Source organism: Embleya sp. NPDC127516, assembly GCF_044765325.1.
In the GTDB taxonomy this organism is placed as follows: domain Bacteria; phylum Actinomycetota; class Actinomycetes; order Streptomycetales; family Streptomycetaceae; genus Embleya.
Window position 1 is genome coordinate 57,672 of the sequence record NZ_JBIWJT010000011.1, and the last position, 56,762, is coordinate 114,433.

A 56,762-nucleotide genomic window follows, 5' to 3' on the forward strand; every position below is an offset into this window, starting at 1 on the left:
CGGCGAGATCGTCGCCAAGGGTGACGAGAAGGTCTCCATCCCGGGCTTCCTCACCTTCGAGCGCACCCACCGCGCCGCCCGCACCGCGCGGAACCCGCAGACCGGCGACCCGATCGACATCCCGGCCGGCTTCGGCGTCAAGGTTTCGGCGGGCTCGAAGCTCAAGGCCGCGGCCTCGGGCAAGTAAGTCCGTAGCGCCCCGGTAGAAAACCGGAAGGGCGGCTTCCCCTCGGGGAAGCCGCCCTTCCGGCGTCGTCGGGCCCACCGGGGCCGTTTGCGGGCCTCCTCGGGCCCCTGTGGCCCCGGGAAGAGGGCACTGGGGCCCGCGGAGGCCCGGGAAACGGCTTAGGCGACGCTCTCGGCGACCCTCATCGGCAGCTCCACGCGGGCGCCCAGGGCCTCGAGCTTGGCCTGGAAGTCCTCGTAGCCGCGCTCGATCAGATCGATGCCGGTGACCCGCGAGGTGCCCTCGGCGGCCAGCGCGGCGATCAGGTACGAGAAGCCCGCGCGCAGGTCCGGGATCTCCAGGTCGGTCGCGTGCAGCTTGGCCGGGCCGGAGATGACCGCGGAGTGCTGGAAGTTGCGCTGGCCGAACCGGCACGGCGTGCCGCCCAGGCACTCGCTGTAGAGCTGGATCGTGGCGCCCATCTGGTTGAGCGCGGAGGTGAAGCCCAGCCGCCGCTCGTAGACCGTCTCGTGCACGATGGACAGGCCGGTGGCCTGGGTCAGCGCGACCACCAGCGGTTGTTGCCAGTCGGTCTGGAAGCCCGGGTGCACGTCGGTCTCCAGCGCGATCGCGTTCAGCGGGCCGCCCGGGTGCCAGAAGCGGATGCCCTCGTCGTCGATCGAGAACGCGCCGCCGACCTGACGGAAGACGTTCAGGAAGGTCATCATGTCCAGTTGGCGGGCGCCGCGGACGTAGATGTCGCCGTGCGTGGCCAGCGCCGCGCAGCCCCAGGACGCGGCCTCCAGGCGGTCCGGCAGGGCGCGGTGGTCGTAACCGCCGAGCTTGGACACGCCGGTGATCCGGATCACCCGGTCGGTGGTCACCGAGATGATCGCGCCCATCTTCTGGAGCACGCAGATGAGGTCTATGATCTCCGGCTCCACCGCCGCGTTGGACAACTCGGTGGTGCCCTCCGCGCGCACCGCCGCGAGCAGCACCTGCTCGGTGGCGCCCACGCTCGGGAACGGCAGGCTCACCTTGGTGCCCTTGAGGCCGTTGGGCGCCTCGATGTAGAGACCCTCGGGACGCTTGGTGATCACCGCGCCGAACTCGCGCAGCACGCTCAGGTGGAAGTCGATCGGCCGGTCGCCGATCATGCAGCCGCCCAGGTCCGGGATGAACGCGCGGCCCAGTCGGTGCAGCAGCGGTCCGCAGAGCAGGATCGGGATCCGGCTCGAACCCGCGTGCGCGTCGATGTCCGCGACGTTGGCCTGCTCGACCTGGGTCGGGTCCATCAGCAACTCGCCCGGCTCGTCGCCCTCGCGCACCGCCACACCGTGCAGTTGCAGCAGGCCCTTGACGATGCGTACGTCGCTGATCTCCGGGACGTTGCGCAGTCGGCTCGGCGCCTCGCCGAGAAGCGCCGCCACCATCGCCTTCGGCACCAGGTTCTTGGCGCCCTTGACGCGAACCTCGCCCTCAAGCGGGGAACCGCCGTGAACCAAGAGCACGTCGTCTTGCATGAATCCTCGCACTTCTGTGGGTACCGAAGCCGACAGGGGAGATGGGCCGACAGCGCTACACGGTAGTCGGACACCCACCGCTCCCGTTGCCGGCTCGCGGCGCCGAAGGGCCCGGGACAAAGGGTCGTTCGGCCCGTGGACGAAGGGTTGGGATGGCCGCCAACAAGCTTGCGTACTGGGTGTTCGCGGGAGCGGTGCTGGTGAACCTGGTACTCCTGTTCAATCCGGGCAGCCCGGGCGACCCGGCGCCGATAGTTCCGCATCGTGACAAGATCGTGCATTTTCTCTCGTTCGCCGCCATTGCCTGGACCGGTCGGCGTGTCGGAATCGGTCCGACCGTGCTGGGTGTGGCGCTCGCGGCACACGCGGTGGAGAGTGAATTGATCCAGCACTTCGTGCTCCCGCATCGCAGCGGCGACCCGTGGGACGTGGTCGCCGACCTGCTCGGTACCTCCTGCGCGCTGCTCCTGGCCGGGCGACTTCCTCGCCGGGTGGCGCACCACGACCCGGCGGTTGCGGGATCATGAGCGCATGACCGAGGTATCGCTCACCGGACGCCTGCTCGTGGCCACGCCCGCGCTGGCCGATCCCAACTTCGACCGGTGTGTGGTCTTCCTCCTGGAGCACGACGAGGACGGCACCCTGGGCGTGGTGATCAACCGCCCCAGCCCGGTGGACGTCAACGACGTGCTCGTGCCGTGGTCCAAGATCGTCAGCGAGCCGCCGGTGGTGTTCCAGGGCGGCCCGGTCGCGATGGACTCGGCGCTGGCCATCGCGTCGGTACCGGGCGGCGCGGAGCCGCTGGGCTGGCGCCGGGTGCACGGCGGGCTGGGTCTGGTCGACCTGGACGTGCCGCCGGAACTGGTCGCCGCCGACTTCGGCTCGATGCGGGTCTTCGCGGGCTACGCGGGCTGGGGACCGGGGCAGTTGGAGACCGAGCTCAAGTCGGGCGCGTGGTACGTGGTCGACTCCGAGCCCGGCGACGCGTTCTCGCCCACGCCGGATCGGCTGTGGCGGGCGGTACTGCGGCGGCAGGTGGGCGAGTTGGCGATGGTCGCCACGTACCCGGAGGATCCGACGCTGAACTGACCTCGGGCCGGCGCCCCGACCGACCTCGGGCGGGCGCCTCGCCGGCACGATCCAACGCGCCGTTCGGCGCCGCCGGTGTCTGGCTATCCTGGTGGGCATGACCACTCCCCAGAGCTTCCCGGAGCCGGAGCACGGGACGGGCACCGGCACGCTGATCGAGGAGACGCCGAAGCTCTCCCACGGCGACGGTGACCACGAGCGCTTCGCGCACTACGTCCAGCGCGACAAGATCATGGAAAGCGCGATGTCCGGGAGCCCGGTCATCGCTTTGTGCGGGAAGGTCTGGGTACCGGGTCGCGACCCGAAGAAGTACCCGGTCTGCCCGATGTGCAAGGAGATCTACGAGACGATGCCGGCCGGCGGGGCCGGTGGGGACAAGGACAAGAGCGGTGGCAAGAGCGGCGGCAAGTAGTCGCTGAGGGTGCGTTGACGGTTGCGGAGGCGTCGGTTGCTTTGGCCGGCGCCTCTTGCGTCGCGTCTTGGCCGGCTCGGGAGTGTTCACCCACTCGCCCACCCGTTTCGTTTTGGTTCGAGGCTGGGGTTTTACGGCTTCGGGGTGGGTCTGTGGGGGCCTGGTGGGCGTCCGGGCGGGGTGGGGTTTCGGGTTGGCTCAAATCTCGGTCCAAGCGGTCCATTCGCGGGGTGCGTGGCAATAGGGTGGGCGGCGCTGTGGACGCGACGATCTTGATGCCGCTGTCGCTCGACGAGGCCGTTGAGGCCCTCGCGCGCGATCCCCGGGCACTGCCGGTGGCCGGGGGGACCGACCTCATGCCCCGCGTCAACGCCGGAACGGTGCGACCGCCGGCCCTGGTGGGTCTGGCGAAGGTCGCCGACCTGCGGCGGTGGGGTTACGAGGACGGCTTCGCCATGCTCGGTGCCGGGCTCACCTGGGCCCGGCTCGCGGACGCCGACCTGGCCTCGCTCGTGCCCGCACTGGCCGCCGCCGCCAACGAGGTGGGCACCGCGCAGGTGCGCGCGATGGGCACTCTCGGCGGCAACATCCTCAGCCGCGGCGCGGCCGCCGACTCGCTGCCCGTACTCGCGGCCCTGGAGGCCACCGTGTCGTGCCGTTCGCCGGGCGGAGTGCGTGAGGTCGCCCCGCATCTGCTCGCGCCCAAGGAAGGTGCGATCGCCGAACAACTGCTGCGTCCGGGGGAGTTGATCACCGGCGTGCGGGTGCCGCTGCTGCGCGGCGTACAGGAGTTCGTCAAGGCGCCGGTGGGCGGCGGGCGATACCTGACCCTGGCCCTGGTGGCCGGCCCCGTGGTCGGCGACGTGCGCTGCGCGGTCGGCGGGGCGCACCCCGGCCCGGTTCGCGCGTTCGAGGCCGAACAGTGGTTGGCGGGGCGGATGGACGCGCACACGGGGCGGCTCCTGGACGCGCGCGACGCGGCCGACTTCGGCCGGTTGGTCGCGGACGAGGTCCGACCCGAGGCGGAACAGCGCGCCGCCCGGGCCCACCTGCGGCACGTGGTCGCGGTGTGCGCGCGACGCGCGGTACAACGGGCGTTCGGCGGATGAGCGGCCTCGGGTTCGACGCCGACGCGACCCCGACGACGTCGTACGTCCTGCGCGTCAACGGCGAGGCGCGGCTGATCGAGAACGCCTGGATCGGCGAAAACCTGCTGTACGTGCTGCGCGAGCGGCTGGGCCTGCCCGGTGCCAAGGACGGCTGCGGTCAGGGCGTGTGCGGGACCTGCACGGTGCACCTGGACGGAGTCGCGGTGTCCGCCTGTCTGATCGCGGCGGCCACCCTGGGCGACCGCGAGGTGCGCACCATCGAGGACCTGGACAACGACCCGGAGACCGTCGACGTGCAGCGCGCGCTGGTCGAGTCCGGCGCGGTCCAGTGCGGCTACTGCGTGCCGGGAGTGGTCGCGTCCGCGTGCGCGCTGCTGGCCCACGTGGCGGAGCCGGGCGAGGTGGAGATCCGGCGCGCGCTGGACGGACACCCGTGCCGATGCGCCGGACCGCATCCGATGGTGGACGCGGTTCGCGCGGCGGCGCGCAGGCGGGCGCCGCGGGAGACCCACACGACGATGATGTTCAACGTGATCGCGCCGCCGACGGCCGGCGGCAACGAGTGATCGGCGAGAACGAGTGATCGGCGTGAACCGGTGATCGGCGAGTCCGCACCGCGTCCGGACGGGGACGCCAAGGCACGGGGACGTTTCTCCTACACCGGCGACCTGTGGGCGCCGGGCCTGCTGTGGTGCGTGCTGGTGCGCTCGCCGCATCGACACGCGCGGATCCTGGGCGTGGACGCGGCCCCGGCCTACACCGTGCCGGGGGTGCGCGGTGTGGTCACCGCGGCGGACCTGCCGCCGGGCGCGTGCCACGGTGCGATCGTGGCGGACCGGCCGGTGCTCGCGGACGGCGTGGTGCGCTTCGCCGGCGAGGCGGTCGCGGCGGTGGCGGCCGAGACCCTCCAGGCGGCGCGGGCCGGCGCCGCGGCGGTGCTCGTGTCGTACCAGCCGCTGGAGATCGCCTCGGATCCCGAACACGCTTTCGCGGGGCCGCCGTTGCATCCCGACGGCAACGTGCTGCGGCACATCGCGCTGCGCCACGGCCGGCCGGTCAAGCTGCGCCGGGACGGCACGCCGGTGGAGGAGGTGGTGGTCGAGGGGCTGTACGAGGTGCCCGCGCAGTACCAGGCCAACCCGGCCACCGATGCCGCGCTCGCGCTGCCCTCGCCGGACGGCGGGGTCGAGCTGCACGTGGCCTCGCCGTACCCGCACGCGGACCGCGACCAGGTCGCCGAGTGCCTGGGGCTGCCCGCCGGCATGGTCCGGCTGATGCCCACCGGCGCGGGCGGCTCCTCCGGCACGCGCGAGGACATCGGGCTGACCGCGGTGGTCGGGCTGCTGGCGCTGCGCACCGGGCGGCCGGTCAAGGCGGTGCTCGATCGGGACGAGTCGTTGCGGGTCGGCGGGCATCGGCACGCGGCGCGGATGAAGTACACCCACCGGGCGGACCGGGACGGTCGGCTGCTCGCGGTGGAGGCGCAGATCATCCTGGACGGCGGCGCGTACGCGGGTGTCTCGCCGGAGGTGATCGGGCGGCTGATCGGGTGCGCCGCCGGGCCGTACATGGTGCCGTACGCGGTGGTCGACGCGTGGGCGGTGCGCACCAACAACCCGCCTGCGGGGGCGATGCGCGGGCCCGGCGCGGTGCAGGTGTGCTTCGCGCACGAGGCGCAGATGGACAAGCTCGCGGACGCGCTCGGGATGGACCCGGTGGAGCTGCGGCTGCGCAACGCGCTCAGCTCCGGAACGATGTTGACGACGGGTCAGGTGCTGGACGGGCCGGTTCCGGTGGGGGCCGCGCTGCGGGCGGTGGCCGAGGCGGCACCGCCGGCCGCGCCGCCGGCGCCCGGGACGTTGCGCGGGACCGGGTACGCGGTCGGGCTGATGCCGCTGCTCGGGATCGAGGGGGCCGACGAGTCCTCGACGGCGACCGTGCGGCTCGACGGCGGCGTGGTGACGGTGACCTGCGCGGCGGTCGAGGTCGGGCAGGGCTTCGTGACGCTGGTCCGGCAGATCGTGGACGAGGTGCTGGGCGTGCCGGACGCGATCGTGCTCCAGGCGGGCACCGCGTTGCCGACGGCGGGGGCGCCCGGGGTGGGGCGACACACGTGGCTGACGGCGGGGGCGGTGGAACAGGCCGCGCGGGAGATCCGCGAGCGGTTGTTGGCGCCGGTGGCGGCGCGGTACGGGATGACGGCGCGGTTGTTGGATGTGCGGGACGGGCGGATCAGGTCCTACGACGGCTTGATCGACCTGTCGGTGGACGTGATGTACCAGGACACCGCGACGGTGACCACGGCGGGCGCGTGCCGGGCGCCGAGCACCGAGCCGCTGGACGACGCGGGGCAGGGCAACGCGTATCCGGCGGTGGCCTTCTCGGCGTGTCGGGTGGTGGTCGACCTGGATCCGGAGCTGGGCACGATCCGGGTGGTGGACGTGACCGGGGCATACGACGCGGGGCGGGTGCTGGACCCCGCGCAGGCCCGGGTGCGGGTGGAGAGCTCGGTGGCGATGGGGGTCGGGCTCGCGCTGATGGAGGACATCGAGTCGGCGTGGACGCCGCCGGGGACCTGGGACGTGCCGCCGGTGCGGGTGGCCGCGTGGATCGAGGAGCCGCAGCCGGGCGCGCCGTTCGGCGCGAAGGGCCTGGGCGACGCGGCGATCGTGCCGGTCCCGGCGGCGGTCGCGGCGGCGGTCCGGGACGCGACCGGGTTGGAACTGCCGCGATTGCCGCTGCGGCCTCGGGATGTGGTGTTGGACTAGGGCGTGTGCGTTCCGCGGGCCGGCGGGCGGGCGTTCCGCTTGCCTGCCGGGCCTGCGTTCCGTGCCCGCCGGTCGGCCCGAGAGGTGGGCGGATCGTATTGATAAGTACTTCCATATGGCAGGGTCTAGGCTGTCTCGGTGACAGCCCTGGGAGAGTCGAAGTCCGCACGACGCAGTGTTGGGAAATCCGACGACGGGGAGCCCGGTGTACTGACCCGGCCCTATCTCCACCTCACCCTCGGGATCGTGTCGGTCGTCCTGCTGATCGCCTTCGAGGCGATGGCGGTCGGCACCGCGATGCCGGTGGCGGTCGAGGAACTGGACGGCGTGCCGCTGTACGCCCTGGCCTTCTCCGCGTTCTTCACCACGAGCCTGCTCGCCATGGTGGTCTCCGGCGAATGGTGTGACGCGCGTGGACCCCGGCTGCCGCTGTTCGGCGGAATCGGGGCGTTCGCGGCCGGACTCGTGTTGGCCGGCACGGCGCAGTCGATGTGGCCGTTCATCGTGGGCCGGGCCGTGCAGGGCCTCGGCGGCGGGCTCGTGATCGTGTCGCTGTACGTGGTGGTCGGCAAGGCGTACCCGTCCGCGCTGCGCCCCCGCGTGTTCTCGGCGTTCTCGGCGGCGTGGGTGCTGCCCTCGATCGTCGGGCCGCCGGTGTCCGGCCTGGTCACCGATCACCTGGGCTGGCGGTGGGTGTTCCTGGCCATCCCGGTGCTCGTGGCGCTGCCGATCGTGATGATGTTGCCGCAGCTCAAGCGGATGGCGAGCGAGCCCGACCCGGACGCGCGGATGAACCGCCGCCGGATCGGCGCGGCGGTCGGCGCCTCGGTGGGCGCGGGCATGTTGCAGTACGGCGGCCAACACCTGAGCGTGGTGGGCGTGTTGCTGCTGGTCGCGGGTTTGGCGCTGATGGCGGTGACGGTACCCCGGCTGCTGCCGGCGGGCACGCTGCGCGCGGTACGCGGATTGCCGACGGTGATCCTGTCCCGGGGCGTGCTGGCCGGTGCCTTCTTCGCGGTCGAGTCGTTCGTACCACTGATGCTGATCAGCGAACACGGCCTGTCGCCGACCCAGGCGGGACTGACCTTGACCGTGGGCGCGTTGTCCTGGGCGGTCGGCTCCTGGTACCAGGGCCGCTCACCACACGAGCGCCGGCCGCGCCTGGTCCAACTGGGCTTCCTGTTCGTGGCGATCGCGATCGGCGGGGCGCTGCTGGCCCTGATCCCGGGCATGTCCCCGTACACGGTCACCGTGGGCTGGTTCTTCGGCGGCGCGGGCATGGGCATGGCCGTCTCCTCGGTGAGCGTGCTCACCCTCGACCTGTCCACACCCGAGGAGTCCGGCACCAACTCCTCATCGCTCCAGGTCGCCGACTCGCTCGGCACGATCGTCATGGTCGGCCTGGCCGGCGCCATCTTCGCCGCACTCCACGAGGGCACCGGCCAGGACGCGGGCGTCTTCACCCTGATCTTCGCCATCATGCTCACCATCTCCCTCCTCGGCGCCCTCCTGGCCCCCAGAGTCCGCCCCCACACCCCCTCCTGACCGAAACCAAGCCACGCGGGAAGCCGGCGGGGAGGCGTTGATCGAGGGCGAATTCGTTACGGTTCCCGGACTGCGCGACTACCCTGAGTCCCGGGTGCCTGCTGCGGTGCGGGCTTCGGGGATGGGGACCTCATGCCATTGCAACCGCGATTTCGTAGGTCGGCGGGTTCTCAGCGCCGGTTCGTCGATCGGGAAGAGGCGACGGCGGTCTTCGAGGGCGCGTGGGATGCCCGTGGGGACGGTCTACGGGTCGTGAACGTGACCGGCGTCGGCGGGATCGGGAAGTCGCGGTTCCTGCGCGAGTGTCAGTCACGACTGGAGTCCGAGGCTCGAACGGTGCTGCTCGACCTCCAGATCCCGGCGTTGCGTGAGCAGGACGCGGCGCTCGCGGTGCTGCGCTCCAATCTCGGCGCCCAGGGCGCCTCGTTTCCGCGATACGACCTCGCATATCTCGCCCTGTGGCAGCGCCTGCACCCCCATCTGCAGATTTCCCTCGCCGATGTGGCGGCCCGACAGCAGAGCGAGGTTCTGGCCGATCTCGCGGACGCGGTGGGCGGGCTGCCGATCTTTCGGACCGTGGGCGGACTGCTCCGCGTCGCCGGTCGGTCATCCGAGAGGTTCAGGCGGTGGCGATGGCTCAAGAACGACGAGACCCTGCACCGGCTCGACGAACTCGACCCCGCCGAACTCGCCGACGCCGCCACGTTCCTGTTCGCCGAGGACCTGCGCAGCGCGAGCGCGGAGCGGCCATACCTCGTCTGCGTCGACGCGTACGAGGCGTTGGTGGGCGGGAGCACCCGAGCGGGGCGGACCGCAGGGCTCGACGCCTGGTTGCGGGACCTCGTGTCGCAGTTGGACCGAGGCCTGGTGCTGATCGCGAGCCGAGAGCCGCTGGGCTGGGAGGCGTACGACAGCCAGTGGACCGCGCATCTGATCCCCCTGCCCCTGGACGGGCTGCCCATGACTGCGCGCGTCGAACTACTCGAAGCGCACGGGGTATCCGACGTCCGCGCACGCACCGCCCTGGCCAGGGCCAGTTCCGGTGTGCCGTTCTACCTGAACCTGGCCCTGGACGCGGACACCGGCGCGGATCGGGGCGACAGCGCGTTGACGCCGGCCGTGTCGGGGGAGGAGATCCTCGAACGGTTTCTCCAGCACGTGGACGCGCAAGAGGTCCGGCTGCTCGAAGTCCTCGCCGTGGCGCGCACGATCGACTACGACATCTTCCGCACGGTCGCGGCGGCGTTCGGGCTGTCGGCGGATCGGCGGACCTGGGAGACGTTGACCGCGTACTCCTTCGTCCAGCCGGCGGGTGCCGAGCGGTTCCAGTTGCACCAACTGATGGCGACCGAGCTGAGGGCACGCCAGACGACGGCGACGCGTCAGGCCGTACATCGCGTGTTGCGGGCCCTGTGGCGGGCCCGGGCCGACAACGTGGCGACGAACGTGGCGACGGGAGTCGCGAGCACGCGTCGCACGACGGGCGTGCACCTGCGCGAGGTGGCCTTCCACAGCATGTACGCCGGTGAGTTCGAGCCCGGTGATCTGCTCACGCTCGCGGCGGAGATCGCCGCGAGCGGCGGCATTCGGTCCCTGGGCGGAGTCGTCGAGGACGTTCGGCGGTTCTGTGCGGCGGACGACCGACCGCGCGCCGAACTGGAGATGGCCGCGCGCTGCGTCGAGGCCGAGACCGCGATCCTGGTCGGAGACGCCGAGCATGCCGAGGTCTTGACCCGGGGGTTGGCGGGTGTCGAGGGCGGCAGTTCGGCCCAGGTGCGGCTGGCACTGGCCGGCGCGGACGCGTTGCGGATGCTCGGACGGACCTCGGAGGCGCTCACCCGGTACTCGTCGTTGTGGCAGCAGGCCACGGTTCCCGAGGCCCGAAGCGCGGCGTTGTGGGCAGCCGACCTCTACATGGCCGGCGGGCGCTTTCTCGACGCGGAGAACGTGGTCAACGGGCTCACCGCCACACTGCATCGCGACGAGCACCTGTTGCGTGGGGACACGGCGAGGCTGATCCACCTGGGTCGGCGGTTCGCGTTCGACTTCCCGGCCGCCCGCAGCAACCTGGATCAGGCACAACTGCACTACCTGGAAGCCGGATCCGCGGTCCGCCTGGCGAATCTGGTGGTCAATCGCGCCGAGTTCCTGGCCTGGACCGAACCCGAGCACGCCGGTGACGTGGCGGACGAGGCGATCGCGGTGCAGCGCGACATCGGCGCCCTGCACGAGTTGGGCAAGGCGTACACGGCCAAGGCGCTGGCTCTGCTTCGGTGCGGGCGCGTCGTCGAGGCCGAGGCGTCGTCGGACACCGCCCTGGAGGTCCTCGGACGTGCGCGTTACCGTTCGGGCACCGCCCGCGCCCAACTGGTCCGGGCCCTCGTGCTGCTCCGCCGCGGCGAATCCGAGAACGCCCGCGGTACCGCGGAATGGGCGATTCGTGAATTCGAGGGTGCCGAGGTGTATCCGACCCTTGTGCTCGCTTCCTTGCAGGTGCTGCGCAGAGCCGGCCTGGAACGACCGGTTCACGCGGCCTCTCTCGCGCGAGCCCGCGCGGCGATCCGTCCGGTCGACTCCCTGGAGGCGTTGGAGGGAAGAGTCGACGCATGGGTCGCCACCATCCTGGGGGAATGAGCATGAAGCCGGATCCGCTGACGCTCTATCGCACGGCACGTGAATCGGGAATCAGTGCTTCCGGGTTCTACAACGACAACGTGCGATCCGAGACGGACGACGGGCCGGTGATCGTCCGGATCCCGATTCACGGTGCGGACGGCATGGATCTGCGCGTGTGGCCGGAACAGGACGTGATCCGGGCGGTCGCGCCGTGGATCTCGGTGATCCCCGACGTATTGCACGTCTCGGACGATCCGGCGTTCCAGATCCACCGGTTCATCCCGGGTGACGTGCTGGACGTGCTCGCGCCACGCGGGCGGTCGGTGCCCGTGCACCTGGCGGGAGACGTGGTGGGCTTCTTCCGGGACCTGTCCAGGGTGCCGCTCGACGTGCTTCCCGCGTTGCCCGCGGATTGGCCCAAGGACGGGGACACCGCCGGGTTCGGGGCGCGTCTCTCGGCGGTCACCGCCGACGTCTGGCGGCGCTTCCGGACGCCTTATGCGTCGCTGTACGCGGCGTTGGGGGTCCCGGCGGATCCGCTCGCCCGGGTGGAAGCGGACTGGTCCGCCCTGACGTGTCGGCCGTTTCGCGCGTTGCACTGTGACGTCCATCGCAAGAACGTCATCGTGGCCGCTGGTCGGACCTACTTCCTCGACTGGGAACTCGCCCTCTGGGGGGACCCGTTGTACGACCTGGCCGTACACCTGCACAAGATGGACTACTTCCCCGACGAAGCCGACGCGGTGCGGAGCGGCTGGTTCGCGGCGATGCCCGACGACGTACGCACCGAGGCCCTCGCGGATCTTCCCGTGTACATCCGGCACGAACGCGTCAAGTCGGCTCTCGTCGACACGGTGCGGTACTCCAAGTTGATCCTGGCCGCGGTCGACGCGGCGACCGAGGCCCGGCTCGTGGGTTCACTGACCACGAAACTCAACCGGGCCCGGGTCGTGTGGGGCGTGGGCGACCCGCTGGACCCCGGGGAGATCCGGCGCATTCTCGTCGTGCACGGTCCTGTGCGGGAGTGAGCTCGGCGGGCGGCGGAGGTGGTCGGTGAGGAGGAAGCCGACACGGGCTCCGGCGCCGAAGAGGCTGTGGAAGGCGGGGAGGGGCCGGCGATGGTGGCGCCCGAGGCGATCGTGGAGGACACCGCGTTGCCGGTGAGGTGGTCGGTTTTGCGGAGTTGGCGGGCGAGCAGTGGGGGGGTGTCGGGTTGGGCGCGGGAGTGCGGGTCGGGGGCGTCGTGAGCGGGCCGGCGTGCAGGTCGATGGACGGGGCTTTCGTGAGGGGTGTGGGGGGATCGTGTCGAGGGGGGCGTGTGAGGAGGGCGTTCCGGAGGGCGAGGCGGGCGGGGGCGCGGCCTCGCGGCAGGCGGCCGAGGGCGATCGCGGCGAGTGCGCCGGGCAGGGCAGGCGGGTATGTGGGCGTGCGGTCCTGGGGGCGGAGCGGGCGAAGTGGCCGGGTGGCTCGCGCTCGGGGCGAGGCGGGGCGGGCGTGGGTGAGTGAGTCGTGGTTTGTCGGGGCGTGGTCGGGACGCGCCGGAGATCGGCCGGGAGGGTGGGTTCGAGGGGCCGGTCTGGTCGGTGTTCCCAGTGGAATCGCCGTTCGGTGGCCCGGGTTTCGGGGCGTGGGAGTCGTGGGCGCGCGGAATCGGGCAGGGGCTCGGGTAGCCTGATCGCTTGCCCTCGATCGCCCCTCGGCCTGGAGCAGACCCGTCGCAGTGAGTACCGCAGCCGCGTCCCATCTGTCCCCGGCCTTCCCGAACCGTGCCTCCTGGGGCACCGCGAACAAGCTGCGCGCATGGCAGCAGGGGGCCCTCGACACCTACCTCGCACGCCAACCGCGCGACTTCCTCGCGGTGGCCACGCCGGGCGCCGGCAAGACCACGTTCGCGCTGCGGATCGCCTCCGAACTGCTGGACGCGCACGTGATCCACCAGATCACCATCGTCGCGCCGACCGAGCACCTCAAGAAGCAGTGGGCCGAGGCCGCCGCGCGCATAGGCCTGCGGATCGACCCGAACTATTCGAGCTCGTCGGGCCCGGTGTCCCGCGAGTACCACGGCATCGCGGTCACCTACGCGGGCGTGGGCGTGCATCCCATGTTGCACCGCCGCCGGGTGGAGAACCGCAAGACGCTGGTGATCCTGGACGAGATCCACCACGCGGGCGACAGCAAGTCGTGGGGCGAGGCGTGCATGGAGGCGTTCGAGCCGGCCACCCGCCGGCTCGCGCTGACCGGCACGCCGTTCCGCTCGGACATCAACCCGATCCCGTTCGTCGCGTACGAGGAGGGAAAGGACGGGATCCGCCGCTCGTCCGCCGACTACACCTACGGCTACGGCCACGCGCTCTCGGACGGCGTGGTGCGCCCGGTCATCTTCCTGTCGTACTCGGGCGACCTGCGCTGGCGGACCAAGGCCGGCGACGAGATCGCGGCCTCGCTCGGCGAGCCGATGACCAAGGACGCGATCAGCCAGGCCTGGCGTACCGCGCTGGATCCGCAGGGCTCGTGGATGCCGCAGGTGTTGCGGGCCGCCGACAAGCGGCTGGGCGAGGTACGCAAGGCCATCCCGGACGCCGGCGGCCTGGTGATCGCCACCGACCACGAGTCGGCTCGGGCGTACGCGCGGATGATCCGCGAGATCACCGGACAGGGCGCCACCCTGGTGTTGTCCGACGACGTCGGCGCGTCGAAGAAGATCGAGGACTTCTCCGCGTCCGAGGACCGCTGGATGGTCGCGGTGCGGATGGTGTCCGAGGGCGTGGACGTACCCCGCCTCTCGGTGGGCGTGTTCGCCACCACGATCTCCACGCCGCTGTTCTTCGCGCAGGCCGTGGGGCGCTTCGTCCGGGCCCGACGCCGGGGCGAGACCGCGTCGGTGTTCCTGCCCTCCGTGCCGACGCTGCTCCAGCACGCGAACGAGATGGAGATCGAGCGCGACCACGTGCTGGACCGCCCGAAGAAGGAGGGCGGGATGTACGACGAGGAGGACGCCCTCCTCGCGCAGGCCAACGCGCAGAAGGACGAGCCGGGGCAGCAGGAGGAGTTCGCGTTCGAGGCGCTGGAGAGCGAGGCGCGCTTCGACCGGGTGTTGTTCGACGGCGCGGAGTTCGGGCTTCAGGCGCACGTGGGCAGCGAGGAGGAAGAGGAGTACCTCGGCCTTCCCGGGCTGCTCGAACCCGACCAGGTCCAGATGCTGCTCCAGTCCCGGCAGGCCAAGCAGGTGGCCAAGAGCCGGCGCAAGCCGGACCACCAGGCCGACCTGTCGGAGAAGCCAGCCGACCAGCGCCCGGTGGTGACGCACCGTCAGATGACGGCGATGCGCAAGGAACTCAACACGATGGTGGCCGCTTGGCACCACCGCACCGGGCAGACCCACGGGCAGATCCACAACGAGCTGCGCCGGGTATGCGGCGGGCCGGCGGTGGCACAGGCGTCGGCCGGACAGTTGGAGGCGCGGATCGGCAAGATCCGCGAGTGGGCCACGTCCGGGCGCTGAGTCGCGCGGGGGCGGGTTGCCGGGTGGCCGGGGTCGTCACGGGGGCGTCGGGTCATGGGTCAATCGGTCGTCGGGTCATGGGCCGCGGTTGAGGGTCGCGGGTCACCGGATCATTGGCCACCGGATCGTTTGTCGCTGGATCATCGGTCACCAGATCATCGGGTCGCGATCTCGGGCTCGATTGTGCTTTGGTGCCCGGGTGTCGGTACGAGTCCGGTCCGGATGCGATCTGGCTGCGGGTTCGGGGCCGATTGCGGTCGATCCGGGTGTTGATCCGGGTGTCGGTCGAGGTGTCGGTCGAGGTGGCTATCTCATTGGTTGGGACGGTGTGTCCGACTGGTGAGTACGGAGTCGTCCGGCCATGCTCTCGGGAGGACGTGGCGAGGATCGCATTTGGCGAATTACACATTACGTGCTATATGTCCCGAAAGATCTGTTATTTTTCCTGTCCGTATCCCGGATATCCGGTGCCAAAAGTGCCCCCTCTGGTTAGCGTGATCCTCCGACGCGCCGAGCAGGAGAAACCGTCCTGCTCGGACGTGGGAATCCGTTCGGCCTGCCCGCCGAGTGGTGACGAGTACGTGTCCTGGCCCCATGACCTGGCGCCGCACAGCCTCGCGAATGTGGCGTTCCGTTCGGGGATCGAGCGCCGCTGGACGTAATGCAACGTCACGCGAAGGGAGGGGGGCCGGTGGTCGCCGAAACGTCACAGACCCTGGACCGAGGGCTCAAGGTCCTCGAACTGCTCGCCGATGCCTCGGACGGATTGTCGGTACACGACATCGCCGCCGCACTCGGCGTCAACCGCACCGTCGTCTATCGCATCCTCGCCACACTCGAACAGCACGGCCTGGTCCGGCGCGACGACAGCGGCCGCACCACACTCGGCCTGGGCGCGCTGCAACTGGCCCGGCGGGCGCATCCGCTGGTCCGCGACGCGGCGGTGCCGTGTCTGCGCCGGCTCGCCGAGGAGACCGGGGCCACCGCGCACCTGACCATCGTGGACGGCATGGAGGCCCTGGTGGTCGCGGTGGCCGAGCCCACCTGGACCGACTATCACGTGGCCTACCGGGTCGGTTCGCGGCATGCGCTGGACGCGGGCGCGGCGGGACTGGCGATCCTGGCCGCGCGCCGGGTGGTGGCGGGGCTGGACGGGCCCAGGTCCTACGTGTACGCGCCCGGCGACGGTCGGCACACGGTGCCCGGGATCGCGGCCCCGGTGCCCGGTCTCGCCGCCGTCGAGTCGAGCGTCGGGATCGTCTCGCTGGGCAACCTGGACACCGAACGACTGGGCCGCCGGGTGGCCGAGGCGGCGGCGGAGCTGTCCAACGAACTGGGCGGAATGCGCGTCTCCGCCGCATAGGTCGGACGGCGCGACGCGGCGGACGGCCCGGGTCGCGGCGCGGGTGGGGCGAGTCCGGTACGGCGCGTCGGGCGGGGCCGTGTTTAATGCCAGGCGTGGCCCGTACCAAGCTCACCCTCCCGGTGTCTCTGCTCCTCGTCGCGATCCTGTTCGGCTTCGCGTTTCTGGTGCCGATGCCGTACGTCCTGATCACTCCGGGATCGGTGGCCGACACGCTCGGCGACGACGCGGGGCGGCCGGTGGTCGAGATCTCCGGCCCCGCCACGGTGTACCCGACGACCGGGCACCTGTTGTTGACCACGATCCACGCGAGCGGACGCGACGAGAAGCACCGGTTGGCGTCGCTGCTCGGTGCGTGGTGGGACACGGAAGAGGCGGTTGTCCCGAGGAAGTCCGTCTACCCGGACGGCAAATCGATCGAGCAGGTCGTCGAGACCAACACCAAGGACATGGTCAAGTCGCAGGACAGCGCGACCGTCGCGGCGCTGAAGTACCTCGGCAAGACGCCGGACCAGGTCAAGGTCACGCTGCATCTGAGCGATGTCGGCGGGCCGAGTGCGGGACTGTTCTTCGCGCTGGGCATCGTGGACAAGCTGACCGAGGGTCAACTGACGGGCGGGCGGACGATCGCCGGCACGGGGTCGATCGACGGCGATGGCAGGGTCGGCGAGATCGGTGGGCTGCCGATGAAGCTGTTGGCGGCAAAGCGGGCGGGGGCGACGGTGTTCGTGCTGCCGAAGGGGGAGTGCGGGGAGGCTGGGCGGGTGGGGTCCGGTGGGCTTCGATTGGTTCCGGTCGAGACGCTCTCGGGGGCGGTCGACGCTCTCAACGCGTTGAACGCGGGGGGCAAGGTTGCCTCGTGTTGATTTTGGCCTCCTGCGACGGCTGGGCTGGATTGGGTTCGGCTGACCTCATGCGGGGGGTGGGCTGGGTTGGCCTCAAGCGCCGGCCGGGCTGAGTGGCCTCAAACGCCGGCCGGGCTGGATTGTGTTCGGCTGACTCGGGCGCCGGTCGGGCTGGGTTGGCCTCAAGCGCCGGCCGGGCTGAGTCGAGCTTGGCTGGGGTGGCCGCGAGTGCCGGTCTGGCTGAGTGGTCTCACGTGGTCGGGTTGGAGCTTGGGCTGGGGGCTGTGTGGCGCCGGTCGTCCAACAGGAGCACCTCGTCGGCCCCGTGCTCGCGCGCGGACGTGCGGATCGTCTCGATGTCGTCGCGCATCCCCGCTGTGGCGAACGGCTTCACCTCGACGTCGCGCACCCGGGACAGGGTCAGCCGCTTCAGCGCGGCGCCCGCCCGACGAAGCCGGCCACGAACTCGTCGGCCGGGTTGGTCAGGATCGCCTCGGGGGTGTCGTACTGGGCGATGTGCGATTGCTCGCGCAGCACCACGATCCTGTCGCCGAGCTTGACCGCCTCGTCGAAGTCGGGCGTGAAGAACACGATCGTCTTGTGCAACTCGTGCTGGATCCGGATGAGTTGGTCCTGGAGGTGGCCGCGTGTGATCGGGTCCACCGCGCCGAACGGCTCGTCCATCAACAACACCGGCGGGTCACCCGCGAGTGCTCGCGCGACGCCGACCCGCTGTTGTTGACCGCCGGAGAGTCGGCGCGGATATCGGTTGCGGAACTCGGCGCTGTCCAGGCCCACGGTCTCCAGGAGTTCGTCCACCCGGGTGGACACCTTCGACCGGCTCCAGCCGAGCATCCTCGGTACCAGCGCGATGTTCTGACCGACCGTCATGTGCGGGAACAGGCCGCTGTTCCGGATCGCGTAGCCGATCTTGCGGCGCAACTTGACCGGATCCAGGCGGGTGACGTCCCGATCGTCGATCGAGATCAGCCCCGAGGTCGGCTCGATCAGCCGGTTGATCATCTTCATCGTGGTGGTCTTGCCGCTGCCGGACGGGCCGACGAACACCACGAGTTGGCCGGCCGGGATCTCCAGGGTGAGCCGATCGACCGCGGCCGTCCGCTGCCCGGGGAAGTGCTTGGTGAGCTCTTCGAGTCGAATCGTCGCGCCGGTGACGTCAGTCACGGGTTCCCCCGGAAACGGTCAGCCGGCCGAGGAGCACGTACGCGGCGTCGAAGAGGAGGAGCGGCACGACCACGCCCAGGGTGCCCACCCAGGCCGCGTCGATCGCGTTCTCGCTGCCCAGGCGGGCCAGTCCGGTGAAGATCCCGTTGCCCAGTCCCGGACCCGACACATAGGCGGCGATCGCCGCGATGCCCATGATCATCCGGGTGGACACCCGGATGCCGGTGAGCAGCGCGGGCCACGCGAGCGGCAATTCGACGCGGAGCAGGATCACCGCCCGGTTCATCCCGATTCCGCGTGCGGCGTCCACAAGCTGTGGATCCACGCCGGCCAGACCCACGATGGCGTTGCGCACGATCGGCAGCAGCGCGACCACTGCGACCACGGTCGGTGCGACACCGAGGCCGAGCAGCGGGATCAGCAGGCCGAGCAGCGCGAACGAGGAAATGGTCAGGATGGTCGCGGTGGTGCCGATCGCGATCCGGGACGCGAGCGCGCTGCGGTAGGCGGCGATCGCCACCACGATCCCGATCAGCGTCGCGATCACCATGCACTGGAGCACGGTGCTCGCGTGCGTCCAGGTCTCGATCCAAAGCTGCTCGCGGCGGCTGGAGACGTAGTCCCAGAAGCTCAACACAGCCCTTCCCGCGAACCCGGTGGTGACCGCGGTCGGTTACCGTCGCCGGACGTGCGGGAAACGCGGGATGGGCCGAGCGGGTCCGATTCGTCACCCGTTCCGGTGCGCTGTCACCCGTCCGGCTCGGTTCCGCCGCCCGTGACCCGCACCCGTCTTCCCGGCCCGGCGTTCACCCGCGCGGGCGCCGCCGTCAGCCGTCCGTCACCGCACATTCCACCAGGGGCAACACCCGGTAGGGCACCGGGTTCTCCAGAGCGATCGTGGTGGACGCGCGGACCACCCCGTCCAGTTCGATGATCTGCTCGATCACCCGTTGCAGGTCCGCGTTCGAGCGCGCGACGATCCGGCACAGCAGGTCGCCCCGACCGGTGATCGCGTGCACTTCGAGCACCTGCGGCACACACTCCAGGTCCTTGCGCAGGTCGCGTCCCTGCCCCTGGCGGATCTCCAGAGTGGCGAACGCGGTCACCGAGAAGCCGAGTGTGGCGGGATCCACGTCCGGCCCGAAGCCCCTGATCACCCCTGCCTCGCGCAGGCGATCGAGGCGCGCCTGCACGGTTCCGCGTGCCACCGCGAGCCGGCGCGAACACTCCACGACACCGATCCGCGGTGTTTCCACCAACAGCCGGATCAGCGCGGCATCCAACCGGTCGATCTGCAAGGTGCCCTCCCTCGGGGGACTGGTTTCCCGGTGCCTACCCTGGGGCCATTCACGGCCACACCGGGAGGCAGCATGACCACCGACCTGATCGAGGCATTGCGGGAGGAGCTACCCGCGCACGCCCTGGTGACGGACGCGGACATCGCCGCATCGTACGCGCGCGACATGGCCGGCCTGTGTGCGGCCGGTAACCCTGCGGTGGTGGTCCTGGCCGAGACCACCGAGCAGGTCCGACACGTCATGCGGGTCGCCACGCGACTGCGGGTACCGGTGGTCCCGCAGGGCGCGCGCACCGGCCTGTCCGGCGGCGCCAACGCCGTCGACGGCTGCATCGTGCTCTCGCTGGTCCGGATGAACCGCATCCTGCGGATCGATCCCGTCGACCGCACGGCCGTGGTCGAGGCGGGTGTGATCAACGCCGATCTGTCCAAGGCGACCGCCGAGTACGGCCTGGTCTACCCGCCGGACCCGTCCAGTTGGGAGACCTGCACGATCGGCGGCAACATCGGCACCGGCGCGGGCGGGCTGTGCTGCGTCAAGTACGGGGTGACCGCCGAGTACGTGCTCGGCCTGGACGTGGTGCTCGCCGACGGGGAACTGCTGCGCACCGGACGGCGGACCGCCAAGGGCGTCGCGGGCTACGACCTGACCCGGCTGTTCGTCGGTGCGGAGGGCACCCTCGGCGTGGTCACCCGGGCCACGCTCGCGCTGCGTCCCACGCCGCCGCCCGCGCTGGTGACCGTGGCCCAGTTCGCGAGCACGGGTTCGGCGGCCCGCGCGGTCTCGGCGATCATGGCGGCCGGGCACACCCCCTCGCTGATGGAGCTGATGGACGGCACCACGCTGCGCGCGGTGAACGCGATGGCCAACATGGGTCTGCCGGAGCACAGCGCCGCGCTGCTGCTGATCGCGGTGGACACCCCGGAGCCCGCGGCCGAGTTGGCCGCGATCGAGGCGATCTGTACCGAGGCCGGCGCGTTCGAGGCGTTCACCGCCGAGGACGCCGAGGACTCGGCGCTGTTCATGCAGGCCCGCCGGCTCGCGCTGCCCGCGCTGGAGCGGCTGGGCACGAGCATGATCGACGACGTCGCGGTGCCGCGCTCGCGGCTGGGGGACATGCTCGACGGGGTGGCCGCGATCGCCGAGCGGCACGACACGGTGATCGGGGTGTGCGCGCACGCGGGGGACGGGAACACCCACCCGATCGTGATCTTCGACGCGACCGACCCGGCGGCGGTCGAGCGGGCCGAGGTGGCGTTCGACGCGATCATGCGCCTGGGCTTGGATCTCGGCGGCACGATCACCGGCGAGCACGGTGTGGGCATGCTCAAGCGGGACTGGCTCGCCGAGGAGCTGGGGCCGGTGGGCGTACGGGTGCATCGGAGCGTCAAGGCGGCGTTCGATCCGCTGGGGATTCTCAACCCGGGGAAGGTGATCTGAGCGGGCGGGGTCGCCGGGACGTGGGGTCGCCGGGACGTGGTGCGCGGGGCTGTGGTGACGTGGGTGGCGAGGCTTGGCCCGGGGCGGGGTCGGGACGGGGCCGGCCCTTGGCTGGGATGCGGTTCGGGCACGCGAGCGGCTGGGGTACGGGCTTGGTAGCGGCCCGGTCGTGGCTCTCGGACACGGGCTCGGTCACCGGCCTGGTCGCGGCTCCGTCGGGGCTCGGTGCGGTGGGTCGGGGTGCATGGCCGGATGTGGTGGTTCGGGACGGTGTTGGTCCTTTGGAAGCCCCACCATGTACTCCTGAGGGGGCATGCCTTGGGGGTAGCTCGGGGTTCGGGTCGTCCTGGGGTAGTAGGCCCGATCGGCACTCCCGGCCGACGCCCGGATGGGGGTACGGCGCCTAGATTCGTTGGTGTCGCTCCTGTTGGGGCGTACGGTGCCGCCCTCTCGGGCGGGGCGGGTTCGGATGGAGGTGGCGGTCGTGGAGAAGCGGGACAGTCGAGAGGTACGGGTCGCGGCGATCGCGCTGCGCCGGCGTCGACAGGCACGCGCCCAGGCCACCGCCCGACTCGTCACCGCGATCCGCCGCGCCGCCTGATCCCGGACCGGGCCGCGCGATCACGGCGCATGCATGCGGCCTTCGATCACCGCGTGCGTCCCTGTGGATCGCTCAACCGGGGACTGCCGATCCAGGGACAAGTGGTCCCTGGTTACCGGGCTCGGGAGCGCCGATCCTGAGGGCATGAACGATCGACGCGAACTGGCCGACTTCCTGGTGTGCAGCCGCGGCCGGCTCTCCCCGGCGGATGTGGGGCTGCCCGACGGGGCCCGACGGCGAACCGCCGGGCTGCGGCGTGAGGAGGTCGCGCGACTTGCCGGGATGTCGGTCGACTATTACGCGCGACTGGAACAGAACCGGGGTCCCAACCCGTCGCCGCAACTTCTCGCCGCGCTGGCCCGCGCGCTGCGGTTGGACCGGGCCGGTCGCGATCATCTCTTCCACCTGGCCGGGCAGGTGCCGCCGGGACGGTCGTCGGGGTGCGACGAGCACGTGTCGCCGGCGCTGCTGCTGATGCTTGACCGGTTGCACGACGTACCGGCGCAGGTGCTGTCGGATCTGGGCGACGTGCTGGCGCAGAACGCGATGGCGATGGCGCTGATGGGGCCGAACGTCGGGCGCAACCTCCTGGTGCGGTGGTTCACCGAGCCGGCTTCGCGGGTGCGCTATCGGGCGGTGGACGTGGAGGGGATGTCCCGGGCTTACGTGGCGGATCTGCGCGCCGCGGGTGAGCTGCGGAGGCACGGCGCTCGGCCGGCGGCGCTGGTGGCGCGATTGCGCTCGGAGTCGGCGGAGTTCGCGGCGCTGTGGGATGCGGGGCGGGCGTGGCCGCCCGGGGCGGATGTGCGTGGGGTGGCTGGGCGGCGTGAGGCGGAGGAGACGATTCGGCATCCGGAGGTCGGGGAGATCGCCTTGCGGTGCCAGGTGCTCGATGCCGTGGAGGCGGCGCAGCGGATGGTCGTGTACACGGCGGCGCCCGGGAGTTCGGCGGCGGATCGGTTGGCGTTGCTGCGGGTGGTGGGCGTGCAGGTCTTGTTCGGGGCGGTGGCCCCGGATGCGAATCGGGTCGAGTGACGCGGTTGGCCTCAAGCGCCGGTGGGACCGGGTGGCCTCATGCGCCGGCCGGGTCGAGTGGCCTCACGCCCCGCCCGGGCCGAGTTGTTCGGTGCCCGGGCGGGCTGAGGTGGGTGCTCGGGGTGGGGTCAGGGGTGGTGCGGGAGGAGGGTGGTCAGGTCGGATCGGTTCACGGTCAGGCCGGATTCCTGGGCTGCTTCGATGCTCAGGTCGGGTGGGAAGCCGTGTGAGTCGTAGAGGGTGAAGATCGTTTCCGCGGGGAGGTCGGGTTCGCCCGCTTCGAGGCGGCGGCGGATTGCCTTGTCGAGGAGGCGGGTGCCTCGGGTGAGGGTGCGGTCGAAGGAATCCTCCTCGCGGGTGGTCTCGGATTCGATCAGGGACGCCGCTTGGCTGAGTTCGGGCCAGGTGGGGCCGAGGTTCGCGACCACGCTCGCGGTGGTCGGCGGCAGGATCGGGCCCTGGATGCCGAGGCGACGGCCGTGTCGGATCGCTCTGCGCATCAGCCGGCGCAGCACGTAGCCGGTGCCCTCCTTGCTCGGTCGGATGCCGTCCGCGAGGAGGAACGCGATCGCCCGGGCGTGGTCGGTGACCACTTCGAAGGACACTCGGCCGGGGTCGTCGCGGTCGAGGCGGGAGTGGTCCCGGCCCGCCAGTTCCTCCACGCTCGTGAGGGTGGGGCGCAGCAGGTCGGTCCCGATGACGCCGTCGACGCCTTGGAGTACGGTCGCGAGTCGATCCAGGCCCAGGCCGGTGTCGACGCCGGTGCGTGGGAGGTCGCCCAGTACCGGGAAGCCGCCGCCGGGCTCGGTCTCGCCGCGCACACTGCGCATGAAGACCAGGCTCCACAGTTCGACGAAGCGCTCGGGGTCGACCGCCGGTCCACCCTCACGCCCGAACGCCGGGCCCCGGTCGTAGGTGACGTCGGAGCAGGGTCCGCACGGTCCCGGTACGCCCATCGACCAGAAGTTGTCCGCCGCGCCGAGGCGTTGGATCCGCCCGGACGGGACGCCGACCGAGCGCCAGATCCGCGCCGACTCGTCGTCGTCCTCGTACACGGTGATCCACAGCCGGTCCGGGGAGAGGTCGAAGGGTCCGGTCAGCAGGTCGTACGCGAACCCGATCGCCTCCTCCTTGAAGTAGTCGCCGAAGGAGAAGTTGCCGAGCATTTCGAAGAAGGTCGAGTGCCGGCGGGTGTGCCCGATGTTGTCGATGTCCACGGTGCGCACGCACTTTTGTACCGAGGTCGCCCGGGGGAATCCGGGCTCGACGTCGCCCAGGAACCACGGCTTGAACTGGTTCATCCCCGCGTTGGACACGAGCAGGCTCGGATCGGGCGGCAGCAGCGACCCGGACGGTACGAGGCGGTGGCCGCGCGTGGTGAAGAAATCGAGGAAGGTGGAACGGATCTGTGGGGAGAGCATGGCGAATCGGCCTTCGCGAGAGCAGCGGGCGGTGGGGGTACACACACGCCGAGCCGGGCCGAGCCGCGCTATCGCGCTCGGTTTGCCGGCCCGACGCCGGTAGCTCGCTGCCCGTGGATCCGCATGCCTCGACGATACCCGACCCCGCATCGGAGTCGAGTGGATTTCCGCGCCGCGCACCCGCGCCGCGCGCCGGCCGGCATGCCCTACCGTGACGGTCATGAGCGAGCAGCCACGCGGTGAGGTACCGGTCGGCCCGGGCGCCGACCTGCGTCCGGACATGGCCGATCGGCTGCGCTCCTACTGGGGCTTCTCCGCGCAGCGCGAACGCCAGGCGGCGATCGGGCGGGCCGCGCCGCGCAAGCGCCGGCACGTCGAGGTGCAGTGCGGCAAGTGCGGTTCGACCAAGGTGAGCACCGACATCGTCGGTGACTACGTGTGCGGCTCGTGCGCCGCGCGCTGGCGTCCGCCGACCGCCGCGGACGGTCCCACGTGCCCGGAGTGCGGCTCGGGCAAGGTGTCCTCGATGCCGTACGGGGACCGCAAGTGCCGGGACTGTGATCATCAGTGGCGGCCGAGCTGACCTGCGGTTCCACAGGGGAGCCCGGGTCTTGTCGGGCCGGGGAGCCCTTGTTTTCCATGGCTGTTGCGGATACCCACGAGGTCGAACGATCAACGTGGGAGGCAGCGCCATGGCAGGACGTCTTCAGGACCACGTCGCGGTGATCACCGGCTCCGGGGCGGGCATCGGGCGCGGGATCGCCCGGCGGTTCGCGGCCGAGGGGTGCCGGATCCTGGTCAACGACATCAAAGCGGAGTCGGCGGATCGGGTCGCGGCCGAGATCACCGAGGCGTTCGGTGTCGAGACGTTCGCGGTCGTCGCCGATGTCACGGTCAAGGCGGACGCGGTCGGTCTGGTCGAGGCCGCGCTGGCCCGGTGGGGCCGATTGGACACGCTGGTGAACAACGCGTGGGGCGGTGGGCGGATCAACCGCTTGGAGAACAAGACGGACGAGATGTTCCGGCACGGTCTGGACATGGCCCTGTGGGCCGGGTGGTGGACGATGCGCGCGGCGTTCGAGCCGATGCGGGACGCGGGTGGCGGCAGCGTGATCAACATCGCCAGCCTGAACGGGGTCAACGCGCACCGGTTCACCGCCGAGTACAACGTCGGCAAAGAGGCGCTGCGCGCGCTCACCCGCTCGGCCGCGCGCGAGTGGGCGCCGCATCAGATCCGGGCCAACGTCATCTGCCCGGGGGCGAAGACGGAGGCGTTCGCCGCCTTCGCCAGGGTGAACCCGGAGGCCGCCGCGACCGCCGAGGCGGCCAACCCGATGGGTCGGATGGGCGACCCGGAGACCGACATCGGCGGGGCGGCGCTGTTCCTGGCCAGTGACGATGCGCGCTACGTCACCGGCAACACGCTGTTCGTCGGCGGCGGGACGCACATCAACGGGTCGACCTGGGCGCCGACGCCGGAGGAGGATCGGCTCGGCTAGCCGTCGATGTCCTGGATATCCGGTCATAATCGGTCGAAATCCCGTGACGCCCACCACCCTTGCGAGTAATCGTCAAACTGACGAGTAATCGTGTTATGCTGACGACATGGACACCGCAACCACGGCCTTGCTGACGGACCACTACGAGCTGACGATGCTCGAAGCCGCACTGCGCAGCGGTGCGGCGCACCGCCGTTCGGTGTTCGAGGTCTTCGCCCGCCGACTGCCGGACGGCCGGCGCTACGGCGTGACCGCCGGCACCGGGCGGCTGCTCGACGGCATCGAGAACTTCCGCTTCGACGACGAGACGCTGCGCTTCCTCGAGGAGGCCGGCGTGGTCGGCCCGGCGACGCTGGACTGGCTGGCCGGCTACCGCTTCACCGGCAACATCTGGGGCTACGCCGAGGGCGAGTGCTGGTTCCCGGGGTCGCCGCTGATCGTGGTCGAGGGCAGCTTCGCCGAGGCGGTGGTGCTGGAGACGCTGATCCTGTCGGTCCTCAACCACGACGCCGCGGTGGCCGCCGCCGCCTCCCGGATGACCTCGGCCGCCGCCGGGCGGCCGTGCATCGAGATGGGCTCGCGCCGCACCCACGAGGAGGCCGCGGTGGCCGCCGCGCGCGCCGCGTACATCTGCGGGTTCGCGAGCACCTCGAACCTGCGCGCCGGGCAGCGGTACGGCATCCCGACCCGGGGCACCAGCGCGCACGCGTTCACGCTCCTGCACGACGACGAGCGCGAGGCGTTCGCGGCGCAGGTGGCCGCGCTCGGCGCGGACACCACGCTGCTCGTGGACACCTACGACGTGGCGAGCGCGGTACGCACGGCGGTGGAGGTGGCCGGGCACGAACTCGGGGCGGTCCGGCTCGACTCGGGCGACCTGCTGCTGCTCGCCCACCGGGTGCGCGCGCAACTCGACGAGCTCGGCGCGGTCAAAACCCGGATCGTGGTCACCAGCGACCTCGACGAGTACGCGATCGCCTCGCTGCGGGCGGCTCCCGTGGACGCCTACGGGGTTGGCACCCAGTTGGTCACCGGTTCGGGGCAGCCGACCGCGTCGCTGGTGTACAAGCTGGTCGCGCGGGCGATGAGCGACGCGCCGGACGCGCCGCTGGTGCCGGTGGCCAAGAAGTCGCCGGGCAAGCCGAGCCACGGCGGCCGCAAGAGCGCCGTGCGGCGCTACGACGCGGACGGGGTGGCCGAGGCCGAGGTGCTGCGGCCGTTCCGGGCCGACGCGGAAGTCGTACCGGGCGAGCGGGAATTGCTGGTCCCGCTGGTGGTGAACGGGGAGATCGTGGGCCGCGAGCCGCTGTCGGCGGCGCGGGACCGACACGCGCGTTCGCGTGAGGAACTGCCGCTTTCGGCTACGCAGCTCTCGCGCGGGGAACCGGTACTTCCGACCATCTACGAGTAGACGCGAGCGGTTCGTCGGACTCGACGGACCCGCCACGAGGAGGCAGGCGACGATGACCCGGGCATTGATCGTGGTCGACGTACAGAACGACTTCTGCGAGGGAGGCAGCCTCGCGGTCGCGGGCGGGGCGGCGGTCGCCGAGGCGATCCGACACCACATCGCGGCCAACGCGGCCGAGCAGCCGCCGGACCCCGTGCACGCGGAGACACCGGCCTACGCGCACATCGTGGCCACGCGGGACCACCACGTGGATCCCGGGGCGCACTTCTCGGCGACGCCGGACTATGAGGAGACCTGGCCGACGCACTGCGTGGCCGGTACCGAGGGCGCGCGCTTCCACCCGGCGTTCGCGTCGGCGGTCGAGTCGGGGCGGGTCGAGGAGATCTTCTCCAAGGGCGCACACGCGGCCGCGTACAGCGGGTTCGAAGGGGCTGCGGCCGACGGGACGTCGTTGGCCGAGTGGCTGCGGGATCGCGGCGTCACCCAGGTGGACGTGGTGGGGATCGCCACGGACCACTGCGTGCGGGCGACCGCGTTGGACGCGGTGCGGGAGGGGTTTGCGACGCGGGTGTTGTTGGGGCTGACGGCGGGGGTGGCGGCGGGGACGACCTCTTCGGCGCTCGCCGAGCTTCGGGGGGCGGGGGCGGTTCTGGTGGGCGAGCCGGCATTGCCCTGAGGCCGGGCGGGCCGTGGGTGGTTGGGTGGGCTTTTTTTGGCCTCATGCGCCGGCCGGGCTGGTTGCCCTCATGCGCCGGGCGGGCTGGATTGGCCTCAAGCGCCGGCCGGGCTGGGTGGCCTCAAGCGCCGGGCGGGCTGGTTGCCCTCAAGCGCCGGGCGGGCTGAGTGGCCTCAAACGCCGGGCGGGCTGGGTGGCCTTAAGCGCCGGCCGGGCTGGTTGCCCTCAAGCGCCGGGCGGGCTGTTGGGTTTGCCTGGTTGGGTCTTGAGGGTGGCGTGGGGGCTGGTTGTGGGGGTGTGGTGTTTGTTGAGGGTGGCCTGGGGCGGTGATCAGGGGGTGGTGGGCCCGACTGTTACTCGGGCGGCGGTGCCGGTGCGGGTGGGGCCTTCCGTGGTGATTGTGGTGCCGGTGTGGGGGACTTTTACGCCGGTGTTGGGGGACGCGGCGGACCAGTACTCGGCGCTGTCGGTGAACGTGGGGACGCCTGGGCGGGAGGGGAAGGTGCCCAGGCGGCCCAGGGTGATCGCCGAGGTTTCTTCCGTGGTGGAGGTCAGGGCGGCGTCGGCGGTCTGGAAGCGGGCGGGGAGTGGTTTTCCGGTCCGGTCCAGGAGGGGGTCCGGGTGGATGTCGACGGGCAGGATCAGGCCCTCGCCGGGGTGACGGGAGACGTCGTTGTCGGTGAAGGAGGTGTCCCACAGCCAGATCAGGACGCCCTCGCCGTACGGGAAGTGGGCGGCCACGCGTTTGTTGCCGGTGATTTGGTAGGGGCCGTTCACGAGGGTGGTGTCCGCGCCGACGTATTGCCGGTTCTCCACGATGTACCAGCGTTTGGCGTTGCTTCCGCGGCGTGGTGGCAATGGGACGAGCAGTGCCTGTGGGTCGCCCGTGGACTGGTTCGGCGCGAGTTGGGCCACGGTCTTGCGGGTCGGGTCCACGATGCGTACGTCCAGCCAGCCCAGTTGCAGCTTGTCCCACGCGGACAGCGAGCCCGGCAGTGAGCCCGCGCCGTCCTCGTCGCCGAGGTAGCCGCCGAGCGCCATCAGCGACCAGAACCCCGGCGGGCCGTCGGTCGAGTTGCCTCGGTCGTACAGGTCCGGAAGGCCCAGGTTGTGACCGAACTCGTGGGCGATCACGCCCAGTCCGCCGTTCTCCGACTGGATCGTGTAGTCCCCGGCCCAGATCCCGGAGTCGCCGATCGGTGTGCCCCCCGCGCGGTTGCTCGCCGGCCCGGTGCGACCGACCCGGTCGGCGTACGCGTACCAGCGGTGCGACCACACCGCGCCCCGGCCCTGTTCGCCGCCGCCCTGGGCCTTGTCCACGCCGGCGTGCACGATCTCCAGGTTGTCGAGGTAGCCGTCCGGCTCGTCGAAGTCGCCGTCGCCGTCGAAGTCGTCCCGGTCCCAGCGGTCGAACGACGCGAGCTCGTCGCGGACCTGTGCGGCCGTCAGCCCTCCGGCGATCCGCCCGTCGTACCAGACCTTCATCGCGTCCCGGACCAGAGCCCACACGTCCTGGCACACGTTGCGGCCACACCCGTCGTTGCCGTAGCGCGCCTCGTTGTAGGGCACCCGGACCCACTCGGTGACCTCGCCGTCGAGCGAGTAGCGGCCCGAGGACTGCGCGCGGTAGTACGAGGCCAACGAGGGCGAGTCGGTGCCCGGGCCGAAGAACAGGTCCCGGAAGTGGTCGCGTTCGTAGCTCGATCGCCACAGCGTCGTGGTGTCCTCGGCCCGGTTCGGCGCCGGGATGGTGCCGTGTCGAGGACCCGGCCGCGAGCTGTAGCGATGCCCGTTCGGCGCGTCGAGGCGATCGCCGAACTCGACCAGGACCACGAACACCCGCGCCTCGGCGGGTGGCCGGGTCTCCGCGGCGCCCGCTTCGCCGGCCGGCACCGTGCGCGCCGTCAGCGCCGGGTCCTCGGTCATCGCCCGTACCGCCGCGTCGCGTCGTTGTCTGCGCCGCTCGGTGAAGGGGTGGGCCAGGTCGTCGTCGCGTTCGACGAAGGGGCCGGATTCGGTGCGCTCGCCCGGGACGTCCGCGATCCGGCCCGGCGCGGCCGGGGCGGCGGCCAGCACGAGCAGTGCGCACAACGCGGTGACGACGGGGGTGACGTGCCTGCGGTTCACGTGGACTCTCCGGGGCGGGCGGTCCTGGGGCTGTCTTCATGCGCGGGATCGGTGCTCCGACCGTCGCGGGAGGGTGCCCGGAGTCGGGACCGATAAATCCCGATCGCAATCGACTGGTTACATTGCGCGGCGTGAGCAGTAGCGTGAGAACGGGGGGCGTGCACAAAGGGGTGCAGGGGAGGTGGTGCGTCGTGGCAAGAGGAGATTTCTTCCGACTCGGCTACGGCGTATTCGTCACGATCGTCTTGACGGTCTCACTATTGGCGGCCTGGGAGCCGCGCACCGTGGCGGGAGCTGCCGTCGCCATGGGCATCGGGGTCGCGCTGGGCACGACGACGGCAGTGCTCGGCATTCGCGCTCGGCATCACCAGCCTCGGGTCACGACCCGCGGATGACGGTGGTCTTGGCCGCCTTGTCGTGCAGACACTGATGCCACGGCTGATCCCAGAACTGCCACAACACGTTGACCAGCCAGAAGATCGTGCCCAGGCACGGCACGATCGGGGGCAGCGTGAACACGCCGGCGCGGGTCCATGCGGGCGATCCGGCGATGGGCCCGCCGTCGGCCACCCGCACCACCCGGATGCGCAGCACTCGCTTGCCGAGCGTGCGACCGTAGCGGTCGAGCTGGAAGCCCTCGTAGAGGAAGTACAGCAGTGAGAAGATCAGACCCGAGGTGAACTGAGAGCCAAAGCTCATGTCGTCGTAGTCGTAGTCGGTGACCGGCCACGAGAGCAGGCCCGCGACCACGCCGACGATGATGCTGTCGATGATCCGCGCGAGCAGCCGCCGCCACGGGCCGCCGAGCTCCGGCCCGGCCCCGTACCCGCCCGTGCCGCCACCCGTGCCGTGGGACGGGTCCTGGCCGTACGGGCCGCCCTGACCGTACGGATACTGCCCGGTCGGGTCCTGCCCGTACGGCGGTTGCCCGGAGGGATTCCCGCCGTACGGAGGTTGCCCCCGTCCGGACGGGTCCGATCCGGGAGGCGGCTGCTGCCCGCCGTACGGCGGCTGCTGTCCGTGGGGCGGCTGCCCGGGCGGTGGTTGCTGCCCGTAGGGGTTTCGACCCGAGGGGTCGTCTCCGAACGGGTCGGGCGGCGGAGGCGGTGCACTACCTGTCATAAAGCCGAGTAAACCGGACATAAGGCGACGCGACCGTGACGTGTTCGACCAATCCGGTCGTGTCGCGTCTGTACGGGTGACGGGGCGGCTGACCGGGTGGCGGGCGGGCCGCGCCCGGCGTCAGTCGCGGGCGACGAACGTGCGCGCAGCCTTGTCGTGCAGCCCCTGCCGCCACGGCCGATCGAAGAGACCCCACAGCGCGCCGAGCACGCCGACCACGAACACGCCCGGTACGTACAGGACCAGCCAGCGTCGCACCGACTGCCACAGCGAGGGGGTGTCGTGGCTGTCCAGGTCCGCGACGCGCAGGCCGAACAGGGTCTTGCCGAGCGAGCGGCCCCACTTCCAGGTGGGCAGCGCCTCGTACAGCAGCGCGGCCACGAGCACGGTGCCGAGCACCATCGCGATCGCGGTCCCGGTGGTGCCGTCGATCAGCCAGACCGTGGTGTCGCGGCCCTCGTAGCGGGCCCGGTCGATCTTGTCCCGGATGTGCTCGACCGCGTCCGGGACGAGCGGGATGCCGACCGCGACGCCGGCCGCGAGCGGCACCAGGGCGTCGGCGATCCGGGCCAGCAGCCGTCGGCCCAGGTTCGCCGGGCGCCGTTCGTTGCTGCCGAAGATGTCGGCCTGGACCGGTCGCCACGGCCCCGGCTCCTCGGCCGCGCGCTGTGGCGGCACCCCGCCCGCCGGTGGCGGCGTCGCGCCGCCCGCCGGGCCGGTGGGGGCGGTCGGGCCGGACCACGACGGGCCCGCGTCGGGCGAGCCGGCGGCACCGGGGCCGGGTGAGCCGGCCGGCGGCGCGTACACGCCGGTCGAGGACATGTCGTACGGAGCGCCGATGCGCGCGGACAACACCTCGCCCTGGATCACCCGGCCGCCCTGCTCGATCGCCTCGGCGCCGCCGGACTCTCCGGCCCGGTCCGGTTGTTCGGCGGCGGGCCGGCCGGGTTCCTCGGCCGGTCGGCTGCTGTCCGGCACCCAGGCACCGCCGTCCCAGTAGCGGATGTGGCCGGTGATCTCCGGATCCGGGTACCAACCCGGTGCGGGTGCAGAGGACATGGGCGGGATTTTGCCGTACCGGAGGGGTGACGTGTACGCCCCGGGTCACATCCGGGCCCGAACACCACCGCCGAGCCGGTTCGCCCGGGCCCTGGGCTGATGGCAGCATGGGACCCATGAGTGTCGCTCCCATCGAGGTCGAGAAGCAGAAGCCCGAAGAGGACGTCCGGGCGGAGACCCCGTGGGTGTGCATCGTCTGGAACGACCCGATCAATTTGATGTCGTACGTGACCTACGTCTTCCAGTCCTACTTCGGCTATCCGAAGAAGAAGGCGGAGAAGCTCATGCACGACGTGCACAACAAGGGTCGGGCCGTGGTCTCGTCGGGGACGCGCGAGGAGATGGAGCGCGACACCACCGCGATGCACGGATTCGGCCTGTGGGCCACCATCCAGCACGACAGGTGACACCCGCTCGGTTCGCTCGGCCCGGCCGGCCCCTCCGGTTTCCGCCCCATATTCCCCGGGAGTTGCACAGCCTGTGAACGGCCTCTTCATGCGCGGACGCTCGGGACGACCCGAGATCGTCCTGGAGGACATGCACGTGCGAGTGCTGGCCGATCTGTGCGGTCAACTGGTCGAGATGGTCTCGCCCGACGACGAGGCGAGCGACCCGCTGGCCGCCGAGCTGGGCCTGACCGGGCTCGGCTCGACCGACACACCGGTCACCCCGGACGACCCCGCGCTCGCCCGCCTGCTGCCGGACGCCTACGCCGAGGACGCCGAGGCGGCGGCCGAGTTCCGCCGCTACACCGAGACCGACCTGCGGCTGCGCAAGCGCGACAACGCGCGGATCGTGCTGGCCGACCTGGCCGAGTTGGTCGACCTCACCGAACCGCCGGGCGCCGAGGAGTTGCGCGCGCAGGGCGGCGAACACCGCGTGGTGCTCGACGAGCAGGGCATCCAGGCCTGGCTCGGCACGCTCAACGACCTGCGCCTGGTGATCGGTACCCGGCTCGAAGTCACCGAGGACATGGAGGAATTCGAGGCCAAACTGGCCGACGACGATCCGCGACGCTGGCTGTTCGCGGTCTTCCACTGGCTGGGCGGGTTGCAGGACTCGCTGCTCGGGGCGCTGTAGCGCCGTACCGCAGGAGCACATCCGGCGAAAGGGACACGCCGGATCGCTCGGCATTCGGGTTTCCGCTCGTTTTCGTTGGTAATACGGCCTCCGTACCAACGAACGGGAGCGATCATGACGGACATCAAGGCCGAGTCGAGCGCGCGGGCGGTCGAACCGGGTGTCGACGCCGAGGGGTACGAACGGGGACTGAACGGCCGTCAGATCCAGATGATCGCGATCGGCGGCGCGATCGGCACCGGGCTCTTCCTGGGCGCGGGCGGCGCGATCGAGAAGGCCGGGCCGTCGTTGATCGCGGCCTACGCGGTGGCCGGTGTATTGATCTTCTTCGTCATGCGCGCGCTGGGCGAGCTGCTGATGTATCGGCCGGTGGCGGGCAGTTTCGCCGAGTACGCCAGGGAGTTCTTCGGGCCGTTCGCGGGGTTCGTGACCGGGTGGACGTATTGGATCATGTGGGTTGTCACCGGGATGGCCGAGATCACCGCGGCGGGCGTCTACGTGCAGTACTGGTGGTCCTGGATCCCGCAGTGGGTGACCGCGCTGGCTGTCCTGCTGGTGCTGTTCGCCGCCAACCTGATCTCGGTCAAGCTGTTCGGCGAGTTCGAGTTCTGGTTCTCGATGATCAAGGTGACCGCGATCGTCGGGATGATCCTGGTCGGCATCGGGGTGCTGATCTTCGGCTTCGGCGAGGCCGGTGACCAGGCGTCCGTCTCGCATCTGTGGTCGGACGGCGGGTTCGCGCCCAACGGCGTCGGCGAGACGTTGATGGTGCTCCAGATCGTGATGTTCGCGTTCCTGGGCGTCGAGCTGATCGGTGTCACCGCGGGGGAGGCGCAGGACCCGGAGAAGGTGCTGCCGCGCGCGATCAACACCATCCCGTTCCGGATCGGGCTGTTCTACATCGGCGCCCTGGTGATCATCCTCTCGCTCGCGCAGTGGACCGACTTCCATGCCAAGGAGAGCCCGTTCGTGCTCGTCTTCGACCGGGTGGGCATCCCGGCCGCGGCTGCGATCATCAACTTCGTGGTGCTCACCGCCGCGCTGTCCTCGTGCAACTCGGGCCTGTACTCGACCGGCCGGATGTTGCGCACCCTCGCGGTCGAGGGGCAGGCGCCGTCGCAGGTGAGCACCCTCAGTTCGCATCGGGTGCCGGCAATGGCAGTCACCGTGTCGGCGATCGTGATGGGCGTCGGCGTGCTGATCAACGCGCTGGTGCCGGACAAGGCGTTCATGTACATCACCTCGGTGGCCACCGTGGGCGCGCTGTGGACCTGGGGCATGATCGTCGCGTGCCAGATGCGCTACCGGCGCGCGGTGAACCGGGGACGGCTGGCGGGACACGGCTTCCGGATGCCGGGCGCGCCGTACACGGGCTGGGCGGTGTTGGCCTTCCTGCTGATGGTGGTGGTCCTGCTCGGGTTCTCGGCGGACACCAGGATCGCGCTGTACGTGGTGCCGATCTGGGTGGCGTTCCTGGTGGCGGCGTACGTCTCGGCGCGGCGCGGGAAGCCGGTGAGGGTCTGAGCGGCGGACGGGCCGGCCCGGTGCGTGGGGTGGGGCGGGGTGAGGTGTCGCGCGGGTCCCAAAGCCGCTCAGTACGCTCGGGGCATGCTCACCATCACCGCAGCCCTGCGCGATCGGATCGTCGCCCACGCCCGTGCCGACCACCCCGACGAGGCGTGCGGCGTCGTCGCGGGCCCCGAGGGCACCGACCGCCCCGAGCGGTTCATCCCGATGCTCAACGCCGCGCGGTCGCCCACGTTCTACGAGTTCGACTCGGCCGACCTGTTCAAGCTCTACCGCGAGATGGACGACCGGGACGAGGAGCCCGTGATCGTCTACCACTCGCACACCGCGACCGAGGCGTACCCCTCGCGCACGGACGTGTCGTACGCGTCCGAGCCCAACGCGCACTACGTGCTCGTGTCGACGCGGGAGGAGGAGACGTACGAGTTTCGGTCGTACCGGATCGTCGACGGTGTGATCACCGAGGAGGAGGTCAACGTGGTCGAGGCCTATTGATCCGGCCGACGGCCCTTCGCGGGTTGTTCGGCGACTGTTCGAAGGCCGAGGGACGGGTTATTTCGGAGCGAATGCCCGATTCGTCGGGTATTGCCGTCGGGCTGTGTCTCACCTGTCGGTATGGCATGTTCCGGCATGCGAGATCACATCGGAGCCTCTCGATGGAATGGCTAGCATGACCATATGCGTTATGCGGGCGTGAATATGACGGAAGCGGTAGCGGGCGGTGCCCCGGGCGCGCTTCTCGTCGCACGCCTGCACGTCGATCTGTGCCGACTCTCCAGCGCCCTCTGTCGCGCTGCGCGCGTGAGCTGATCCGCTACCGGATCGGCCCACCAGGCACCCCAGGCAGCAGGCACGTCCCGCAGCACCGGCGCACGCGAACGATCCCCGCCCCACGGTCTCCACCGTCCCCGCTGGAGCGTCAAGGGTGCGGCCCGCGTCCGGACTGCGTTCTCTCCGTACGCGTCACCACCAGAGGAGCGCATCCATGGCCATCGAGGTCCGCATCCCGACCATCCTTCGTACCTACACCGACGGCGCCAAGGCGGTGCCCGGCGCGGGTGCCACCCTCGCCGACCTGCTGGTCGACCTGGAGGCCCGGCACCCGGGAGTTCGGGGACGACTGGTGGAGGAGAACGGCGAGTTGCGCCGCTTCGTCAACGTCTACCTCAACGACGAGGACGTGCGCTTCACCGGCGGCCTCGGCACCAAGTTGGACGACGGCGACACGGTCACCATTCTTCCGGCGGTCGCCGGCGGCGCGATCTGATGCGTTACGAATCGTTGCTCGATTCGGTCGGCCGCACCCCGCTGGTCGGCCTGCCGACGCTGTCGCCGTCGCCGACCGTGCGGGTGTGGGCCAAGCTGGAGGACCGCAACCCGACCGGTTCGATCAAGGACCGTCCGGCCCTGCACATGATCGAGGCGGCCGAGCGCGACGGGCTGCTCACCCCCGGTTGCACGATCCTGGAGCCGACCTCGGGCAACACCGGCATCGCGTTGGCGATGGCGGCCAAGCTCAAGGGCTATCAAATCGTCTGCGTGATGCCGGAGAACACCTCCGAGGAGCGCCGCGAACTGCTGCGCATGTGGGGCGCGCGGATCATCGGGTCGCCCGCGGCGGGTGGCTCCAACACGGCGGTCCGGGTGGCCAAGGAACTCGCGGCCGAGAATCCCGACTGGGTGATGTTGTACCAGTACGGCAATCCGGCCAATCCGGACGCGCACTACGCCACGACCGGCCCCGAACTGCTCGAGGACCTGCCCACGATCACCCACTTCGTGGCCGGTCTGGGCACCACCGGCACGCTGATGGGGGTCGGCCGCTACCTGCGCGAGAAGGTCCCGGGAGTGACCATCGTGGCGGCCGAACCGCGCTACGACGACGTCGTGTACGGCCTGCGCAACCTCGACGAGGGCTTCGTGCCGGAGCTGTACGACGCCGACGTGCTGACCACGCGCTATTCGGTGGGCTCCGCCGACGCGGTCCGGCGTACCCGGGAACTGCTGGAGAAGGAAGGCATCTTCGCGGGCATCTCGACCGGCGCGGTGCTGCACGCGGCCCTCGGGATCGCGCGCAAGGCGGTCAAGGCGGGGGAGTCGGCCGACATCGCCTTCGTGATCGCGGACGCGGGTTGGAAGTATCTGTCCACCGGCATCTACACGGCCGAGAGCACGGAGGCCGCGGTGGAGGGTCTTCAGGGTCAGCTTTGGGCTTGAGTAGCGTGGTCCGAGGCTCCGACTGAGCCTTTGTGCCGGGTCTTCTTCGTGCCGGGTCTTCTTCGATCGCCCCCGGGCCGCCTTCGGGCGCCGGGGGCGTTCGGTTTTTCGGGGGTGTGCCGCGGGTGGGCCGTGGTGGCGCGCTCCGGCGGGCTTGGCTGCGGGGCACGCGCACGTGCGGCTGCCGCTCACGGAGGCGGTTGAGGCGCATCGGGTGGTGGACAGCGACAAAGGGGATCGCTTCGGGTCGTGCGGGGGACGGCTGCTCGCGGCCGATGGGGCATCCGGGACGGGCGGACCCGGGTTCAGGGGGGACGGGCCAGGACGTGCCGGTGGGTGGGCCGTGCCGGACGGTCTGCGTGCCGCCGGTCGTGCGCAAGGTCGTTGCATCGGCGGAGGCCCATACCGGCGTCCCCCCGCGTCGCATGCTCATCGATGTCGTCGCGGTTCATCGCCGAGTTTGAAGAACTCGGTGATGTCGGGGGCGGCGACGAACTTGCGCATGGCACTCCTGGAGCGCGAGGCGCTTGGGAATCGGTCAGGTGGGGAGGCCGGATTGGGCGGCGAGGGTGGTCAGGGCCTGCTGTAGGGCCTGACGGGCGGCGGGGGTCAGGTGGGCGGTGAGGGCCTCGTCGAGGATGTGGGCGGCGGTGGTGCACTCGGCGAGGAGGGTATGGCCGTGGTCGGTGAGGGTCAGGACTTGGCGGCGGCGGTCGGCGGGGTCGCGTTCGCGGCGGATCGCGCCGAGCTCTTCGAGTTGGTCGGCGAGGCTGACCACCAGGCTGGGTGCGACCCCCATCGTGCGGGCGATCTCCTGCTGTGAGTCGGCGGCGCCGGCGGCCAGGACCGCCATCAGGCCGACCTGTTTGGGTTTGAGGCCGTACGCCTGGACCTGTTCGGTGAAGCGCTCGGTGACGATCGCGCCGATGGTGCCCAGGCGGAACGTGACCGTGCTCGTCAGCGGACCCTGACCCTTGACATCTTTCATGGTTTGCATAATAACCTGGGAGAATCATTCAGAGTTCGAATCATTCAGGGAGTGAAGTCATGCGGCGTGCGGTGCTGCTTCTCAATGCGGTGATGGCGCTGGGCTCGGCGGGCTCGGCGGTGCTCGGCATGGTCGACCCGGGGATCCTGTCGGTGCCCGGGACCGAGGTGAGCGACGGAATGCACATGTACGCGCAGGCGTACGGCGTTCGCGCCGTCCCGCTCGCCGCGGGCCTGCTCTACCTCCTCGCCCGGCGCGCCGACCGGGGCCTGACGCCGATCCTGGTCGTGGCCGGCGTCGCGCAACTGGGCGACGCGATGATCGGGATCGAACAGGGCATCACCGGCATGGCGATCGGCGGCAGCCTGGGCGCGACCGTGCACCTCGCTTCCGCGTGGTGGCTCTCCCGTCCGCCCGCCCGCGTATTCGCCGCCGGCGCGATCAACGCCGGCTGAGCCGCTCGCGCGTCGGGGCAACGGGCCGACCCACCGCGGGGTCACCGGTTCGTTCTGGACATCGCGACAACTCGTCCACCGGCCCGCCCCGTTGCCGGCCGGCGACGCCGAAACGACGGGGCGGCCGCCCACACACGCGGCCGCCCCGACCGCGACGCCAACTCGGCACACCCCCCGGCGCGTCAGCGCCGACGACTTGATCGTCGACCAGTGATCGACGAGCTTGCGAAGAGAGCGGCGGGGCCGCCGGTTCGCGCGTAGCGCGTTCATCCGTGCCCACGAGCGGTGGAACCGCCGGTTCGCGCGTAGCGCGTTTGATCAGGCGGCCGGAGGCCGCGTGGCGAAGCCGCCTCGCGCGCAGCGCGGTTGGATATGACGTCGGTCACCCCCATGCCCGTTGTGCACCGGGACGTACCCCTCCTCTGCGTACTCTCAGGGGGTGGCATTCGCATCCAACGACGCGCCGATCGGGATTTTCGACTCGAGCTTTGGTGGCCTGACCGTGGCCAGGGCCGTGCTCGACCAGCTTCCGAACGAGCCGATCCGCTATCTCGGCGACACCGCGCGGCAGCCCTACGGGCCGAGGCCGATCGCGGAGGTTCGTCGGTACGCGCTGGAATGCCTGGACCGGCTCGTGGACGAGGGCGTGAAACTCCTGGTCATAGCCTGCAACAGCGCGTCCGCCGCGATGTTGCGGGACGCGCGCGAGCGGTACGCGGTGCCGGTCGTCGAGGTGATCAAGCCGGCCACCCGGCGTGCCGCGGCGGCAACTCGCAACGGGCGGGTCGGGGTGATCTCGACCCAGGCCACGAAGACCTCGATGGCCTACGAGGACGCGTTCGCCGCCGCACCGCACATCAACCTCACCACCCAGGCGTGCCCGCGCTTCGTCGAGTTCGTCGAGCGCGGGGTGACCAACGGCGACGAACTGCTCAAGGTCGCCCGGGGTTACCTCGACCCGGTCGTGTCCGAGGGCGTGGACACCCTCATCCTCGGCTGCACGCACTACCCGCTGCTCACCGGTGTCATCTCCTACGTCGTGGGGGAGCAGGTCACGCTGATCTCCAGCGCGGAGGAGACCGCGAAGGACGTCTACCGCGCACTCGCGGCCGGCGGCCTGATGCGTGACACCGGACGGGCCGCGCCCGAGCACCAATTCCTCACCACGGGCGATCCCGCCCAGTTCCGCGACGTGGGTCGCCGGTTCCTCGGCCCCGAACTCGCGCACGTCGACGCGCTCGGAGCCCTCACGTGAAACTCACCGTCGTCGGCTGCTCCGGCAGCTTCCCCGGACCGGACAGTCCCTGCTCGTGCTACCTCCTGGAAGCCGACGGGGTCCGCATCCTGATCGACCTCGGCAACGGCGCGCTCGGCGCGCTGCAACGGCACACCACGCTCGGCTCGATCGACGCGGTGCTGCTCAGCCATCTGCACGCGGACCACTGCCTCGACCTCGCCTGCTACTTCGTGGCCCGCAAATACTGCCCGTCCGGCGAACTGCCCCGGCTGTCGGTGTACGGACCGGCCGACACGCACGAGCGGATCGCGCGCGCGTACGACGTCGAGGGCGCCATCGACAACGGGCGGATGGGCGACGTGTTCGACTTCCGCACGGTGGTCACCGGCACCTTCGAGGTCGGCCCGTTCCGGATCACCGCCGACCGCATGCCGCATCCCGTGGAGTCGTACGCCTACCGGATCGAGGCCGGCGGCCGGTCGCTGGTCTACTCCGGCGACACCGGGGTCAGCGACGACCTGGTCCGGATCTCGCGCGGCGCCGACCTGCTGCTGTGCGAGGCGTCGTTCGAGCACGGCCGGGAGAATCTGCCGCATGTGCACCTGAACGGCCGCCAGGCCGGCGAACACGCCGAACGGGCGGGCGTGGGAAGGCTGTTGCTTACCCACATCCCGCCGTGGACGAGCCGCGGGCGCAATCTCGAGGACGCCCGCAAGACCTTCACCGGCGCCGTCGAGCTGGCCCTGCCGGACGCCTCGCACACGGTCTGAGCCCGCCCGGGTGTCCGGTCCGAAGGGGTGTGTGCCACCGCTTAGGCTGGGTCCATGTCACGAGTAGACGGCCGTACCCCCGACCAGCTTCGCCCGGTCACGTTCCAGCGCAAGTGGCTCGACCACGCCGAGGGCTCGGTCCTCGTCGAGTTCGGCCGTACCCGTGTCCTGGTTGCCGCAAGCGTCACCGAAGGCGTGCCGCGCTGGCGCAAGGGCAGTGGGGAGGGCTGGGTCACCGCCGAGTACTCGATGTTGCCGCGCGCCACCCACACGCGCGGTGATCGCGAGTCGGTCAAGGGCCGGATCGGCGGGCGTACGCACGAGATCTCGCGGCTGATCGGCCGTTCGCTGCGCGCGGTGATCGATACCAAGGCGCTCGGCGAGACCACGATCCACCTCGACTGCGACGTGCTCCAGGCGGACGGCGGCACCCGGACCGCGGCGATCACCGGCGCGTACGTCGCGCTGGCCGACGCGGTGACCTGGGCGCGCGAGCACAAGCTCACCCGCAAAGGCGCCAACCCGCTGGTCGGTTCGGTGGCGGCGGTCAGCGTCGGGATCATCGACGGCGTGCCGATGCTCGACCTTCCCTACGAGGAGGACGTTCGGGCCGACACCGACATGAACATCGTGTGCACCGGTGACGGACGCTTCGTCGAGGTGCAGGGCACCGCGGAGAAGGAGCCCTTCGATCGCGCGCTGCTGAACAACCTGCTCGACCTCGGTGCGCGGGGCTGCGAGGAACTGACGGTGCTTCAGCAGCTCGCGCTGGAGTCCTGAGCCGAACCGATACGGCAACCGTCCGGGCGCGACCGCGAATTCGCTTTCCCGGGCATACCACTGCAAATGGTGGTCACGTGCCGGTTGCGAGTGTCACGTACGCGCAACCGGCACGCACCGGGTGTGCCACGGTCGGCCCGGCGCGGGCCCGGTCACCAGTACGGTCATGGCATCTGGTCATCCCGATCAGCACCCGCCACGACCGGGCCGATCAGCCCGTCCCTGACGAGGAGCTCCATGTTCCGCGCCACGTTCCGTCCCCGCCGGGTCCTGCGCACCACGATCGCGGCCACCGCCATGGCGGGCGCGCTGTTCGCCACCGTCGCGTGCGAGCAGGCGCAGCAGGCCATCTCGTGTGCCGAACTGGCCACCAACCTGACCAACGACATCTCCAACCTGAGCAATGTGCTCAACGATCCGGCCGCTGCCCGGAAGTCGCTCGACAACCTGCAGAAGACCTTGGACGACAAGACCAAGGACCTGGACTCGGACGACGCCAAGAACGCCGCGAACAGCCTCGGCGACGTGATCACCCAGCTCAGCACCAAGGCCGCCAACGGTGACAGCCTGGGCGCGAGCGACGTGCAGCCGCTGATCAACGGCGCGAAGAACCTGACCACGATCTGCGTCAAGTAACCGGTCCGCGAGGGCGGCCCGGATTCGATCCGCGGCCGCCACGAGTCCTAGGCTTGCCGTATGAGCCGTCTCGTACTCGCCACCCGCAACGCCAACAAGGTCGTCGAGCTCCAGCAGATCCTCCGGGACGTCGGGCTCGACGTCGAACTCGTCGGCATGGACGCCTACCCGGACGTCCCCGACGTGCCCGAGACCGGCCTCACCTTCGCGGCCAACGCCCTGCTCAAGGCCCACGCCATCGCGCGGGCCACGGGGCTCCCGGCGATCGCCGACGACTCGGGCCTGTGCGTGGCCGCGCTCAACGGCATGCCCGGTATCTTCTCCGCGCGTTGGGCCGGCACGCACGGCGACGACGCGGCCAACCTGCGGTTGCTGCTCGCGCAACTGTCCGACATCGCGGACGAACACCGCGCCGCGTGGTTCGCCTGCGCGGCGGCGCTCGCGCTGCCGGACGGCACCGAGCGGGTGGTCGAGGGCCGGTTCGAAGGCACCTTGACCCGCGAGCCGCGCGGCACCGGCGGCTTCGGATACGACCCGATCCTCCTGGTCGCCGACGACACTCGCACCGCCGCCGAGCTGACCGCCGCCGAGAAGAACGCGATCAGCCACCGGGGCAAGGCGTTTCGTGCCCTGGCGCCGATCGTCTCCGAACTGATCGGCTGACGACCGGGCGGGGGTCGGGCCGACGGGTCGCGCCGAATCCGACCTCTGCGCCGAGGCCGACGCCGGCGTCGTGGTCGGGTGGCCTGTCTCGTCGCCGTCTTGTCGCCCGTCTCGGCGACCACTTCGATGTTCGGCCCGCCGCTCCGGAATGCGCGTCGCCCCAGCCGCGCTGTCGAGGCAATCCGCGCGTGGACCGTGTCGGTGCGTGCCCCGCTGCCCCATCGCCATCGCTCTGCCGGGAATCGGCAAGGTTGGTAGCGTTTTCCTGGCTGCTATTCGGCAACGTGGTGGGGCCTCGGGGGGACGCGGCGTGAAGAGCGACGACGGGATACCTGTCGAGTTCGTGGGTGGATGGGCCGAGTTGTTGCGGGAGGTTTCCGCGACCGGACGGCTGCTGCGGCGGGCCGAGTTGCACGCGCTGGCCGAGATGGGGGAGCGGGCCGGGGAGGCCGGGTACGACTGGCGTCCGCTGGTCGGGCTGTATCTGCGCGAGACGCGTCGGGCCTGGGGGACGCTGCCGGGCATCGGTCGGGCGGCGAGTGTGACCGAGGCGGCCCGGGGCGGGGACGCGGCGCTGGCCGCTTTGGACGCGGCGATCGCCGCGCTCGGCGCCGGCCACGAGCACGCGCGACGGCTGGCGGTCCGCCAGGAGGAGGCCGCGCGGCGCGAGTTCATCGACGACCTGCTGTACGGGCGCAGCGACCTGGGTCGGCTGGCCGAGCGTGCCGAACGCTTCGGGCTGCGGCTGGCCCGGACGCACGTGGTCGCGGTCGCCGTGGGTGGGACGGACTATGACGAGGCGCACCCCCTGGTCCGCCGGGTCGAGCGCGAGCTGATCGGGCGGTTCGGCGAACGGGACGTGTTGCTGACCACCAAGGACGGCCGGCTCGTGTGCGTCGCGGCGGACGACGAGCAGTCGGTGCTGACCGCGTTTGCGAAGTACGCGACGGCCGGCGGCGCGGGCCGCGAGGGCGCCGACCGGGTCGCACTGGGCCGGCCGCACGCCGGTGCGGGCGGCGTGGTGCTCTCCTACGAGGAGGCGCTGGGCGCGCTCGACCTGGCCGTGCGGCTGGATCTGCCCGGGACCGTGCTCGACGCGGCCGATCTGCTGGTCTTCCCGGTGTTGATGCGCGACCGCGCGGCGATGTCCGACCTGGTTCGCAGCGCGCTGGGGCCGCTGGTGCAGGCGCGTGGCGGCGCGGTCCCGCTCCTGGAGACGATCACCGCGTGTGCGGCGGCGGGTTACGTCAACGCCGAGGCCGCGCGCCGGTTGCGGATCAGCGTACGCACACTCTCCTACCGGCTGGAGCGGATCCGGACGCTGACCGGATACGACCCCGGCGACGCGATCCAGCGCTACACCCTGGAGACCGCAGCGCTGGGCGCCCGGATCCTGGGCTGGCCCAGTACTCCGCTCTGACCGCTTTTCCCGGAGTCCGTAGCCGGACGTCACGAAGGCGTCAACACTGCCGGCATCCGGCAATGTGCGGGCGTGCCGGCCGGTGCCGCGATGTCGGCGCACGAGGGGCCGAGGGGGTGGGACGGTGGGGGATTTCGTGCGGGCGGCACTGGCGTTTCCGGCCGTCCTGTTCAGCTTCGCGCTCGTCGTGGTGGCGGCCTACTGGCTGCTGGTGCTGCTCGGCGGTGTCGCCGTGGGTCATGGGGATCACGGGGATGGTCAGTATGGCGGGCCCTGGGCCCACGGGGGTCATGACGGTCACGGTGAGCACGTGGGTCACGGGGACCACGACCCACGCGACACCGCCGGCGTACCGATCACCGTGACGATCTCGCTCGCGATCGCGGTGACCTGGTTCGGCTGTCTGGTCGGTACCGCGCTGACCGACCGCTGGTGGTTGCGCGCCGCGACGCTCCCCGCGGCGCTCGCGCTGGGCCTGCTCACCGCTCGCTCGACACGCGCGCTGGTCCGACGCTTCCTGCCACCCGAACGCCCGGCCCTGCGGGCCGACTTCGTCGGCCGTACCTGCCTGATCCGGACCGGGCGGGTGGGCCACGACTTCGGTCAGGCCGAGGTCCGGGCCTTGGACGGATCGACCGCGATCCTCCAAGTGCGCACGGACGAGCACGGGTTGGTGTCCGGCAGCACCGCGCTGATCTTCGACTACGACGCGGCGGGCGAGTTCTTCCGGGTGACCGGCTACGACAGCGCGCTGGACCCGGACCGAACCGCGAGCTGAACGCGCGCCGTTCGTCGCTTGCGGCCTGCCGCCTGCCGCCTGCCGCCTGCCGCATCCCGTTCACCGTTCGCCAGTCGCGGCGCCGAAGTCGTCCGCGCGCACACCAACGTCCCGCTCTATCGAGGGATCTCACTGATGGATGCCATCACCGTGGGTATCGGTGTGCTCGTCGCCGTCGTCCTGCTCGTCGTACTCGTCGTGCTCCTCGCCGTGACCCGGCTCTACCGCAAGGTGTCGCAGGGCCAGGCACAACAGGCTGGCCGAGCGGCTCCTGCCGGTGCTCGACGACGCCGAGGTCGACACACTCGTGGACGACCACTACACGGCGCAGGCACAGACGCTGACCACCGATGCCGAGGCCAACCTGCTCAAGCTGGCCGAACTGCGCGGCCTGCTCGGCCCGGCGGACCGGGAACGCTGGGCCGAGGTGAAGCGGGCCTACCGGGCGGGCCGGGCCTGAACCGGGGAGGACGCGAGGCTCGGCTCGGCGGCGGGTACCCCCGCCTCGGGTGCGATCGCCGGTTCCGGAATCCAGGCCGGGGTGAGCACGCCGTACAGCGTCCAGCCCAGGCGGGTGTACAACGCCCGGCCGGCAGGGGTGGCGACCAGCACCCCGGTGCGGGCGCCGCGCTCGGCGGCGGCGTCGCCGAGCGCGGTCATCAGCACGCTGCCCAGCCCTCGACGCCGGTGCGCCGGGTCGGTCCGGATCTGGTCGGCCACGGCCGTCTCCCCGGTGACCCCGATTCGCCCGCTCGCGGCGACCGCGCCGTCGCCGGCGAGCAACCGCACGAACACGACCGCGCCCACCGGCTCGACCTCGATCGTGTACCCGCTCGGCGGGACCACCGCGGCCTGCCGCAGGGGCCCGGTCATCACGTACTCCGGATCGCCGATCGTCCACGCGGGCGTCAGTTCGGGGCCGATCCGCTCGGGCGGGCCGAAGCTCTTGATCCAGGTGCCGGGATCGGTCCGGGTCCGGGCCGTCTCGGCCACGTGCCCGACGTCGTGCAACACGTAGCGCACGCGGTGCTCGGGCAATCCGACGTCGAGCCGGAAGCCGCCCGCCGCCTCGACCGGCGCGGGTACCGATCGGGCCGCCGCCCAACCGGTGACCCAGGCCCGGATCAGTTCGGCGGTGGATATGGACCGCTCCCGGTCGATGGTGCTCACGGCTTCTCCCGACGGATCGGCGACTGGAACCCGGAAAGCGTATTGCAAGCGACTTGCAATAAGGCCGGCAGACTCCTGACGCTTCGTCATACAACGGTAAGCAGCGGATTCCCCCGTCCAGGACACGTGCGGGTCAGGATGGAGGAACTGTTCCGCGAACCGATTTTCCCGAGCGTGAGGTGGCGTCGTGCGGCGTTCTGGATGGCCCGGTGCCGCGTTGGCGGGCGTGCTCTCGGCGGCCGTGGCGGTCGGCGTGGCCGAGGCGATCGCGGCGTTCGTGCGACCGGAGGCCACACCGTTCGTGACGATCAGCGGCGCGGTCACCGACCGGGCGCCGCAGGGGCCGCGCGAATGGGCGATCCGCACCTTCGGGACCGCGGACAAGGCGTTCCTGCTGACCGTGATCACCGTGCTGCTCGCGCTGTTCGCCGCCGGACTCGGTGTGCTCGCCACCCGGCGGCTGCGCTACGGGATCGTCGGCGTGCTCGCGCTCGGTGCCTTCGTGGCCTGGACCGCCGTCGACCGCCCCTCGTACACACCCGCCGACCTGGCCCCGGTGCTGGTCGGCACGCTGTTCGGGATGCTCGCGCTGATCCTGTCGACCCGGCCCGACCTGGTCGACCGACGCCCGCTCGCCCGCCCGCTGCCGGGCGCGTCCGAGGACGACGTGCGCGAACCGGCCCCGGACACCTCGCGCCGTACGGTGATCCTGGTCGGCGCCGCCGCGGTCGCCGCGGTGACCGGGTTCGGCGGACGGATGCTCCAGCACGCCCGGTTCAACGCGGAGCGGTCCCGCGCGTCCGTCGCGGGGAACCTGCCCGCGCCGATCAGCGCGGCCGCGCCGGCCGGCCCCGGCCTGATCGAGCCCGGCCTGACCCCGTACCTGACCTCGAACGCCGACTTCTACCGGATCGACACCGCGTTCACCGTGCCGCAGCTTCGGGCCGAGGACTGGCAGTTGCGTATCCACGGCCTGGTGGACCGGGAAATCCGGCTGGACTACCCGCAGTTGCGGGCCCGCCTCGCGATCGAGCGGGACATCACGCTGGCCTGCGTGTCCAACGAGGTCGGCGGCGACCTGATCGGCAACGCCCGCTGGCTGGGCACCCCACTGGCCGACCTGCTGCGCGAGGCGGGAATCCGGCCCGGTGCCGATCAGATCGTCTCCAGATCGCCGGACGGCATGACGATCGGCACGCCGCTGCGCGAGGTGCTCGACGGGCGTGACGCGATGCTGGCGTACGCGATGAACGGCGAGCCGCTGCCGATCAAGCACGGCTTCCCGGTCCGGATGGTGGTTCCGGGACTGTACGGCTACGTGTCCGCGTGCAAGTGGATCGTGGACTTGGAGGTGACCCGGTTCGACGCGTTCAGCGCCTACTGGGTCAAGCTCGGCTGGGCCCGGCAGGCCCCGATCAAGACCCAGTCGCGGCTGGACACGCCCAGGGACGAGGGCACCGTGAACGCCGGCCGGGTTCCGGTCGCCGGCGTCGCGTGGGCGCAACACCGGGGCATCGCCGCGGTCGAGATCCAAGTCGACGAGGGCCCGTGGCAGCCCGCCGAGCTCGCGCCGCAGACCACCACCGACACCTGGCGCCAATACCGCTGGATGTGGGACGCGACGCCGGGCAGGCACGTACTGCGGGTGCGGGCCACGGACGGCACCGGCGCGGTACAGACCGCCAAGAACGCCGACGTGGTCCCCGACGGCGCGACCGGCTACCACCGGATCGGCGTCACGGTGCGGTGAACGGCGCGACTTCGGGCCGCCCGACGCGAACCACGCCGCGGCGGGCCGGGCCCTTCGGGGAAGGCCACCGATACCGGCCGGGTCGCCCCCACGACCCGGCCGGTGCCGCTCACTCCTCGATCAGTCCCCACGCCTTTGCGATCAGCTCGTACGAGCGGATCCGCGCGTCGTGGCCGTATACGTTGCTGATCACCATCAACTCGTCCACCTTGGTGCGCTCGCGCAGTTCGCGCATGCCGGCCCGCACCTCGGCCAGGTCGCCCGAGATGTGCTGGCGCCGGTAGTTCGCCACGAACTCCCGCTCGGCGGGCGTCCACGGGTAGGCCTCGGCCTCCTCCGGCGACGGCATCCGACCGGGGTTGCCGCCGCGCAGCCGCAACATCGACAACGCCTGGGACAACGCGAGCCGCTCGGCCTCCTCGTGCGTGTCGGCCGCGATCACCCCGGCCGCGATCATCGAGTACGGCTCCTTGAGCGACTCGGAGGGCTGGAACGACTCGCGGTACAACTCGAGCGCGGGCAGCGTGTGCTGCCCGCTGAAGTGATGCGCGAACGCGAACGGCAGGCCCAGGATCCCGGCCAACTGCGCGCTGTAGCCGCTGGACCCCAGCAGCCACACCGGTGCCTCGGCGGACGCGAACTCGCCTCCCGCCTCGATCCCGGACGCGGGACCGGGCACCGCGTGCATCCGCGCGTACGGGTGGTCCGCCGCGAACGACCCGGTGACGAACCCGATCAGCTCGCCGAGCGCCTGCGGGAACTCCTCGACCGACTCGGCCCCGCCGCCGCGCCGCAGCGCGCGCATGGTGACCTGATCGGTGCCCGGGGCCCGGCCGATGCCGATGTCGATCCGCCCGGGATGCAGCGCTTGGAGCGTGCCGAACTGCTCGGCGACCACGAGCGGCGCGTGGTTGGGCAACATCACGCCGCCCGAGCCCAGCCGCAGGGTCGAGGTGTGCGCGGCCAGGTGGGCGAGCAGCACCGGCGGCGACGAACTGGCGATGCCGGGCATGTTGTGGTGTTCCGCCACCCAGAACCGGTGGAATCCCCATCGCTCGGCCAGCTTCGCCAACTCGGTGCTCGTACGCAGCGCCTCGGTCGCCGAGTACCCGGTTCCCACCGGCGCCACGTCCAGTACCGACAACTTCACAGCGTCCACTCCGCGTCCCTCTTTCTCGCCCGTTTCCCGCCCACCCGATTGCGCTCCGGTGCTTTGAGTTGCAACCCGCGGGCACTGCGCGCTGTTCCAGGGCTCAGGCGTGCAGACGATCACACGGGGCATAAAGGACAGTCGGAAAGATCATGGACTGGATGCCATACAGGTCTTGACCCATTCCAATTTCGGACCCAGGTTGGAATCGGCGCTCCAAGACCCGGCACGTGAACCACACGAAAGGGACACTGGCGATGACCGAACGCCCGACCACCACGACCGACGCGGGTATCGCGGCCCCGAGCGACGAGTTCTCGCTCTCCGTCGGACCCGACGGCCCGTTGCTGCTCCAGGACCACTACGTCATCCAGAAGATGGCGCAGTTCAACCGTGAGCGGGTGCCGGAGCGGGTGGTGCACGCGAAGGGGGGCGGCGCCCACGGGATCTTCCAGGTCACCCGGGACGTCAGCCAATTCACCAAGGCGGACCTGTTCCAGCCCGGTCGCGAGACGCCGATGTTCATCCGCTTCTCGACGGTCGCCGGTGAGCTCGGGTTCCCCGACACCGTGCGCGACCCGCGCGGCTTCGCGATCAAGTTCTACACCCGGCACGGGAACTACGACCTGGTCGGCAACAACACGCCGATCTTCTTCATCCGGGATCCGAGCAAGTTCTCCGACTTCATCCACTCGCAGAAGCGCCGGTCGGACACCCACCTGCACGACCACAACATGCAGTGGGACTTCTGGACGCTCTCGCCCGAGTCCGCGCACCAGGTCACCTTCCTGATGTCCGACCGGGGCACCCCGAGGACGTGGCGCAACATGCACGGCTTCGGCAGCCACACCTTCATGTGGGTCAACGCCGGCGGCGAGAATTTCTGGATCAAGTACCACTTCCTGACTGACCAGGGCATCGAGAACTTCACCGACGCCGAGGCCGCCGCGCAGGCCGGCGAGGACCGCGACTTCCACATCCGCGACCTGCGCGACGCGATCACCGGCGGCGACCACCCGTCCTGGACGCTGCACGTACAGGTGATGCCGTTCGAGGACGCCGCGAACTACCGGTTCAACCCGTTCGACCTGACCAAGGTGTGGCCGCACGGCGACTACCCGCTGATCGAGGTCGGCCGGATGACCTTGAACCGCAACCCCTCGGACTACTTCGCCGAGGTCGAGCAGGCCTCGTTCGAACCGGCCAACCTGGTGCCCGGGATCGGCGCGAGCCCGGACAAGATGCTCCAGGGCCGGTTGTTCAGCTACCCGGACACGCACCGCTACCGGATCGGCCCGAACTACCTCCAGCTGCCGATCAACCGCCCGATCGTGCCGGTCCACTCGTACAACAAGGACGGCGCGATGCGGTTCGAGAACTACGGCGACCCGGTGTACGCGCCGAACAGCTACGGCGGCCCGGTGGCGAATCCGGAGTTGTACACGGACGAGAACTACGCGGTCACCGGCGAGATCATGCGCTCCGCCTACAGGCCGCACGCCGAGGACGACGACTTCGGTCAGCCCGGCACGCTGTGGCGCCACGTGATGTCCGAGACGGACCGGGAGCACCTGGTCGCCAACATCGTCGGGCACATGAAGAGCGATGGGCCGGTGAGCGCCGAGGTGCTGCCCCGGGTGATCGATTACTGGACGAAGGTCGACGCCGACCTGGGCGCGCGTGTCTCGAAGGGCTTCAACGGCGGCTGACGCCGTTCGGGCCGGGCGAACCACCCAGGCGCCGCCCGGCCCGGGCGGTCCCTCGGCATGTTCGATCGCCGGCGCGGCTCGGCCGATTCCGGCCTGCCGTCCGGCGCCCGGTCACGCGGCGCCGGCCTGCCAGACCGCTCCCGAGCCGGCCGGCACCAGGGCCAGACTCTGTTGGCCCTTGACCTGGTCGGCCAGCCCCAGCGCGGAGCCGTTGCGGGCGAGCAGCACCACCCCGGAGCCACTGGTCTGCGGCTTCCACAACTGGGTGTCGCCGCGGCCGCAGTCGTCCTGATAGGCCCGGGCCCCTCGACCGTCCGCCACCTCCAGGCACTTGTGCGAGTCCGCCGACTGCAACCGGACGAAACCGCCGCCGGCGTCGCGCACCACCCATTGCTGGTTCGCCTTGCCCGGCCCCGCCGGGTACACGATCACCGGTGCGCGATCCCGGTCGCTGCCGCCGCTCACGTCCATCGCCCGGCCGTCCGCCAGGGTCAGCACGTAGCGCTTGCCCGAGGCCAGGACCGGCTTGGCGGACGCGCTCTTGGACGGCGACGGTGACGCCGAGGTCGGCGCGGCGGTGGTCGGCGGCGCCGTGGTTATCTGCGCCGCGACCGCGGCGGGCGGGCTCGGGGAGGAGCCGCTCGGGCCGGGCGTGGTCGCCGACGCGCCGGCGGCCTTGCCGTCGCCGCCGCCGAACACCCCGACCAGGCCGCCGCCCAGGAAACCCATCAGCGCGACCGCGCACAGCGCCGCTATCCAGATCCGACGTCGCGGCATCTGTCCCTCTCCTCATGGCCGGCTCTTCGTGCGGATCGGGTCATCCTGGCAGAAGAGTTCATCCCAAGGGGTGAGTCGCTCGGTGCGAGTGGGTGCGTTCCGGGCGTGCGAAAGCGCCGCCGGAGGACAAAACCGCCGGGTGGCGAGTCGGCTCACCACCCGGCGGTACGGCTGTTCGGAGATCTCTCGGCGGTCATGCGGCGGTGCTCTCGTGGCGCCCGTGCGGTGGTCGTTCCCAGGGCTGGGGCGGGGTACCGGGCCTTGTTCTAGAGGTAGAGGCCGGTGGCCTCGCCCGAGACCTCGATGCGCTCGGCGGCGACCGCGTGCAGATCGCGTTCGCGGAGCAGGACGTACGGGACGCCGCGCACCTCGACCTCGGCGCGCTCCTCGGGGTCGTACAGGACACGATCGCCCGGTTCGACGGTGCGGACGTTCTGGCCGACCGCGACCACCTCGGCCCACGCCAGCCGCTTGCCGACCTGTGCGGTCGCGGGGATCAGGATGCCGCCGCCGGAGCGGCGCTCACCCTCCGCCGCGTCCTGGCGGACCAGGACACGGTCGTGCAGCATGCGGATGGGCAGCTTCTCGCCGAGATGGTGGGCGGTGTTGCTCGAAGACTGGGACCTGTCGGAACTCACGCTTCGACAAGCTACCCGTCCGACGCCGAACGTGCGTCACCGGGAGGTGTGGTGTTCCGATCCGTTCGGCGTCGATTCGGCCTCGGCCGGGCCCGGGTCCGGTCCCGGACCGGACCCGGCGGACGTGCCCGGGGTCGACGCGGCCGGGCTCAGCGCTTCTTCTTGCCCTTGCCGGGCTTGACGTTCTTGTCCGCCTTGCCCCGGCTCTTCACCAGGACGACCAGCAGGAGCAGCCCCGCCACCCCACCCGCGAGCGGCACGATGCGCTCCTTGCGCGGCGCGCCCGTGTCGCTGTCGATGAACTGGGCCCGCACCTTGTCCTTCGCGCGCGCCGCGACGTTGGCCGGCTTCACCCGGTCGACGATCTCGTCCAGCGTCACCGCCAGGCTGGCCCGGGCCGCCTCGATGTCCCGCTCGATCTGCTGCGGCGAGCGCCGGTCCGGCTGGTCGCCGCCGGTGTGCTTGTCGGCGGCCTTCCCGTCCTTGTGCTCGGCGTTCGAAACGTCAGCCTTGTGCGCACCGTTCACCGACTCCACCCGACTCCGCTCAGCGTGTGCCGTCACCGGACGGCCCAACGCCGCCCGGCCTTCCCGCTCCAACTCCGCCGGAGACAGTTCCCGCCCGTGGTCGCTCACAACCCGTCCTCTCCGGCCCCTGCGCTCGTGTGTTCCCCAAGTCTGTCAGGTACATCCCCGCACCCGTGTCAACCGGGTGTCGTGGCGCCGGCGGGCGGCCCGGGAGCGGTCAGGCCGGGACCGACGACGGGTCGAACCCGTACGGCAGTTCCAGTCGGTGGGCGGCCATCAGGTCGCGATCCAGGAGCAGCTCGCGGGTGCCGCCGTCGGCGACCACGACGCCGCCCGCCAGCACCGTCGCGCGCGGACACAGTTCCAACGCGTAGGGCAGGTCGTGGGTCACCATCAGTACGGTGACATCGAGCGAACGGAGTACCTCGGCCAGTTCGCGCCGGCTCGCCGGGTCCAGGTTCGAGGACGGCTCGTCCAGGACCAGGATCTCCGGCTCCATCGCGAGCACCGTGGCCACCGCGACCCGGCGGCGCTGGCCGTAGCTGAGGTGGTGCGGCGGCCGATCGGCGAAGCCGGCCATGCCCACCCGGGCCAGCGCGTCCTGTACGCGCTCCTCCAGCGCGGCGCCGCGCAGGCCCAGGTTGGCCGGGCCGAACGCGACGTCCTCGCGGACGGTGGGCATGAAGAGCTGGTCGTCCGGGTCCTGGAAGACGATGCCGACCCGGCGGCGGATCTCGCGCAGATGCTCCTTCGCCACCGGCAGACCGGCCACCTCGACGGTGCCGGCCCCGGCGGTCAGGATGCCGTTGAGGTGCAGCACCAGGGTGGTCTTGCCGGCGCCGTTGGGGCCCAGCAGCGCGACCCGTTCGCCGCGCGCGATGGTCAGGTCGACGCCGTACAGCGCCTGGTGGCCGTCGGGGTAGGCGTAGGCGAGGCCGCGGACGACCAGCGAGGGGGCGGTGGCCGGGGTGTCACTCACCTGGGGACTCCGTTCATCGGGTCGGCGCCGTCGGTCGGCACATCGGGTCGGCGCCTCACAGGGTCAGCGCCGCCGCCCACACCGCGAGCGCCGCCGCCGGCAGTGCCGCGGCGGCGGCCCACTGGGCGCGGGTGGCCCGGGTGTCCAGGAGCACCGGCATGGTCCCGGTGTAACCCCGGCTGAGCATCGCCAGGTGCACCCGTTCGCCGCGCTCATAGGAGCGGATGAACAGCGCGCCGGCGGACTTGGCCACCACCGGGGTCTGGCGCAGGTCGCGCGCGAGGAAGCCGCGCGATTCGCGGGCGATCCGCATCCGGCCCATCTCGGCGGTGATCACCGCGCCGTAGCGCAGCATGAACGACATGATCTGGATCAGCAGCGGCGGCATCCGCAACTTCTGCAGGCCCAGGAGCAGGGCGCGCAGTTCGGTGGTGGCCGCGAGCAACACGCCCGCGACCACCCCCAGGGTGCCCTTGGCCATGATGTTCCAGGCGCCGAGCAGGCCGTCCCGGCTGAGCGACAGGCCCAGCACCTCGACGTGCGGCCCGTTCGCGACGAACGGCAACAGTACGGCGAAGCCCACGAACGGCAGCTCGACCAGCAGGCGACGCAGCAGGAATCCGGCGGGCACCCGGGCGAGCGCGGCGACCGCGGCGAGCAGCACGGCGTACCCGGCGAAAGCCCAGTAGGCATCCCGGGGTGTGGACACCGTGGCCACCACGAAACCGACCAGCGCGAGGAGCTTGCAGTGCGGCGGCAGCCGGTGGATCGGCGAGTCGCCGGGTCGGTGGAGCCGATGTCCGTGTCCCGCCGCCATGGTCAGGCCCCGGAACCGGCGGCGGAGTCGGCCGTGCGCGCGGTCGCCGGGTCGGTGCCGGTGGAGCGCTTGCGGACCAACCAGAACACGCCGGTGCCCACCAGCAGCGTGGCGCCGACGCCGATCACGCCGGCCAGGCCGCCGGAGAGCCGCTCGTTGTGCACCCCCTTGACGCTGTAGTCGGCCAGTGGGCCGTCCTTGAACTGGTGGTCCCGCTCCTTGGTGTCGATGCCCTTGTCGGCGGACACCTTCTCCAGGCCGTCCGGGCTCTGGCTCGCGTAGTAGCTGACGAAGCCGGCCAGCACCAGGGCGAGCAGGACGCCCGCGATCAGCAACGTGCGGGTACGGACGCGGGTCATCGGGGTCCCCCTGCCGAGCGCAGTTCGAGCGGGCGCGCGAGGCCGCGCGCGCCGTGGACGAGGTCGGGTCGCACCGCGAGCACGCTGGAGACGGTGGCCGCGGTGATGATCGCCTCGCCGATGCCGATCAGGACGTGCACGCCGATCATCGCGCCGGCCACCTTGCCGATCGACACGTCGGTGGTCCCGCCGATCGCGTAGAACGCGGTGAACACGCAGGCGGCGGCCGGTACCGACACCAGCGCGCCGACGAACGCGGCCACGGGTACGGACGAGTGCCGCACGGGCAGCAGGCCCAGCGCCAGGCGGAAGAGCCCGTAGCCGACCACGACGGTCACGATGCCCATGATGGTGATGTTCAGGCCGAGCGCGGTCAGGCCGCCGTCGGCGAAGAACAGACCCTGCATCAGCAGCACCACCGCCACGCACAACATGCCGGTGTACGGGCCGACCAGGATCGCGGCCAGGGTGCCGCCGAGCAGGTGGCCGCTGGTCCCGCCGGCGACCGGAAAGTTGAGCATCTGGACGGCGAAGACGAAGGCCGCGACCAGGCCGGCCAGGGGCGCGGTGCGTTCGTCCAGCTCGCGACGTGCGCCACGCAGGCCGACGGCGATCCCGGCGACCGCGACGACGCCCGCTCCCGCGGATACGGGGCCGTCGATGAACCCGTTGGGTATGTGCATGTGGCCCTCCCGAAATGCCGGATTCGGCTGTGGGATTTTATGGCCTTCGGCCGCAACTGCAAAAGCCTCGCAATTGGGTGATGGTGGCAACAGAGGGGCGCGCGCATGCTTCTTTGCCTCGCGTTGACGAATGACGCGCCGGTGGGACGCGCGTGCGTGCCGAGCGGCTCCGGGCCCGGACGGGTCCGACCGCAGCGCTAGCGTTGCGGCGTACGTGCCGAGCGATCCGAGGAGTTCTTCGTGAGCGACCGTCTTCAGGCGGGCGACACCGCCCCCGCCTTCACCCTGTCCGACGCCGACGGCAAGGACGTCTCGCTGTCCGACTACGCGGGCCGCAAGGTCATCGTGTACTTCTACCCGGCCGCGCTGACCCCGGGCTGCACCAAGCAGGCGTGCGACTTCACCGACAACCTGGACCTGCTCGCGGGCGCGGGCTACGACGTGGTCGGCATCTCGCCGGACAAGCCGGAGAAGCTCGGCAAGTTCCGGGAGAAGGAGAACCTCACGGTGACGCTGGTCGCCGACCCGGACAAGAGCACGCTGGAGGCGTACGGCGCCTTCGGCGAGAAGACCATGTACGGCAAGACGGTCAAGGGCGTGATCCGCTCGACGTTCGTGGTGGACGAGAACGGCAAGGTGGAGCGGGCGCTGTACAACGTCCGCGCGACCGGCCACGTGGCCAAGCTGATCAAGGACCTCAAGCTCGACGCGGCCTGAGGGCACACTCCGCTCCGCTCGGGGGTCCACGAGCCCCGATTCGCCCGATCTTCGGGTGGATCGGGGCTTTTTGCGTGGAAGCCTGTGTCGTGCCCCCTTTCGCGTGACCACCTGCCCCAACCTGGAGCGCGGGGGTGGTTCCAGGACGAGGGAGACAGGTGCGCGAGGAAGACATCACGGTCGTCGACGCCAAGACCGTGGACACCGCGGTCAAGGCGACCATGCTCGGCAATGCCATGGAGTGGTACGACTTCGGCATCTACGCCTACATGGCGGTCACGATCGGAAAGGTGTTCTTCCCTTCGGGAAACGACACCGCGCAGACGTTGTCCTCGTTCGCGACCTTCGCCGCGGCCTTCCTGGTCCGGCCGCTCGGCGGCTTCTTCTTCGGGCCGCTCGGCGACCGGATCGGGCGCAAGAAGGTGCTCGCGATCACGATGCTGATGATGGCGAGCGGCACGTTGTGCATCGGCCTGATCCCCAGCTACGGCACGATCGGCTTCGTCGCGCCGATCCTGCTGGTCCTGTTCCGGATGCTCCAGGGATTCTCGGCGGGCGGCGAGTACGGCGGCGCGAGTACGTTCATCGCCGAGTACGCGCCGGACAAGCGGCGCGGGTTCTACGGCAGCTTCCTGGAGTTCGGCACGCTGATCGGCTACATCCTGGCGGCGAGCCTGGTCACCCTGCTGACGGCGGTGCTCAGCGACCACGAGATGCGCACGTGGGGGTGGCGCATCCCGTTTCTGGTGGCGGGCCCGATCGGGGTGATCGGGCTGTACCTGCGGCTGCGGCTGGAGGAGTCGCCGGCGTTCGCGAAGGTGATGGAGCAGTCGGCCGCGACCGAGGCGGAAGCGGAGGGGGGCGAGCACGGGAACGAGACGGTGCGCGAGTTCAAGCGGATCTTCCTCGGGCAACGGCGGGCGATGGTCATCTGTATCGCGCTGGTCGCGGCGTACAACATCAACGACTACATGCTGCTGTCGTACATGCCGACCTATCTCTCCGACACCCTCGGCTACAACGAGACGCACGGCCTGCTGCAGATCGTCGTGGTGATGATCGTGCTGCTCGCGGTGATCCACCCGCTGGGCGGGCTGACCGACCGGATCGGCCGCAAGCCGGT

56 protein-coding genes and 2 pseudogenes (2 of these 58 cut by a window edge) are annotated in these 56,762 nt (G+C 70.9%); 40 read left to right on the plus strand and 18 right to left on the minus strand.

All coding sequences use genetic code 11. From position 1 onward, the window contains the following. Window positions 1-187, plus strand: the 3' portion of a protein-coding gene (locus ACIRL2_RS22060; protein WP_355539945.1) for an HU family DNA-binding protein. The gene continues 95 nt to the left of window position 1, outside the view; the window shows 187 of its 282 coding nt (coding positions 96-282); its start codon lies off the left edge, out of view; its stop codon occupies window positions 185-187. A 158-nt stretch (window positions 188-345) separates the two neighbouring features. Here the strand turns inward: ACIRL2_RS22060 and murA are convergent, their stop codons facing one another. After that, window positions 346-1,689, minus strand: coding sequence for a UDP-N-acetylglucosamine 1-carboxyvinyltransferase (gene murA / locus ACIRL2_RS22065; protein WP_395863382.1), 1,344 nt, complete (start codon window positions 1,687-1,689; stop codon window positions 346-348). 152 nt (window positions 1,690-1,841) lie between these two features. On the opposite strand from murA, the gene ACIRL2_RS22070 reads away from it, so the two are divergent. The 12 genes from ACIRL2_RS22070 to ACIRL2_RS22125 all read left to right on the plus strand — a co-directional run bounded on the left by ACIRL2_RS22070 (window position 1,842) and on the right by ACIRL2_RS22125 (window position 16,959). Further along, a complete protein-coding gene (locus ACIRL2_RS22070; RefSeq protein ID WP_402234112.1) occupies window positions 1,842-2,216 on the plus strand; it encodes a hypothetical protein in 375 nt (124 codons plus the stop codon). Between the two features lie 4 nt (window positions 2,217-2,220). Further along, window positions 2,221-2,778: a YqgE/AlgH family protein gene (locus ACIRL2_RS22075; RefSeq protein ID WP_395863378.1), complete on the plus strand. Its 558-nt coding sequence runs from the start codon at window positions 2,221-2,223 to the stop codon at window positions 2,776-2,778. 97 nt (window positions 2,779-2,875) lie between these two features. Continuing rightward, entirely contained in the window at window positions 2,876-3,190 is a 315-nt protein-coding gene (locus ACIRL2_RS22080; RefSeq protein WP_395863376.1) for a DUF3039 domain-containing protein, read from the plus strand. A 275-nt stretch (window positions 3,191-3,465) separates the two neighbouring features. Further along, a complete protein-coding gene (locus ACIRL2_RS22085; RefSeq protein WP_395863483.1) occupies window positions 3,466-4,299 on the plus strand; it encodes an FAD binding domain-containing protein in 834 nt (277 codons plus the stop codon). Beyond that, on the plus strand, window positions 4,296-4,865 hold the full coding sequence (locus ACIRL2_RS22090; protein WP_402234114.1) for a (2Fe-2S)-binding protein: 570 nt from the start codon (window positions 4,296-4,298) through the stop codon (window positions 4,863-4,865). The genes ACIRL2_RS22085 and ACIRL2_RS22090 overlap by 4 nt, the downstream gene beginning before the upstream one ends. A gap of 30 nt (window positions 4,866-4,895) precedes the next feature. Next, window positions 4,896-7,067, plus strand: coding sequence for a xanthine dehydrogenase family protein molybdopterin-binding subunit (locus ACIRL2_RS22095; protein WP_395863372.1), 2,172 nt, complete (start codon window positions 4,896-4,898; stop codon window positions 7,065-7,067). Window positions 7,068-7,205: 138 nt separating this feature from the next. Then, window positions 7,206-8,612, plus strand: a complete 1,407-nt coding sequence (locus ACIRL2_RS22100; RefSeq protein WP_395863371.1) for an MFS transporter — start codon at window positions 7,206-7,208, stop codon at window positions 8,610-8,612. A 252-nt stretch (window positions 8,613-8,864) separates the two neighbouring features. Beyond that, entirely contained in the window at window positions 8,865-11,246 is a 2,382-nt protein-coding gene (locus ACIRL2_RS22105; RefSeq protein WP_402234116.1) for a hypothetical protein, read from the plus strand. Then, complete coding sequence (locus ACIRL2_RS22110) at window positions 11,243-12,256, plus strand: phosphotransferase family protein (RefSeq protein WP_402234117.1); 1,014 nt, start codon at window positions 11,243-11,245, stop codon at window positions 12,254-12,256. Before ACIRL2_RS22105 ends, ACIRL2_RS22110 begins: the two co-directional genes overlap by 4 nt. Before the next feature lie 692 nt (window positions 12,257-12,948). Further along, window positions 12,949-14,730 carry a DEAD/DEAH box helicase gene (locus tag ACIRL2_RS22115; RefSeq protein WP_395863367.1) on the plus strand — a complete coding sequence of 594 codons (1,782 nt, stop codon included), beginning with the start codon at window positions 12,949-12,951 and terminating at the stop codon, window positions 14,728-14,730. Between the two features lie 691 nt (window positions 14,731-15,421). Then, complete coding sequence (locus ACIRL2_RS22120; protein WP_395863365.1) at window positions 15,422-16,093, plus strand: IclR family transcriptional regulator; 672 nt, start codon at window positions 15,422-15,424, stop codon at window positions 16,091-16,093. Window positions 16,094-16,179: 86 nt separating this feature from the next. Next, complete coding sequence (locus tag ACIRL2_RS22125) at window positions 16,180-16,959, plus strand: PDZ domain-containing protein (RefSeq protein WP_395863363.1); 780 nt, start codon at window positions 16,180-16,182, stop codon at window positions 16,957-16,959. Window positions 16,960-17,188: 229 nt separating this feature from the next. On the opposite strand, the gene ACIRL2_RS22130 is transcribed toward ACIRL2_RS22125, so the two are convergent. From ACIRL2_RS22130 to ACIRL2_RS22145, 4 genes and pseudogenes are all read right to left on the minus strand, one after another. Next, entirely contained in the window at window positions 17,189-17,347 is a 159-nt protein-coding gene (locus ACIRL2_RS22130; RefSeq protein ID WP_402234323.1) for a hypothetical protein, read from the minus strand. Then, a pseudogene (locus ACIRL2_RS22135) lies at window positions 17,329-18,123 on the minus strand (ABC transporter ATP-binding protein); the annotation flags it as partial. The gene ACIRL2_RS22130 and the pseudogene ACIRL2_RS22135, both read right to left, overlap by 19 nt. Next, window positions 18,116-18,757, minus strand: coding sequence for an ABC transporter permease (locus tag ACIRL2_RS22140; protein ID WP_402234314.1), 642 nt, complete (start codon window positions 18,755-18,757; stop codon window positions 18,116-18,118). The pseudogene ACIRL2_RS22135 and the gene ACIRL2_RS22140, both read right to left, overlap by 8 nt. Before the next feature lie 193 nt (window positions 18,758-18,950). After that, window positions 18,951-19,421, minus strand: a complete 471-nt coding sequence (locus ACIRL2_RS22145) for an Lrp/AsnC family transcriptional regulator (RefSeq protein ID WP_395863361.1) — start codon at window positions 19,419-19,421, stop codon at window positions 18,951-18,953. 72 nt (window positions 19,422-19,493) lie between these two features. Here ACIRL2_RS22145 and ACIRL2_RS22150 point away from each other — a divergent pair, with 72 nt between their 5' ends. Continuing rightward, window positions 19,494-20,861, plus strand: a complete 1,368-nt coding sequence (locus ACIRL2_RS22150; protein ID WP_395863359.1) for an FAD-binding oxidoreductase — start codon at window positions 19,494-19,496, stop codon at window positions 20,859-20,861. A 745-nt stretch (window positions 20,862-21,606) separates the two neighbouring features. After that, window positions 21,607-22,497, plus strand: coding sequence for a helix-turn-helix domain-containing protein (locus ACIRL2_RS22155; protein WP_395863357.1), 891 nt, complete (start codon window positions 21,607-21,609; stop codon window positions 22,495-22,497). 128 nt (window positions 22,498-22,625) lie between these two features. Here the strand turns inward: ACIRL2_RS22155 and alaS are convergent, their stop codons facing one another. After that, a complete protein-coding gene (gene alaS, locus ACIRL2_RS22160) occupies window positions 22,626-23,918 on the minus strand; it encodes an alanine--tRNA ligase (protein ID WP_395863355.1) in 1,293 nt (430 codons plus the stop codon). A 220-nt stretch (window positions 23,919-24,138) separates the two neighbouring features. On the opposite strand from alaS, the gene ACIRL2_RS22165 reads away from it, so the two are divergent. The 4 genes from ACIRL2_RS22165 to ACIRL2_RS22180 all read left to right on the plus strand — a co-directional run bounded on the left by ACIRL2_RS22165 (window position 24,139) and on the right by ACIRL2_RS22180 (window position 27,504). Further along, a complete protein-coding gene (locus ACIRL2_RS22165; protein WP_395863353.1) occupies window positions 24,139-24,501 on the plus strand; it encodes a hypothetical protein in 363 nt (120 codons plus the stop codon). 109 nt (window positions 24,502-24,610) lie between these two features. After that, window positions 24,611-25,417, plus strand: a complete 807-nt coding sequence (locus ACIRL2_RS22170) for an SDR family NAD(P)-dependent oxidoreductase (protein ID WP_395863351.1) — start codon at window positions 24,611-24,613, stop codon at window positions 25,415-25,417. Between the two features lie 106 nt (window positions 25,418-25,523). Continuing rightward, complete coding sequence (locus tag ACIRL2_RS22175; RefSeq protein WP_395863349.1) at window positions 25,524-26,828, plus strand: nicotinate phosphoribosyltransferase; 1,305 nt, start codon at window positions 25,524-25,526, stop codon at window positions 26,826-26,828. Window positions 26,829-26,880: 52 nt separating this feature from the next. Next, entirely contained in the window at window positions 26,881-27,504 is a 624-nt protein-coding gene (locus ACIRL2_RS22180) for an isochorismatase family protein (RefSeq protein ID WP_395863347.1), read from the plus strand. Window positions 27,505-27,834: 330 nt separating this feature from the next. Here the strand turns inward: ACIRL2_RS22180 and ACIRL2_RS22185 are convergent, their stop codons facing one another. Then, complete coding sequence (locus ACIRL2_RS22185) at window positions 27,835-29,631, minus strand: immune inhibitor A domain-containing protein (RefSeq protein WP_402234121.1); 1,797 nt, start codon at window positions 29,629-29,631, stop codon at window positions 27,835-27,837. A 191-nt stretch (window positions 29,632-29,822) separates the two neighbouring features. Between ACIRL2_RS22185 and ACIRL2_RS22190 the strand changes: the two genes are divergently transcribed. Further along, window positions 29,823-30,026: a hypothetical protein gene (locus ACIRL2_RS22190; protein ID WP_395863343.1), complete on the plus strand. Its 204-nt coding sequence runs from the start codon at window positions 29,823-29,825 to the stop codon at window positions 30,024-30,026. On the opposite strand, the gene ACIRL2_RS22195 is transcribed toward ACIRL2_RS22190, so the two are convergent. Beyond that, window positions 30,010-30,753, minus strand: a complete 744-nt coding sequence (locus ACIRL2_RS22195) for an RDD family protein (RefSeq protein ID WP_395863341.1) — start codon at window positions 30,751-30,753, stop codon at window positions 30,010-30,012. The genes ACIRL2_RS22190 and ACIRL2_RS22195 overlap by 17 nt on opposite strands. Before the next feature lie 120 nt (window positions 30,754-30,873). Next, window positions 30,874-31,812 (minus strand): RDD family protein, encoded by a 939-nt coding sequence (locus tag ACIRL2_RS22200; RefSeq protein WP_402234123.1) that lies wholly within the window; start codon window positions 31,810-31,812, stop codon window positions 30,874-30,876. Between the two features lie 116 nt (window positions 31,813-31,928). On the opposite strand from ACIRL2_RS22200, the gene clpS reads away from it, so the two are divergent. The 7 genes from clpS to ACIRL2_RS22235 all read left to right on the plus strand — a co-directional run bounded on the left by clpS (window position 31,929) and on the right by ACIRL2_RS22235 (window position 36,636). Next, on the plus strand, window positions 31,929-32,219 hold the full coding sequence (clpS, locus tag ACIRL2_RS22205) for an ATP-dependent Clp protease adapter ClpS (protein WP_402234125.1): 291 nt from the start codon (window positions 31,929-31,931) through the stop codon (window positions 32,217-32,219). A gap of 73 nt (window positions 32,220-32,292) precedes the next feature. Further along, window positions 32,293-32,892: a DUF2017 domain-containing protein gene (locus tag ACIRL2_RS22210; protein WP_402234127.1), complete on the plus strand. Its 600-nt coding sequence runs from the start codon at window positions 32,293-32,295 to the stop codon at window positions 32,890-32,892. 114 nt (window positions 32,893-33,006) lie between these two features. After that, entirely contained in the window at window positions 33,007-34,416 is a 1,410-nt protein-coding gene (locus ACIRL2_RS22215) for an amino acid permease (RefSeq protein WP_395863335.1), read from the plus strand. 84 nt (window positions 34,417-34,500) lie between these two features. Beyond that, complete coding sequence (locus tag ACIRL2_RS22220) at window positions 34,501-34,914, plus strand: Mov34/MPN/PAD-1 family protein (protein WP_395863333.1); 414 nt, start codon at window positions 34,501-34,503, stop codon at window positions 34,912-34,914. Between the two features lie 204 nt (window positions 34,915-35,118). Beyond that, window positions 35,119-35,229, plus strand: coding sequence for a putative leader peptide (locus ACIRL2_RS22225; RefSeq protein ID WP_395863480.1), 111 nt, complete (start codon window positions 35,119-35,121; stop codon window positions 35,227-35,229). 175 nt (window positions 35,230-35,404) lie between these two features. Beyond that, complete coding sequence (locus ACIRL2_RS22230) at window positions 35,405-35,686, plus strand: MoaD/ThiS family protein (protein WP_395863331.1); 282 nt, start codon at window positions 35,405-35,407, stop codon at window positions 35,684-35,686. Continuing rightward, window positions 35,686-36,636: a PLP-dependent cysteine synthase family protein gene (locus ACIRL2_RS22235; RefSeq protein WP_395863329.1), complete on the plus strand. Its 951-nt coding sequence runs from the start codon at window positions 35,686-35,688 to the stop codon at window positions 36,634-36,636. The genes ACIRL2_RS22230 and ACIRL2_RS22235 overlap by 1 nt, the downstream gene beginning before the upstream one ends. Window positions 36,637-37,174: 538 nt before the next feature. On the opposite strand, the gene ACIRL2_RS22240 is transcribed toward ACIRL2_RS22235, so the two are convergent. Continuing rightward, a complete protein-coding gene (locus ACIRL2_RS22240) occupies window positions 37,175-37,624 on the minus strand; it encodes a MarR family winged helix-turn-helix transcriptional regulator (protein ID WP_395863326.1) in 450 nt (149 codons plus the stop codon). A gap of 59 nt (window positions 37,625-37,683) precedes the next feature. Between ACIRL2_RS22240 and ACIRL2_RS22245 the strand changes: the two genes are divergently transcribed. The 9 genes from ACIRL2_RS22245 (at window position 37,684) to ACIRL2_RS22285 (ending at window position 44,823) form a co-directional block, all read left to right on the plus strand. Then, complete coding sequence (locus tag ACIRL2_RS22245) at window positions 37,684-38,079, plus strand: hypothetical protein (protein WP_395863324.1); 396 nt, start codon at window positions 37,684-37,686, stop codon at window positions 38,077-38,079. A gap of 439 nt (window positions 38,080-38,518) precedes the next feature. Next, window positions 38,519-39,334 (plus strand): glutamate racemase, encoded by an 816-nt coding sequence (murI, locus tag ACIRL2_RS22250; protein WP_395863322.1) that lies wholly within the window; start codon window positions 38,519-38,521, stop codon window positions 39,332-39,334. Further along, the gene (locus ACIRL2_RS22255; protein WP_395863320.1) at window positions 39,331-40,086 is read left to right on the plus strand and encodes an MBL fold metallo-hydrolase; all 756 of its coding nucleotides are present in this window, start codon (window positions 39,331-39,333) and stop codon (window positions 40,084-40,086) included. The genes murI and ACIRL2_RS22255 overlap by 4 nt, the downstream gene beginning before the upstream one ends. A 54-nt stretch (window positions 40,087-40,140) precedes the next feature. Then, complete coding sequence (gene rph, locus ACIRL2_RS22260; RefSeq protein WP_395863318.1) at window positions 40,141-40,866, plus strand: ribonuclease PH; 726 nt, start codon at window positions 40,141-40,143, stop codon at window positions 40,864-40,866. Window positions 40,867-41,103: 237 nt separating this feature from the next. Next, window positions 41,104-41,502 (plus strand): hypothetical protein, encoded by a 399-nt coding sequence (locus ACIRL2_RS22265; protein ID WP_395863316.1) that lies wholly within the window; start codon window positions 41,104-41,106, stop codon window positions 41,500-41,502. 60 nt (window positions 41,503-41,562) lie between these two features. Next, a complete protein-coding gene (locus ACIRL2_RS22270; protein WP_402234132.1) occupies window positions 41,563-42,165 on the plus strand; it encodes an XTP/dITP diphosphatase in 603 nt (200 codons plus the stop codon). Between the two features lie 310 nt (window positions 42,166-42,475). Further along, a complete protein-coding gene (locus tag ACIRL2_RS22275; RefSeq protein WP_395863312.1) occupies window positions 42,476-43,585 on the plus strand; it encodes a PucR family transcriptional regulator in 1,110 nt (369 codons plus the stop codon). Window positions 43,586-43,709: 124 nt separating this feature from the next. Continuing rightward, window positions 43,710-44,363, plus strand: coding sequence for a hypothetical protein (locus ACIRL2_RS22280; RefSeq protein WP_395863310.1), 654 nt, complete (start codon window positions 43,710-43,712; stop codon window positions 44,361-44,363). A 277-nt stretch (window positions 44,364-44,640) separates the two neighbouring features. Then, the gene (locus ACIRL2_RS22285; RefSeq protein ID WP_395863307.1) at window positions 44,641-44,823 is read left to right on the plus strand and encodes a hypothetical protein; all 183 of its coding nucleotides are present in this window, start codon (window positions 44,641-44,643) and stop codon (window positions 44,821-44,823) included. On the opposite strand, the gene ACIRL2_RS22290 is transcribed toward ACIRL2_RS22285, so the two are convergent. Next, window positions 44,802-45,533 (minus strand): GNAT family N-acetyltransferase, encoded by a 732-nt coding sequence (locus ACIRL2_RS22290; RefSeq protein ID WP_402234135.1) that lies wholly within the window; start codon window positions 45,531-45,533, stop codon window positions 44,802-44,804. The two genes, ACIRL2_RS22285 and ACIRL2_RS22290, sit on opposite strands and share 22 nt — an antisense overlap. A 187-nt stretch (window positions 45,534-45,720) precedes the next feature. On the opposite strand from ACIRL2_RS22290, the gene ACIRL2_RS22295 reads away from it, so the two are divergent. Beyond that, entirely contained in the window at window positions 45,721-47,283 is a 1,563-nt protein-coding gene (locus ACIRL2_RS22295) for a molybdopterin-dependent oxidoreductase (RefSeq protein ID WP_402234137.1), read from the plus strand. 109 nt (window positions 47,284-47,392) lie between these two features. Here ACIRL2_RS22295 and ACIRL2_RS22300 read toward each other — a convergent pair whose 3' ends face one another. Continuing rightward, window positions 47,393-48,433, minus strand: coding sequence for an LLM class flavin-dependent oxidoreductase (locus ACIRL2_RS22300; RefSeq protein ID WP_395863478.1), 1,041 nt, complete (start codon window positions 48,431-48,433; stop codon window positions 47,393-47,395). 257 nt (window positions 48,434-48,690) lie between these two features. On the opposite strand from ACIRL2_RS22300, the gene ACIRL2_RS22305 reads away from it, so the two are divergent. Next, window positions 48,691-50,142, plus strand: coding sequence for a catalase (locus ACIRL2_RS22305; protein ID WP_402234139.1), 1,452 nt, complete (start codon window positions 48,691-48,693; stop codon window positions 50,140-50,142). Window positions 50,143-50,253: 111 nt separating this feature from the next. On the opposite strand, the gene ACIRL2_RS22310 is transcribed toward ACIRL2_RS22305, so the two are convergent. The 6 genes and pseudogenes from ACIRL2_RS22310 to ACIRL2_RS22335 all read right to left on the minus strand — a co-directional run bounded on the left by ACIRL2_RS22310 (window position 50,254) and on the right by ACIRL2_RS22335 (window position 54,922). Further along, window positions 50,254-50,919: an RICIN domain-containing protein gene (locus tag ACIRL2_RS22310; protein WP_402234140.1), complete on the minus strand. Its 666-nt coding sequence runs from the start codon at window positions 50,917-50,919 to the stop codon at window positions 50,254-50,256. Window positions 50,920-51,185: 266 nt separating this feature from the next. Beyond that, a complete protein-coding gene (locus ACIRL2_RS22315; RefSeq protein ID WP_052173837.1) occupies window positions 51,186-51,488 on the minus strand; it encodes a co-chaperone GroES in 303 nt (100 codons plus the stop codon). A gap of 218 nt (window positions 51,489-51,706) precedes the next feature. After that, window positions 51,707-52,192, minus strand: a complete 486-nt coding sequence (locus tag ACIRL2_RS22320; protein ID WP_395863296.1) for a DUF3618 domain-containing protein — start codon at window positions 52,190-52,192, stop codon at window positions 51,707-51,709. Window positions 52,193-52,301: 109 nt separating this feature from the next. Continuing rightward, a complete protein-coding gene (locus tag ACIRL2_RS22325; RefSeq protein ID WP_395863294.1) occupies window positions 52,302-53,063 on the minus strand; it encodes an energy-coupling factor ABC transporter ATP-binding protein in 762 nt (253 codons plus the stop codon). 55 nt (window positions 53,064-53,118) lie between these two features. Further along, entirely contained in the window at window positions 53,119-53,880 is a 762-nt protein-coding gene (gene cbiQ, locus ACIRL2_RS22330) for a cobalt ECF transporter T component CbiQ (protein WP_395863292.1), read from the minus strand. 2 nt (window positions 53,881-53,882) lie between these two features. Further along, window positions 53,883-54,922: pseudogene (locus tag ACIRL2_RS22335) on the minus strand (energy-coupling factor ABC transporter permease). A gap of 240 nt (window positions 54,923-55,162) precedes the next feature. Between ACIRL2_RS22335 and bcp the strand changes: the two are divergent. Together bcp and proP are read left to right on the plus strand one after the other, a co-directional pair. Next, window positions 55,163-55,639, plus strand: coding sequence for a thioredoxin-dependent thiol peroxidase (gene bcp, locus ACIRL2_RS22340; RefSeq protein WP_395863290.1), 477 nt, complete (start codon window positions 55,163-55,165; stop codon window positions 55,637-55,639). A 134-nt stretch (window positions 55,640-55,773) separates the two neighbouring features. Further along, window positions 55,774-56,762, plus strand: the 5' portion of a protein-coding gene (gene proP / locus ACIRL2_RS22345; RefSeq protein ID WP_395863288.1) for a glycine betaine/L-proline transporter ProP. 427 nt of this gene lie beyond the right edge of the window; 989 of the gene's 1,416 nt are visible here — the first part of the coding sequence; the start codon lies at window positions 55,774-55,776; its stop codon lies beyond the right edge, outside the window.

Coding starts and splice junctions, on each gene's coding strand:
- ACIRL2_RS22200 (WP_402234123.1), bottom strand. CDS start 31,812: ATGTCCTCTGCACCCGCACCGGGTTGGTACCCGGATCCGGAGATCACC.
- ACIRL2_RS22235 (WP_395863329.1), top strand. CDS start 35,686: ATGCGTTACGAATCGTTGCTCGATTCGGTCGGCCGCACCCCGCTGGTC.
- ACIRL2_RS22180 (WP_395863347.1), top strand. CDS start 26,881: ATGACCCGGGCATTGATCGTGGTCGACGTACAGAACGACTTCTGCGAG.
- ACIRL2_RS22090 (WP_402234114.1), top strand. CDS start 4,296: ATGAGCGGCCTCGGGTTCGACGCCGACGCGACCCCGACGACGTCGTAC.
- ACIRL2_RS22225 (WP_395863480.1), top strand. CDS start 35,119: ATGACGGAAGCGGTAGCGGGCGGTGCCCCGGGCGCGCTTCTCGTCGCA.
- ACIRL2_RS22070 (WP_402234112.1), top strand. CDS start 1,842: ATGGCCGCCAACAAGCTTGCGTACTGGGTGTTCGCGGGAGCGGTGCTG.
- ACIRL2_RS22080 (WP_395863376.1), top strand. CDS start 2,876: ATGACCACTCCCCAGAGCTTCCCGGAGCCGGAGCACGGGACGGGCACC.
- ACIRL2_RS22270 (WP_402234132.1), top strand. CDS start 41,563: ATGAGCCGTCTCGTACTCGCCACCCGCAACGCCAACAAGGTCGTCGAG.
- ACIRL2_RS22165 (WP_395863353.1), top strand. CDS start 24,139: ATGAGCGAGCAGCCACGCGGTGAGGTACCGGTCGGCCCGGGCGCCGAC.
- ACIRL2_RS22170 (WP_395863351.1), top strand. CDS start 24,611: ATGGCAGGACGTCTTCAGGACCACGTCGCGGTGATCACCGGCTCCGGG.
- ACIRL2_RS22220 (WP_395863333.1), top strand. CDS start 34,501: ATGCTCACCATCACCGCAGCCCTGCGCGATCGGATCGTCGCCCACGCC.
- ACIRL2_RS22245 (WP_395863324.1), top strand. CDS start 37,684: ATGCGGCGTGCGGTGCTGCTTCTCAATGCGGTGATGGCGCTGGGCTCG.
- ACIRL2_RS22155 (WP_395863357.1), top strand. CDS start 21,607: ATGAACGATCGACGCGAACTGGCCGACTTCCTGGTGTGCAGCCGCGGC.
- ACIRL2_RS22175 (WP_395863349.1), top strand. CDS start 25,524: ATGGACACCGCAACCACGGCCTTGCTGACGGACCACTACGAGCTGACG.
- ACIRL2_RS22075 (WP_395863378.1), top strand. CDS start 2,221: ATGACCGAGGTATCGCTCACCGGACGCCTGCTCGTGGCCACGCCCGCG.
- alaS (WP_395863355.1), bottom strand. CDS start 23,918: ATGCTCTCCCCACAGATCCGTTCCACCTTCCTCGATTTCTTCACCACG.
- ACIRL2_RS22110 (WP_402234117.1), top strand. CDS start 11,243: ATGAGCATGAAGCCGGATCCGCTGACGCTCTATCGCACGGCACGTGAA.
- ACIRL2_RS22195 (WP_395863341.1), bottom strand. CDS start 30,753: ATGACAGGTAGTGCACCGCCTCCGCCGCCCGACCCGTTCGGAGACGAC.
- ACIRL2_RS22310 (WP_402234140.1), bottom strand. CDS start 50,919: ATGCCGCGACGTCGGATCTGGATAGCGGCGCTGTGCGCGGTCGCGCTG.
- ACIRL2_RS22230 (WP_395863331.1), top strand. CDS start 35,405: ATGGCCATCGAGGTCCGCATCCCGACCATCCTTCGTACCTACACCGAC.
- ACIRL2_RS22150 (WP_395863359.1), top strand. CDS start 19,494: ATGACCACCGACCTGATCGAGGCATTGCGGGAGGAGCTACCCGCGCAC.
- ACIRL2_RS22085 (WP_395863483.1), top strand. CDS start 3,466: ATGCCGCTGTCGCTCGACGAGGCCGTTGAGGCCCTCGCGCGCGATCCC.
- ACIRL2_RS22305 (WP_402234139.1), top strand. CDS start 48,691: ATGACCGAACGCCCGACCACCACGACCGACGCGGGTATCGCGGCCCCG.
- ACIRL2_RS22265 (WP_395863316.1), top strand. CDS start 41,104: ATGTTCCGCGCCACGTTCCGTCCCCGCCGGGTCCTGCGCACCACGATC.
- ACIRL2_RS22215 (WP_395863335.1), top strand. CDS start 33,007: ATGACGGACATCAAGGCCGAGTCGAGCGCGCGGGCGGTCGAACCGGGT.
- murA (WP_395863382.1), bottom strand. CDS start 1,689: ATGCAAGACGACGTGCTCTTGGTTCACGGCGGTTCCCCGCTTGAGGGC.
- ACIRL2_RS22125 (WP_395863363.1), top strand. CDS start 16,180: ATGCCAGGCGTGGCCCGTACCAAGCTCACCCTCCCGGTGTCTCTGCTC.
- rph (WP_395863318.1), top strand. CDS start 40,141: ATGTCACGAGTAGACGGCCGTACCCCCGACCAGCTTCGCCCGGTCACG.
- ACIRL2_RS22240 (WP_395863326.1), bottom strand. CDS start 37,624: ATGAAAGATGTCAAGGGTCAGGGTCCGCTGACGAGCACGGTCACGTTC.
- cbiQ (WP_395863292.1), bottom strand. CDS start 53,880: ATGGCGGCGGGACACGGACATCGGCTCCACCGACCCGGCGACTCGCCG.
- clpS (WP_402234125.1), top strand. CDS start 31,929: ATGAGTGTCGCTCCCATCGAGGTCGAGAAGCAGAAGCCCGAAGAGGAC.
- ACIRL2_RS22315 (WP_052173837.1), bottom strand. CDS start 51,488: ATGCTGCACGACCGTGTCCTGGTCCGCCAGGACGCGGCGGAGGGTGAG.